Source organism: Labilibaculum sp., from assembly GCF_041595635.1.
Classification (GTDB): Bacteria; Bacteroidota; Bacteroidia; order Bacteroidales; family Marinifilaceae; genus Labilibaculum.
This window is the reverse complement of the sequence record NZ_JBFHJW010000001.1, coordinates 1-57,671: the sequence shown is the minus strand read 5'-3', so window position 1 is coordinate 57,671 and position 57,671 is coordinate 1. Positions and strand designations below refer to the sequence as shown.

Genomic DNA, 57,671 nt, shown 5'->3' with positions numbered 1-57,671 from the left:
ACCAGAGCATACAGATCGCACATTTTGCCTGAATTTCCAATAATATTTTGTGGTTTTTGGCTTTCTAGCTGACTTTGTAAATCCCTATTTTGTTCCCTCAAAGCCTCTAACTCCTCAAGCTTTCCTTGTTTATAACGAGCAGATTTAGCAATCATAGAACCAACAATGCTTAGAAGTTGAATATCTTCATTTACCGTGATATTAGAATTATAAACCCTCACCACACTTAAGGCGCCTGTAATTACATTATCAAGTAAAAGAGGTACACAAATAAAAGTTAACTCCTTCCCATCTTTGGTAAGCTCTGTTTTAATCTTATTTATAAATAACTTTGATTTCGATATCTCAGAAATAACTATCGGTTTAGATAGCTCAATTACCTTTCCTATAATACCCTCCCCTAAATCATATTTACCTCTTGCCTGTTGCGAAGGACTCAAACCATAAGCCGCTTCAATCATTATTCGGCTAGTTTGTCGGTTAAAAATGGTAATAAAACTTCTTTCTGCATTAAGATGCTTGACTAGAGACGATAATATTGGGGATAGATCCTTTTTTAGTTCGTTACTATCTAAAAGTCGCTGACTGATTTCAAAGAGAAGAGACATCTCTTTAAAACCATAACATTCGTTGCCAGCTTTTTTGCAAGTTAAACTCATAATCAAAATTTTAGGGAGGGTGTGACACAAAACTACAAAAAAGAAACACTACCCCAATTATTATACTGTACAATTCGATTATTTATAATTATTTTAAAGTTCACCCCCCACAAGAGTAACAATAAGGCTTTATTTTTACTCTTATTGTTTTAACACCCCTCTTTTACTACTAAGAGAATCATTAGTTTTTGAACTAATTTCCAAATCGCTTAAATACATTTTTGTAAGAATAATATTCATAAATAAAAGTCAATTCCCTATCAATAGACGACTTCAAAGCAAGATTCAAATATGTTCTCAAAAAGAGCTTTTCTTACATATATGTAATATTTATACAGTCCTACACCAAATAGATAATCCAAATTATAAAAACACAACACACTCTATACTAGAACTTTGAGAAGTTATTGTTTACAAAAAAAAGATTCCTTTGTTTTCGAATGGTACGCTTTGTGGTTAGAGCCTGACAACTATTAACCTCAAAAATAAAAGACATGAGAAAAATTGCCATTTACGGAAAAGGTGGAATTGGAAAATCTACAACAACTCAAAACACAGTAGCAGGTCTTGTGGAAGCAGGAAAAAACATTATGGTAGTAGGCTGTGATCCAAAAGCAGATTCTACACGATTATTACTAGGTGGACTGGCTCAAAAAACAGTTTTAGATACTCTTAGAGAGGAAGGTGAAGATGTAGATTTGGAAGACATTGTTCGTCCGGGTTACGGAGGAGTAAGATGTGTTGAATCAGGAGGACCAGAACCAGGAGTAGGATGCGCAGGTCGTGGAATTATTACTTCCATTAACATGCTAGAACAATTGGGTGCTTGGGATGAGAAGTTTGCGATAGACTACACATTTTATGATGTACTTGGTGATGTTGTTTGTGGTGGTTTCGCCATGCCTATCCGAGAGGGAAAAGCAGAAGAAATATACATTGTTGTCTCTGGAGAAATGATGGCCATGTATGCAGCTAACAATATCTGTAAAGGAATTCAAAAATACGCTCAATCAGGAGCTGTTCGTTTGGGAGGATTAATTTGCAACTCTCGTAAGGTAGATCACGAAAGTGAGATGATCGAAGAATTGGCTCGTAAACTGGGAACACAAATGATTCACTTCGTTCCTCGTGATAATGTTGTTCAACGAGCTGAAATTCATAGAAAAACAGTAATTGAATACGAGCCAGAACACCAACAAGCTGATGAATATCGTCACCTTTCCAGTGCCATCGATAAAAATGAAATGTTTGTAATTCCTACCCCTCTTGAAATTGAAGAATTGGAAAAATTACTTATCGACTTTGGTATCGACGCCTAATTCAGTCAGACAAGATTAATAAAACCCATAATCTAAAACTTTCTAAAACAATACAGACTATGTTAATGATAAAAGCTATAATCCGCCCTGAGAAATCCCATAAAGTTCTAAAAGCGCTTTTCGAGGCTGGATACATTGCAGTCACTAAAATGCCAGTTGTTGGTAGAGGTAAGCAGCGAGGAATCAAAATTGGTGATGTTACTTATGATGAACTACCTAAAGAACTGCTAATGATGGTAATTAAAGATGAAGACAAAGATTTTGCTATCAATACCATCTTGGATGCAGCAAAATCCACACCCAAAGGAGCTTTTGGTGATGGAAAAATATTTGTATCTCCAGTTGATGAAGCCTACACGATAAGTCGAGGTTCTAAAGAATTATAAACCTAAATACTCGAAGATATGAAGTGTGTAATGTCCATTATTAAGATAAATAAAATGAATAAAACCAAAAGAGCTTTGCGAGATGCCGGATTTTCTTCGATGACTGCAACAGGAAATGTCTTTGGACGTGGCAAAGGCCTTTGGGATGCTAAAGTTATAGAGGGAGCAAAAAATGATCACCCCGAAGCAATAGAGCTTCTAGGAAAAGAACCAAGACTTCGTCCCCAGCGCGTTCTTCAAGTGATTATTCCCGACCATAAAGTGTCTGAATGTATCGAAACCATAATTGAGGCCAATCAATCAAAAAAACCTGGTGATGGTAAAATTTTCGTTTTACCCGTGAGTGAAGCGATACGTGTTAGAACCGCAGAAAGTGGTGATTTAGTTCTGGATAATTAAACGAAAAACTATGGTAAAAAAATTAGATATAACACAAGGGCTGCCAGATCCATCGAAAGTAATGGATGAAATCATGGCAAAATACCCGACGAAAATTGCCAAAAAACGCCAAAAATCAGTGGTGATAAACGATCCTGTAGAAGCTCAGGAAATTCAGGCAAACGTAAGAACCATTCCAGGAATCATCACACAACGTGGTTGTACTTATGCTGGTTGCAAAGGTGTAGTTTTGGGACCAACCCGAGATATTATCAATCTGGTTCATGGTCCGATTGGCTGCAGCTTTTACGCTTGGCTTACCCGAAGAAACCAAACCAGACCTGCCGAAGGAGAAGATAACTTTATCCCCTACAGTTTTTCTACCGATATGCAAGATTCTAATATTGTTTTTGGTGGAGAAGCAAAACTAAAAGATGCCGTTCGCGAAGCATTCGAGATATTTAAACCCAAAGCAATTGGTATTTTCTCAACCTGTCCTGTTGGTTTAATTGGAGATGATGTACATGCCGTATCTCGCGATATGAAAGAAGAATTGGGAATTAACATTTTCGGTTTCAGTTGTGAAGGATATCGTGGAGTATCCCAATCGGCAGGACACCATATTGCCAACAACGCAGTATTCAAGAATGTAATTGGAAACAACAACAGAGATCGAATTGGCAAGTTTCAAATCAATCTTTTAGGCGAATACAATATTGGTGGTGATGCTTTTGAATTGGAACGACTGTTCGAAGAAGCAGGAATCACACTACTATCTACCTTCAGTGGAAACTCAACCGTTGAAAGTATGGAATATGCTCACATGGCCGATCTTAACCTCATTATGTGCCATCGATCCATCAACTATATTGCTGATATGATGGAAGAAAAATATGGGATTCCATGGGTAAAAGTCAGCTTTATTGGAGCCGAAGGCACCACCAAAGCCCTACGAAAAATTGCAGACTATTTCGCCGATGCCGAATTAAGTGCAAAAGTGGAAGAAATTATTGAACGAGAATTGAAAAAAGTGAAAGCAGTTTGTGAAACTGTGAAAGCTAAAACAGAAGGCAAATTGGCCATGATGTTCGTTGGAGGTTCAAGAGCTCACCACTATCAGGATTTATTCAAAGAAATTGGTGTTACCACCGTTTCGGCAGGTTATGAATTTGCTCACCGCGACGATTACGAAGGTAGAGAGGTTATTCCCAGCATTAAAATTGATGCCGATAGCAGAAATATTGAAGACCTGACTGTTGAAAAAGATCTTGAACGATACAGAGAAGATCTAGCAGCCAAAAAAGAACAGCTGATGAAAAACGGCTATAAATTCAGCAATTACGAAGGAATGATGCCTGATATGCAAAAGAATTCATTGGTAATTGACGACGTTAACCACTGGGAAACTGAAAAGCTTATTGAATATTACAAACCTGATCTTTTTTGCGCAGGGATAAAGGAAAAATATGTGGTGCAAAAAAGCGGAATTCCCTTAAAGCAATTACACAGCTACGACTATGGTGGCCCCTACGCTGGATACCAAGGAGCAATTAATTTTTACCTGGAAATGGAACGCATGCTCTGCACCCGAATTTGGAAAATGGTGAATGCACCTTGGAAATCAGAACCAGAAATTGTTGGAAGTTTTGCCATTAACGAATAAAGGAGGACGAATATGTTATTAAATCATACAACTAGTAAAGTAGTAGAAAGAAAAGCTTTGACCGTAAATCCGGCTAAAACTTGCCAGCCTATTGGTGCCATGTACGCATCACTAGGAGTTCACGGATGTTTGCCTCACAGTCATGGCTCACAGGGATGTTGTTCCTATCACAGAAGTACTCTAACCCGCCATTACAAAGAACCGGTAATGGCTGCAACAAGTTCTTTCACAGAAGGCTCGTCGGTATTTGGAGGGCAAGCAAACTTACTACAAGCAGTCACCAATATCTTCTCGGTATACGAACCCGATGTTATTGCGGTGCATTCCACTTGCTTATCAGAAACAATTGGCGACGATTTAGGCCAAATTGTAAGCAAAGCATTGGCCGATGGAAAAATCCCGGAAGGGAAACATGTTATACAAGCCTCAACTCCTAGTTATGTGGGAAGTCACGTTACAGGTTTTGCAAACATGCTCGAAGCCTTTGTAAAATATTTCGCTCAAAAAACCGATCAGCTTAAAAATCAAATTAATATTCTTTCAGGTTGGGTTGAACCTTCTGACATGAGAGAATTAAAACGGATTTTGAAATTGATGAAGATAAAGAATGTTTTACTTCCGGATACTTCCGATGTTTTAGATACTCCCATGACTGGAAAATTTGAAATGTATCCAAAAGGAGGAACAACGGTTCCCGAAATAGTAAGCATGGGTGATAGTCTACACTCCATAGGCTTAGGCGAATGGGCTACTGAAAAAGCAGCCATTAACCTCGATAATAAATGCAAAGTAAAATTTACCATTGAAGATTTACCAATTGGTCTGCAAGCTACCGATCGTTTTATTCATACGCTCTCGAAAATAGGTTCCGTATCGGTCCCCGTAAGCATAAACGATGAACGTGGTCGCCTGGTAGATGTAATTACCGATATGCACCAATATTTTTATGGCAAACGAGTAGCCTTATGGGGCGATCCCGACCAATTGATTCCATTGGCTGAATTCTTAATCGATCTGGACATGAAACCTGTTTATATTGTTTCTGGAACTCCAGGGAAAAATTTCAATAAACGAATGGAAAAAATTCTAGAAAGTGTACCCGAAGCCAAATATAAAAATGGCGCTAATGCGGATATGCTATTGATGCACCAATGGATCAAAGAAAATCCAGTAGATCTGCTTATTGGAAACACCTATGGAAAATACATTTCGAGAGATGAAAATATTCCATTTGTAAGAATGGGGTTCCCTATAGTTGATCGTATTGGACACAGCTATTTCTCGACACTTGGATATGTAGGTGGATTGCGAATTCTGGAAAAAATTCTTTCGGTACTTATGGACAAAAAGGATGCAACTTGTCCTGAAGAATCATTCGAACTAGTGATGTAGTGATGCGATGAAATGAGGGAGGCAACTAACTATCTTACAAATCATACCCTTTTCTCAAAGTTAGTATATCCATCTCCCGCCTCCTTCATTTTTATATCATACTTCTACAATTGAGCCAAAAGGTGAAAAAACTTCTTCACTCCAATATAAACTTGTGCTAAGCACATAAATAATCAATGCCGATGGAGAAAATAATCAAAGAAAGATCGACTCAAGTACACACCATAGGAACATCTAATCACGACTTAGATTGCGAAAAGAGCAGTTTAGCCGGTAGCGTAAGTCAACGCGCTTGTGTATTTTGCGGCTCTCGGGTAGTGCTTTATCCCATTGCCGATGCTCTGCATTTAATTCATGGTCCCATAGGTTGCGCTGCATACACTTGGGATATCCGTGGCGCCTTATCCTCTGGTCCGCAATTGCATCGCCTTAGCTTTTCAACCGATTTACGCGAAAGAGACGTAGTTTTTGGCGGAGAAGGAAAACTTCATACTGCACTTACAGAACTCATTGAAGCCTATCGACCCAAAGCAGCCTTTGTTTATTCCACTTGTATAGTTGGCGTAATTGGCGACGACGTAGAAGCTATCTGTAGAAAAGTATCAGCAGAACAAAACATTGATGTAATACCCGTAATGGCCGAAGGATTTAAAGGCACTAAAAAAGATGGTTACAAAGCTGCCTGCGATGCCTTATCTAAACTAGTTGGTACCGATAATGAATATCAGGCTCCCCCTTTTAGTATTAATATTTTGGGAGATTTTAATCTTGCTGGAGAACTTTGGATGTTAAAGGAATATTACGAAAAAATTGGTGTCAACATTATTACTTGCCTTACTGGCGATGGAAGAATTGATGAAATTCGTCGTGCTCACAAAGCTTCCTTAAATGTCGTTCAATGCTCTGGTTCCATGATGCATTTGGCCAAAGAAATGAAAGAAAAATATGGTATTCCCTTTAAAAAAGTATCCTATTTCGGAATTGAAGACATGGCCGATGCCCTGTACGAAGTAGCTGGTTTCTTTAAAAATAAAAAAATGCTTCAACAAGCCAAAGAATTGGTTGCCGACGAAATTAAAACCTTACTTCCGGCCCTGTCGCCTTTCAAAGAAAAATTGCAAGGAAAAAAAGCAGCGATATATGTAGGTGGAGCATTCAAAGCCATAAGTTTAGTAAAAGCACTTCGGTTAATAGGCATGGAAACCGCAATAGTAGGATCTCAAACAGGAAACAAAGACGATTACAATCTGCTTGAAAAATTGTGTGACAAGGGTACTATTCTTGTTGACGACTCCAATCCAAATGAATTATCAGAGTTTGTGAAAGAAAAAGGAGTTGACCTTTTTATTGGTGGCGTTAAGGAACGCCCCATTGCCTACAAATTAGGAATTGGTTTCTGCGATCATAACCACGAAAGAAAAGAGGCTCTTGCTGGATTCGAAGGCATGTTAAATTTTGCTAACGAGGTGTACGCATCAGTAACTAGTCCCGTTTGGAAATTTTTTAAAGCCTAATACCTATGGAAAAAATCCCTACATTATCCTATATCAAACCATTCGTTTCAACTCGAAATGCGTGCAAACTGTGCTCTCCTCTAGGTGCCTGCATTGCCATAAAAGGCATCGAAGGCTGCGTTCCTGTAATTCATGGCTCCCAAGGCTGTGCCACTTACATTCGCCGCTACATGATCAGTCATTACAAAGAACCTGTTGATATTGCCTCATCAAATTTCAGCGAAGAAACAACAATTTTTGGTGGACAAGCCAATTTAAAAATGGCACTTACCAATGTTAGCAATCAATATCAGCCTATGGCAATTGGCGTAGCCACAACTTGCCTGAGTGAAACCATTGGAGAAGATGTTGCTTCCCAATTAAGCAACATTCGAAATGAGAGTACAAATTCTGTTTTACCTGATTTGTTTACCGTTTCAACACCAAGCTATCAGGGAACACACATGGATGGTTTTCATGCCACCATTTTGGAAGTGGTGAAAAACTTTGCTGTAAAATTACCTTCGGCAGACAAAATCAATTTCTTTCCAGGATTCATTTCCCCTGCCGACATTCGCCACCTAAAAGAAATACTTTCCGACTTTGATGTCAACTCTACCATTTTGCCCGATTACTCGGATACCCTGGACAATCCTATTTGGGATCAGTACTATCGTGTTCCCAAAGGTGGCACATCAATTTCCGAACTCAAAAAAATGGGCGAAGCCTATGCCTCTGTCGAATTAGGCCTTTTTACTGCGGTAAAACAAGGCGGACAAAATGGAAGGAAAGAGATTAGTGGAGCCTCTTATTTAGAAAATGAGTTCGGCATTAAAAACCACCAATGTATTGCACCCATTGGCATGAACAGCTCAGATACTTTTTTTGATATTCTTAGTAAAGTCAGCGGAAAGGATATTCCTTTAAAATATAAAATGCAACGCGGTCGCTTACTGGACTCTTACGCCGATGGACACAAATACATCTTTGGAAAAAAAGCTGTGGTTTATGGTGAAGAAGACCTGGTTCTGAGCCTGTGTTCTTTCCTCGACGAAATAGGAATAGAAGTTGTGTTGGCTGCATCGGGAGCAAATAGCGGCAAACTTAGAAAACAAATTAGTAAACATTGTCCCGAACACGGAGAAAACATACAGGTAATGAGCGATTCTGATTTTGAGCAAATCAACGAAGCCTGCAACAGTCTTTCACCCGACTTTCTCATCGGAAATAGCAAGGGCAATTACATTGCCAATAATTTTAACATTCCACTAATAAGAGTTGGCTTTCCTATTCATGATAGAATTGGCGGACAAAGAATTAGTCTTTTAGGATACAAAGGTACTCAGGATTTGTTTGATAAAGTGGTAAACGCCATGATTGAGTACAAACAAAACAATTCACCTATTGGATACAAGTACATGTAAAAAATTAACATCACCACTATCAATAAAATTAAAGTTCACAAATCTCACATAAAAGTCGCATCATGAAAGATTTATCAACTCATCCTTGTTTCAACAAAGACGCACATCATAAATATGCAAGAGTACATTTACCCGTAGCACCAACATGCAATGTAAAATGCAATTACTGCAATCGAAAATTCGATTGTGTAAACGAAAGCAGACCAGGAGTTACTAGTAGTGTTTTATCACCAGACCAAGCGTTAAACTATCTGATTAAATTGGTGAAAATTATGCCCGAACTTAAGGTCATTGGAATCGCTGGTCCGGGAGATCCATTTGCCAATCCTACCCAAACTATGAAAACTCTTCATTTGGTTAGGGATCATTTCCCCGATATGCTTCTCTGCTTATCCTCAAATGGTTTAAATATTGGTCCCTATATCGATGAACTAAAAGAGCTAGATGTTTCACACGTAACCATCACATTAAACAGCTTTCGCACCGAAACCTTAGCAAAGATATACAGCTGGATACGACATGATAAAAGAGGTTATTTTGGCGAACAAGCTGGCAAACTGCTATTGGAAAAACAATTGGAAGCAATCGACAGACTTAAAGAAGCAGGCATTACAGTAAAAGTTAATACCATTGTTATGCCTGGAATCAACGACCATGAAATTCCAGAAATAGCCAAAAAAATAGCCAAAAAAGGAGTCGATTTAATGAATACAATTCCTCTGTTTCCAGTAAAAGACACAGCCATGGAAAACATGGAAGAACCTTCTCCTGAATTTATGAAAGCCTTGCGGAAAAAAGTAGAAGTTTTTCTGCCTCCCATGTCGCATTGTGCACGATGCAGAGCCGATGCTGCAGGTTTACTAGGAAAAGATTCGGCCGAAGCAGCACAATTACTTTCCGAAACCGCTCTTTTAAATGTGGAAAAAGGTGAAGAAAGACCTTGCGTAGCGGTAACCTCCATGGAAGGCATATTGGTAAATCAGCACTTGGGTGAAGCAGACCGAATTCATGTTTTTCGCGAAACACCAAAAGGCTACAAACTTGTGAATGTTAGAGCTACTCCAAGTACAGGCTTAGGAGATTCACGATGGGAGAAACTTTGCGAAAGCCTGGCCGATTGCCGTGCCATTCTAGTAGGAGGAATTGGTAAAAAGCCGGCTGGCATACTCGGCCGAAGTGGAATAAAAATCATAGAAATGAGTGGACTCATCGATCAAGGACTCGACTCGGTGTACAAAGGAACAGAGTTGCGCTCAATTTGCAAAAGCGATATGACCAAATGCGGTGAAGGATGCACAGGGGCAGCTAACGGATGTGGTTGATTTACAGACTTAAAATCCAAACAGAAATTTTTAAAACCTAAAATCATCATCAATTATGAAAAAACCTGATTTTCACATTTTAGTATGCAATTCATTCCGAATTGCTGGAGAAGCACAAGGATACTGCAATAAAAATGGATCGGTAGATTTAATTCAGTATGTAATGGAAGAATGTGCCGACAGAGGAATAGATGCCACGGTCTCAACTACCGGCTGCTTAAACGTTTGCTCGCAAGGCCCGGTAATGGTAATCCACCCAAACAACCTTTGGTATGGTGGTGTAACAACCGATAGAATAGATGAAATTCTAGATGCTCTAGAAGAAGGAGAAGCCGTTACTGAATACTTAATTGCTGAGTAAACTTTCATACCAACTCAAAAACCAAAACTTATGCACATCATCGATACTACTCTTCGCGATGGCGAACAGGCACCCGGAGTTATTTTTTCATTGAAAGAAAAGCTACACATAGCCGCATTATTGGATGAAGCTGGCGTAAAAGAATTGGAAATAGGAACACCAGCAATTTCTTTGGCGGATGAAAATGATATTAGAACCATAAATAATCAAGGATTTCGTTTCAATGCCACCTGTTGGGCACGAGCTTGTATTAGTGATTTGCAAGCCGCTGCCCGAACGGGTGTTTCTCGAATCAACATTTCCTTCCCTGTTTCAGCTATTCATCTAACTGCTCTCGGAAAAAATCGTGATTGGATGCTCACTTCCCTTTCAACCATAGTGAAGCAAGCACAAAATATGTTTGCTTTTATTTCGGTGGGTGCACAAGATGCTTCGCGCTGCCAGGCCAACTTACTTGATGAATTTGTTTTCGCAGCCCATAATCTTAAGGTAAATCGCATACGCTTAGCCGATACGGTAGGAATCATGAATCCAAAATCGGTACAAAACCTGTTTGAACGATACCAAAACTGCCTATACGGAACAGAACTTGAATTTCATGCTCATAACGATCTAGGAATGGCCACCGCCAATACCATTTCCGCTTTACAAGCTGGTGCAAATGCAGTTTCGCTTACAGTGAATGGATTGGGTGAACGAGCTGGCAATGCAGCTCTAGAAGAAGTTGTAGCCGCCATGGCCTTTTCCCTTTCCGAAACAAGCGAAATCAATCTAGAAGCCTGCATTAGACTTTGTGAATTTGTTGAAAAAGCCTCGGGTCGTAAAAGTTCAGCATCAAAACCAATATCAGGTAAAAAGGTATACAGTCACGAATCAGGAATTCACTGCAACAGCTTACTAAAAGATTCGATGACTTACCATGCGTTCGATCCAAATTTAATTGGACAGAAAAGCCAATTTGTCATTGGCAAACACTCTGGTTTAGCGGTGGTGAAGAATGCACTTAAAGGGATGGATATTTATCTTAACGATGAACAAAGCAAACAGTTAATAGAAGCTGTTAAAGAACGTTCTATTCGAAAAAAATCAGAATTAAATAGTAAGGAACTACAACAATTATATCTCAATTTAATCGATTGCGAATCCAATTAAAATCGCCACAAAAAAAATTAAAGACAATAATACAAGACAACTGAGCTATAAATTGTGGTAGATTAGGTTGCTGCCAGGCTTCTAGTAAAATAGGAGTTTGGCAGTTTTTCATGATTCAGATCTACTCCTTCTATGCTTTAAACCGCTCATCAGATGTAAGGGTTCGATATTTCTCATCCCATTTTCGATCTAGCCATCCAGATTTGGCATTCTCACGGTTATCAAATTGTGTAAAAAAAGGTTTGATATCCAACAAAGGAGTGCCATCTAGAATATCCGCATCTTCAATATAAATAAGATTTCCCTCGATGCCAATTAGTTTAACTGTTGACAAACCAATAGCATTAGGTCTACGCGGCGAACGTGTCGCAAAAACACCATGTTCTTCATTATCCATAAATGGAACTACTCTAAGCTGATAATCACGAACTTTGTGCAGATGATAAATTAAGCTTATATGAGAAAACTCTTCCAAATCTTTCAGACCGTCGACATAGGACGCATCTAGCTCAATGTAAGCTTTTTTACCTATGGCTCCCATGGGTTGAATAGGCATATTTTCGATAGTTTGGTAGGAAGTACGAATAATTCCTATGGATTCTAACTTTATTTCCGACATCAAAAAAAAATTTTAAAATGATCACTAAAAATAACAATTAGTAAGCAAAGAACTCCATACTATATCCAACAAAAACAACAAAACCTTATTTGCATGATTACTTCATACAAATAAGGTTTTGTGAAACTCAATATACGAAAGAAATGATTTCGATGAAGTAACAAACAGAACATTCTGCTCTATTCAAACTCACCACTATTCACATCCATTTCGGAAATTGGTTTTAAATGTTCTGGAATTTCTTCATTATCATTCTCACTAAAAAATGGGAATACATCCATTAGTGGACTAGCAGAAATAGCAGGAATTTCGTAAGGAACGATCATATCACTTAAACACTCCTCTAAAAACTCATAAGCTTGTTTCACATTAGTAGCCTCAGTAAGCATATATTGGGTTGCTTTTTTCTCTTTTCCTGAAGCCTCATCTACATCAACGAAGGTCACTTTTGCTTTAAACCATCGGTCCCCATTCTCGTTGGGATATAATTCTGTAACATTTGATTTACTGATGTTAGTTACATTAAACTCACCACTTATCATTTGCTCCAACTCCTTATGAATTCTCGCCTCAGCCTCTGTAAAAGAAACAGCATCCACTAAATACGATTCCGACGCTTTTCTTTCTTTTCCTGAAACTTCATCAATTTTCACATACTTTACTTTGCACTCAAACCAATTATTTGTCATGATATAGATGTTTACTATTTTAAAAGGAGAACAAAGATAAAATATCCTATGGCATAATTTTAAAATTACAAGAAAATAAAAAGGGAATAACCATTAAGTTATTCCCTTTTAGTAGCGAGAGGCGGGCTTGAACCGCCGACCTCGTGATTATGAATCACGCGCTCTAACCAGCTGAGCTACCTCGCCATTTTTGCTTGATTGCGGTGCAAATATAAACGCAATTTCGTTCTAAAAAAAATGTTTTTATTGAAAAACCAATCCTTACAAAACATTCAAACTGCAAACTCTCTCAAAAACAGAAATATTGCCTCAAAAAAATGTCTTGTTTTTTTCTGAAAAAATTTACTTCAGCAACCAAAAGTGGTATAATATTGCCTAATTTAAAAGCTCAAAAGGAGATTTACCATTCCCTTTCATCCAAATTTTCTCTTTCAAAAATTTCAATTCTATTCTAAAACAGAGAAGGGAATAACTATAAAGTCATTCCCTTTTTCTGTAGCGAGAGGCGGGCTTGAACCGCCGACCTCGTGATTATGAATCACGCGCTCTAACCAGCTGAGCTACCTCGCCGTTTTTTAATGCGGTGCAAATATAGAATCCTTTTTCGTTAAAAAAAAACACTTCCCTACTTTTTTCAGTAAAGGATACATTTAGTAGTTCATTTTATCTCTGAAATTTTCCTTATATTAATCGTGAAGGAATATTCATATCGCCACATACTAAACAATATTAAAATTTGGTATATTTCAATTCCATTTTTTTTTATTCCACATTCTATAAGTATCTTGCGAAATATTTCGAAAATATCTTATTTATTTTATGTTTTTAGTTAAAAATCATCAACTTTTCAGCTTCTAAGCATGAATATATGGTTCAATTAAAAAAATATTTAGCCATTTTTAACTAATTATTTTACTAAATCAAAACCTGTCCAATGAAACAATTTGAACTCGAATATGTACTTCACGCATCACAAAAAGTTATTTACGATAGATTAAGCAGTGCAAGTGGCCTATCAGAATGGTTTGCTGATGATGTGAATCAAAAAGGAAAAATATTTACTTTCATGTGGGAGGGCTCAGAACAAAAAGCAGAATTACTTAACAAAAGAGACAACCGACTTGTTCGCTTTCACTGGCTTGACAGTGAAGATGAAGAAAGTTTTTTTGAATTCAAGATCGAAATTGATGCCCTAACAAATGACCTTTCCTTAATCGTTACCGATTTTGCCGAAGAGGATGAAATTGATGAGAGTATTGAATTATGGGACTCACAAATTTCAGAATTAAAACAAGTTTTAGGAATTTAATTTTTTAACACCACACAATTACAAAACCTAATTAAAATACCCTATTTTTGTATGCTTCAAGACCAGTTTATTCAACTTATTGGTCTTGTTTTGCATGGAACAAATCGTAAAGATTCAGGCTCTACGATTTACGAATCTATTCAAACGAATTATAGATTCCATTGATCAACTCAAATAGCAAGGAATGAAAAGATTACATTCATTTATTTTAAAAAGTTTTTTAGGACCATTAGCATTTACTTTTTTTATCTGCATGTTTGTTTTGCTGATGCAGTTTCTATGGAAATACATTGATGAATTTGTAGGGAAAGGTTTGGAATGGACAATTATCGCAGAATTTCTTTTTTATGTTTCTGCAACTTTAGTACCCATGGCATTGCCTTTAGCCATCTTATTAGCATCCATCATGACCTTTGGAAATATGGGCGAAAATTATGAGCTAATAGCCATGAAAGCCGCAGGAATATCTCTACAAAGAATTATGAAGCCTTTAATCATTCTTATCATCTTCATTAGTCTGGGAGCTTTCTATTTTTCAAACAATATAATGCCAGTTGCATCACTAAAAACCAGCACTTTACTTTACGATATCAAAAAACAAAATCCTGAATTAATTCTGAAAGAGGGAATTTTTACCAATGATTTGCCAAAATTTAGCGTTAAAGTGGGCAAAATTGATAAAAACACTGGAATGATGCACGATCTCTTGATCTACGATCATCGTGAGAATTTAGGCAATACCGACGTAACAGTCGCAGATTCTGGAACCATGGTGACTTCGGATGATAAGCTAACCATGAACCTGACTCTTTACAGCGGGAATATTTATCAAGAAGTAAAACAAAAACGCAGAGATAAAAATCATCCTTCGCGAAGAATCAAATTTAATGTATTCAGACAAAATATTGATTTACCAGGAAATGATCTAAAACGAACCAACGAAGACAAATTCAAAAATAGCTATAGAATGCTAAATTTGAGTCAATTAAACAATCAAGAAGATTCTCTTACCCTTATTTTAGATAAGTCGAAGGATAACTTCACCAGAAGTTTACTAGCCAAGCATTACTTCCAAAAAGAATCAAAAAGCATTCGTAATGATTCTATTAAATCGCAATTAGTAAAGGAACAAACGCTTAATGCCGATTCTTTGTTCGCCAATTTTTCATCAACAGATAAATTAACAAGCATAAGTTACGCGTTAGATAAAGGCAGAAAAGCCCGTGAAAACATTTCCAGAAAAGAAGGTGAGTACTCTGCACAAATAAAATGGATTCGTAAATTTACCAACGAATGGCATCGTAAATTTACCTTGCCATTTGCCTGCTTCATTTTCTTCTTTATTGGAGCTCCTTTGGGAGCAATAATCCGTAAAGGAGGATTAGGCATGCCAGTTATTGTTTCCATTCTATTTTTTATTATCTATTATATTATTTCTATGACTGCTGAACGGTTCTCAAAAGAACTAGTACTTGCTCCTGTTTGGGGCATGTGGCTTTCCTCTCTAATCGTTCTTCCTTTAGGAATCGTACTAACTTATAAAGCAACAACCGACTCCTCCGTTTTTAATATTGAAAACTATGTCGAGTTCTTAAAAAAAATTAACCCTTTAAAACTTTTCAAGAAGAAAAATGCCTAAACTATTACTGATATTTGGAATTCTATTTCTAAGCTCCTGCAACGCAAGCAAACCTATTACAGATAAAAATGTAAGTGATTTTATCGACCTATGGCACCAAGCTGCAAGCAATGCCGAATTGGATACTTTTTTTGATATGATGAGCGAAAGTTCAATTTACATTGGTACTGATGCTAGTGAACGGTGGTCAAAAAAAGAGTTTTACGAATACTGTGAACCACGATTCACAGAAAATAAAACTTGGCATTTTAAACCGTACAACAGACAAATATATCTCTCAAAAGACCAGGAAACCATTTGGTTTGACGAATTATTGAATACCCGAATGGGAATCTGTCGCGGATCGGGAGTTGTAGAGAATATAAATGGAGAACTTAAAATTTCTCATTATCACCTTTCTGTCACCATAAAAAATGAAAAAATGAACGAATTTTTACAAATCAACCAAAAATAAAATGTTTGACGATTTAAAGCCAGATATTGACTATTATATGAGCCCTGATGGATATCGAATACTCACCAAAAAGTATTTGAGTGAAAGAGGATATTGCTGTGGAAATGGATGCAAACACTGCCCCTATTTTCCAAAACATCAAAAAGGAAATACAACATTAAAAGAGTAAGCAAAAATGAATAATTTTCGAATCGTTTATATGGGGACACCCGATTTTGCAGTAGCTCCTCTCGAAGCTTTGCTGAATGCAGGCTGCAATGTAGTTGGAGTTATTACCAATCCCGATAAACCAGCGGGTCGTGGTCAAAAAATACAGGAATCGGCAGTCAAAAAATTTGCCCTGAAAAAAGGCTTACCTATTTTGCAACCAGAAAAATTCCGCAACGAAGAATTTCTTTCCCAACTAAAAGAACTTCATGCCGACCTTCAGGTAGTAGTTGCTTTTAAAATGCTTCCCGAAGTTGTTTGGAGCATGCCCAAATACGGAACCTTAAATCTACATGCTTCTCTTCTTCCTCAATATCGGGGAGCAGCCCCAATCAACTGGGCAATTATCAATGGAGACAAAGAAACTGGAGTTTCTACTTTCCTTCTGCAACACGAAATTGATACAGGCAATATCCTTTTTCAAGAAAAATGTAGCATCGAAGAATCAGATAATGTAGAAGTGATTCATGACAAATTAATGAACATTGGTTCAGAATTGATTGTGAAAACAGTTCGTGCTATCGAGGCTGGTGAATACTCTCAAATCCCTCAGGATAGTCTATCTGACAATCTGATGAATTTAAAATCGGCACCCAAAATTTTCAAAGACGATTGCAAAATCGACTGGAATCAAGATTTAAATTCAATTCATAATCTAATTCGCGGACTAAGCCCTTACCCAGCTTCCTGGACAGAATTAATTCCCAACATAGAAGGTAAAAACATTGGTCTCAAAATTTTTGAGAGCGAAATGGATAAAACTCCACATTCGGAAAAAACGGGAACCATCCTTACCGATGGCAAAACCAATTTAAAGGTTGCTGTGCATGGAGGATTTATTCTCATTAAAACATTGCAACAAGCTGGCAAAAAACGGATGAAAATAGAAGACTTCCTCAGAGGTTTTCAACAAATCAGAAACTATCATTTATAATTTATAAGGAAGCTGATCAAAGCTTCCTTTTTTTTTATTTACCAAAAAAAAAGAAACACCCACCAATTATTCTTTTATTTTCGAAAACCTTTTCGTAAATTCTATGTCAGCTTACAGATTGCGTAAAGTCAGTGTTTTACGATTTCACACAAGCAACTTTCATAATTACTATCCTCTCACCTCTTCGCATCTGAGATTATTTTTCTGAGAATCGGCAGGAATATACCTATTCAGCAGGATTGCTCTACTATTTTACTCTTCTAATTTTTTCTTTATGCTAACGCGGATTTTTGATTTACTTGAAAATTACAAGAAAAATTTCCCAGACAAAATTGATGCTTTTGCAAAAAAAGAGAATGGCAATTGGGTCAAATTTTCTACTGAGCAATATGTAAGATTTTCGAATCTTATAAGTTATGCTTTACTAAAAAATGAATTCAAAAAAGGCGATTGTGTAATTAGTATTTCCAACAACCGTCCGGAATGGAATTTTGTGGATATGGGATTGTCACAAATCGGACTTGTACATGTTCCCTTGTACCCAACAATTAGTGCAAAAAGTTACGATTACATTATTCAGCATTGCGAACCCAAAGCCATTTTCATCTCAGATCATAACTTATTTGAAAAAATTGCTCCTCTTTTAAACAGTCATCCATCTATAAGAGTAGTCTATTCCTTCGAAAAAATAAAAGATGTCACCCACTGGACTAACCTACTGGAAATAGGTGAAGAAGCAGAAGTGCACTTTGCTGGCAAACTGCAAACCATAAAAGACAACATTAAACCCAACGATTTGGCTACCATCATTTACACGTCTGGTACTACAGGAAATCCAAAAGGAGTGATGCTTTCTCATAACAATTTCATGAGTAACGTATTGGCTTCAGCAGCTCGTCTAATCTTGAACTCATCGCACAAAACCCTCAGTTTTCTGCCCATTAACCACGTGTATGAGCGCATGGTTAACTATCAATACCAATACAAAGGAATTAGTATTTACTATGCCGAAAGCATGGATACCATTGGTGATAATTTAAGAGAACTAAAACCTCATGGCTTTGCTACTGTCCCTCGCCTGCTCGAAAAAATCTACGATAAAATCATGGCAAAGGGAAAAAGCTTGCCTTTCCTAAAGAAACACCTGTTTTTATGGGCTGTAAATTTGGGTCAGAGGTATGAATTGAACGAGGCAAATGGCAAATGGTATGAATTCAAATTAAAAATTGCACGCAAATTAGTTTTCAGCAAATGGCAAGAGGCTTTAGGCGGCAACATTCAGTTTATGTGTTCAGGTGGAGCAGCTCTACAAATTCGTTTGGAACGACTTTTTTGGGCTGCAGGAATTCCTGTTCAGGAAGGTTATGGACTAACAGAAACATCACCCATTATTGCCGCAAATCAAAATGCTTATCCCGATGTGAAATTTGGAACTGTTGGTCCAGTATTGGAAGGTGTTGAGGTAAAGCTGGCCGATGATGGTGAAATTTTAGCCCGAGGACCTAACATCATGTTAGGCTATTATAAAAATCCAGAACTAACCCAGCAAGTAATTGACGACGAAGGATGGTTTCATACTGGAGATATCGGATGTTGGGAAGATGAAAGATTTCTGAAAATTACAGATCGTAAAAAAGAGATTTTTAAAACATCCGGAGGTATTTATATCGCTCCTCAAGTACTTGAAAACAAATTAAAAGAATCTCCCTTCATCGATCAAAGTATCGTTATAGGTGAACACCAAAAATTTCCTTCTGTGATCATTTCACCAGATTTTGTTTTCTTAAAAGAATACTGTAAGCGAAAAAGGATTCCTTTTGGAGATCTAAAAGATGTCATATTCAATCAGAAAATTCAGGTTCGAATATGGAAAGAAATTCAGAAAATGAATGAAAATCTCGATCGTCCGAAAAAAATTAAAAGTTTCAGATTGGTTACTGATGTCTGGACACCCGAAACAGGAGAACTATCCCCAACTCTAAAATTGAAACGCAAAGTTTTAAAAAATAAGTACCAGCTATTAGTTGATGAAATTTATTCCTGACACACACTAAAAACAGCACACATGAGTCGTAAAATTAAAAAAATTGTCGTTTTGGGAGCCGGAGTAATGGGAGCTCAAATAGCTTGTCATTTTGCCAATATTGGTACCGAAGTTCTTTTACTGGATATGCCTCCAAAAGAATTAAATTCGGAAGAAAAAAAAGCCGGACTGTCAATAGATCACCCGAAAGTAAGAAATCGAATTGTAAGCCAATTGCTTGCTCGAAGCCTTAAAATGAGTCCTGCCCCTTTGTATTTAAAAAGCTTTTCTAGTCGAATTTCTGTTGGCAACTTCGAGGATGATCTTAACCAAATTCAAGAATGCGATTGGATCATTGAAGTCATCATTGAAAACTTGGGTATCAAACAAAAATTATACAATCAAATTGAAAACTTTAGAAAGCCTGGCTCTCTGATAACCAGCAATACTTCTGGTATTCCGATTGGAATGCTCCTGGAAGGAAGATCGGAGGATTTTAAACAAAATTTCTGCGGGACTCACTTTTTTAATCCTCCACGATACCTCAAACTTCTTGAAATTATTCCTTCGAAATATACTTCAGAAAAAGTAATTGATTTTCTTACCGAATTTGGAGAAAGGCACTTAGGAAAATCGGTGGTGATTTGTAAGGATACTCCAGCTTTCATTGCCAATCGAATTGGAGTATATTCCATGATGTCGGTATTTCATCTTCAAAAAGAATTTAATCTTTCGGTTGAAGAAATAGACAAACTGACTGGGCCAATTATAGGCCGCCCAAAGTCTGCAACCTTCAGAACATGCGACCTTGTAGGCTTGGACACCCTAGTAATGGTGGCACAAAACCTTCAAAAAACACTTACTCATGATGAGTCGAAAGCTGTTTTTAAAATTCCTGATTTCATTCAAAAATTAATGGAAAATCAATGGCTGGGAGCAAAAACTGGACAAGGATTCTATAAAAAAATAAAAAATGAGGAAGGAGCAAGTGAGATTCTTAGTTTGGATCTATCTAACTTCGAATACAAGGCTAAACAACGAATTAAATTTCCCGAATTTGAGGCTGCCAAAGCCATTCCTCATCTCAACAATAGATTTAAATTGTTACTGAAAGGGGAAGGAAAAATAAGCCAATTCTACCGTAAATTATTTTTAGGATTGTTTGCTTATGTTTCCCATCGAATTCCAGAAATATCCGATGAAATTTATAAAATTGATGAAGCCATACGCACTGGGTTTGGATGGGAAATGGGACCTTTTGAAATATGGGATACCCTAGGATTGAAAAAGACCATTCCTTTAATGGAAGAAATGGAAATTCAACCTGCCACTTGGATATACAAAATGGCGAAAACAGATCAAAAATTTTATCAATTAAAAGATGGAAACCTACAATTCTTTGATCTTACCACCCAAAAATACACAACAATACCGGGAACTGAGAAATTGGTTCTTCTTAATAATTTGCGCCCTTCGCATAGCATTTGGAGCAACGAAGGCTGTAGCATTATCGACTTAGGCGATGGAGTACTTAATCTGGAATTTCACAGCAAAATGAATACCATTGGAAGTGAAATCATTCAAGGAATCAACAAAGCCATTGAGCTGGCCGAAACAGATTACAAAGCACTAATTATATCCAATGAAGGTGAAAATTTTTCAGCTGGAGCCAACATTGGCCTAGTATTTATGCTTGCCATTGAGCAAGAATACGACGAACTAGATATGGTCGTTAGAACCTTTCAGAACACCATGCTGAAATTAAAATATGCTTCGGTGCCTGTAATTGCAGCACCACACGGAATGACTCTGGGTGGAGGATGCGAAGTATGCATGCACTCCGATAAAGTAATAGCACATGCAGAGACCTATATGGGATTAGTTGAACTGGGTGTTGGCGTGATTCCAGCTGGCGGTGGTACCAAAGAATTCGCTCATCGATTATCCAATGAAATGGCTACAGATGATATTCGAACCAACCGTTTCAGAGAAAAATTCTTAAGCATAGGACAAGCTAAAGTTTCAACTTCGGCTTACGAAGCTTACGACTTGGGGTACTTACAAAGAGATATTGACGAGGTAATTGTGAGTAGAAAGCATCAATTAATTTATGCAAAAAAGACAGCTCTTCTAATGTGCGAAAAAGGCTACACTCCTCCTTTACCCACAAAAAATATTCGTGTACTAGGTGCCGAAGGATTGGCTCTGATTTACTCAGGTGCTGATGGTATGGAAGTGGCTAATTACATTTCGGAATACGATAAATACCTATCCATAGAACTTGGTAAAGTGCTTAGCGGTGGAGAATTGAGTGAACCTACTGAAGTTTCGGAAAATTATCTTCTGAATTTGGAACGAACTGCTTTTGTAAAACTTTGTCAGCAAAAGAAAACACTAGAACGAATGCAGAGTCTGCTGCAAAAAGGAAAAATTCTTCGCAACTAATAACTGAAAACTAAAATTTATGAACGCATATATAGTAGCAGCCTACCGAAGCGCTGTAGGCAAAGCAAAAAAAGGCAAACTCCGATTCATTCGTCCCGATGATTTGGCGGCCCAAGTTGTTCAGCACATCATGAAAGAGATTCCTAATTTGGAAGCAAAAATGGTAGATGATGTAATTGTTGGCAACGCAACTCCGGAGGCAGAACAAGGCTTAAACATAGGTCGAATGATTGCCCTTCTGGGGCTGGACAACGTGCATGTTCCAGGAATGACTGTCAACCGTTATTGTTCTTCAGGATTGGAGACCATAGCCATTGCTGCCTCGAAAATTGAAGCGGGTTTAGCTGATTGTATTTTTGCAGGTGGTGTTGAAATGATGTCGCTGATGCCAATGGGTGGTTGGCGTATGACTCCCAATTTAGGAATCGCAAAATCTCATCCCGATTGGTATTGGAATATGGGAATTACCGCTGAAGCCTTACAGGTGAAATACAATATATCCCGAAAGGAACAGGATGCATTTGCCTTTCACTCTCACCGAAAAGCTTTGGAAGCCTTGGCCAATAATCGTTTTAGCGATGAAATTGTCCCCATTAATGTGCTTGAAACTTATGTGGATGCCAACGACAGGGTACAAAGTAAAAAACACCTAATTTCTGTTGACGAAGGTCCTAGGATGGGAACCACCGAAGAAGCTTTAAGCAAACTTCGTCCGGTATTTGCACAAGGAGGAAGCGTTACTGCTGGAAATTCGTCTCAAGTATCAGATGGTGCAGCCTTTGTTTTAATTGTATCCGAAAAGATGCTGAAACAATTAAATGTAGAACCCATTGCTCGTTTTGTATCCTATTCGATTGCCGGAGTGGAACCCAAACACATGGGAATAGGTCCAATTGAAGCCATTCCTAAAGTTTTAAAACGGTCTGGAATTGCCATGAAGCAACTAGAACAAATAGAATTGAATGAAGCTTTTGCAGTACAAGCCCTTGCGGTGATGAAAGAAATGGATTTGAATCCTGAAATTACCAATGTAAATGGCGGTGCTATTGCGCTTGGCCATCCACTTGGCTGCACCGGAACGAAACTTTCGGTTCAAATACTTCATGAAATGAAAAAACGAAAACAGAAGTATGGTATGGTCACCATGTGCGTTGGCTCTGGGCAAGGAGCTGCTGGAATTTTTGAGATGATGTAAAAATTCCAAGTGGCAAATCGCAACCAACAAATAACAACATTCTATATTTTATTATTTACTGACAACTAAAACAAGATGGAAAAGATAAAAATAGTAAAAGGCGGACAATTCCTAGTGAAAGAAACTAGTCCTCAAGATATTTTCATTCCTGAAGAAATTTCGGAGGAACAAAAAATGATCATGGAAACATGCCATGATTTTCAAGAAAAAGAAATTCTTCCCTTATTAGATGAGATCGATAGCCAAAAAGAAGGCTTAATGACCTCGTTAATGAATAAAGCAGGTGAATTAGGATTATTAGGAATTGCGGTACCAGAAGAATATGGTGGCTTTGGTCAGGATTTAAATACCTCGATGCTGAGTACCGAAATTATGGGCGCTTACAGTTCTTTTGCAGTAGCCTACGCAGCACATGTGGGAATTGGGACCTTGCCCATTTTGTATTACGGAACCCAAGAACAGAAAGAAAAATACCTACCCAAATTGGCTAGTGGTGAATTCAAAGGTGCTTACTGCCTGACCGAACCGGGAGCAGGATCGGATGCCAACTCGGGAAAAAGCAAAGCAAAACTGACTGCTGATGGTTCCCATTATGTACTAAACGGACAGAAAATGTGGATTACCAATGGTGGATTTGCAGATATCTATACCGTTTTTGCAAAAATTGATGATGACAAAAACTTAAGTGCCTTTATTATTGAAAAAGAATTCAATGGCATTAGTCTCGGACAGGAAGAAAAAAAGATGGGAATTAAAGGTTCCTCTACCTGCATGATGTTTTTTGAAGACTGCAAGATTCCGGCAGATAATCTTCTTGGGGAACGTGGCGAAGGCTTTAAAATTGCCTTGAATATTTTGAACAATGGAAGAATAAAATTAGCTGCGGCGGTTTTAGGAGCTGGTAAAAAAATAATTACCCACTCAATAACTTATGCCAATGAGCGCATCCAATTCGGAAAGGCAATTGCTAATTTTGGCGCCATTCAATACAAAATTGCTGAGCAGGCAGTTCGAACTTATGCCGTTGAATCGGCTATTTACCGATGCAGCAACGACATACAAAACACCATGCATAATTTGATGGACGACGGAATGCCGAAAGAAAAAGCAGTAATTCAAGCTCAAAAAGAATTTGCAGCCGAAGCTGCGATCCTGAAAGTAGCGGCATCGGAAACATTAGACTATGTAAGCGATGAAGGCGTTCAAATTTATGGCGGAATGGGTTATTCCTCCGAAGCACCTATGGAACGTGCTTATCGCGATTCCCGTATCAATCGGATTTTTGAAGGAACCAACGAAATAAATCGAATGCTTGTGGTAGACTTCCTATTGCGCAAAGCCTTCAAAAATGAGTTACCTCTTCTATCGGCAGCTCAGAATGTAAGCAAAGAACTCATGTCTATTCCTGATTTTAGTGATGAAGACACTAGCTTACTTGCTCGCGAAACAAAACTCGCAAAGGGATTTAAAAAAACGGCTTTGCTAATTGCAGGTTCAGCAGCTCAGAAATTCATGCAGAAATTAAGCAGCGAACAGGAAATTCTAATGAATATTTCAGATATCATTATTGATTGTTACCAAGCAGAATCACTTTTATTGCGCGTGAAAAAATTAATTGAGCAAAATGGAGAAGATGCCTGCAGTGAGCAAATTGCGATTTGCAAAGTTTTCTTTTACGATGCTGCTGATCGAATTCACAAGAATGCCAAAGATGCTACTAATGCTATTTCGCAGGGCGATGAATTGCGAATGATCCTACTAGGATTAAAGCGTTTTACGAAACATCCGGGTTTGAATAGCAAGGTAGAACGCAGGTTAATCGCTAAAAAGTTGATCGATGAAAATAGATATTGCTTCTAATTGAGCCAGTAAAAACAGAAGGAAGGCTGCATTTTAAGACTATTCGATGATGAAAGGTAGTGAAAGTCATTAGTCTCCACTGAGCTGGGTATGCATTCTTTACAACTAAAAAAATACAAAGTAATCTTCCGACATAGGAATTAAAAATAGAAACCATCTACTTGAAGCGAACACTTGTTTCTGCTCAAATAGATGGCTTCTTTTTTATCGTAAACAATCCTATTACAAAGCAGAAAGCTCCATCTGAAAAATTCGATGAAGCTTTTGTGCATACTATTTATTTCGAAAAAATATTTTTTGCTTTTTTACTCATTATTAGGTATTACAGTAAAAAACCAATCGATGTATACATGAAGAAAATTCCGTAAGGCATAGCACTTCGATATCTGGTAAATTCAGGATATTGTGTGCCTAATAGTTCTAATACTATAAATCCTAATCCTCCAAAAAAGGCTACCAATCCCCATTTTAATGCTGGATATTGATCATACTTTACTTGTTTCTTTACTTCTACGTCTGTATTTTGATCCAAAATCTCTGCACGATCGAAGTGACCTGTTTTAATAATTTTTCTCTTTAAAAAATGTGAAGACATTGTTTGCACAAAAGTAATAATTGAATGAATATGCATACGAATCAAGATAAATTTGAGGAAACAGAATTCACTGGGAAGGAAGGAATTTTGTTGGACGACCTGCTAAAGGAATGTTTGAATGATGATTTTGAGATTGCCATTCCTACGAACTTTGCCGACCAGGTGACTGAGCGGATGGAAAAACGCAAATCGATTCGCGAGGCGCTGCTTAAACATGCTATAATGAGTCTTGGTTTGCTTGTAATTATAGGTTTTGCTATCGGTATCCTCTTCTATTTTGAAATTGACATGGCCGATGTTCTTCTCAATTATGCCCTTACTTTTAAGTTCCCGATTGCTTTTGTACTACTTACAATTACCGCGATACAGTTCGCCGATTCGCTTCTACTCAGCCGAACCAAAGAATTATTAGAATAGCTACTACTAATTTCGAAAATACAAAAGGGATAAACCATCTGATTTATCCCTTTCTATTTGTTTCAATTTATGATCTTTATTCATCTTTGTAAGTAGGTATTCTCCCTGGAGTCCATGGAGCTCCCAAAGCTTCCAGTTCTGCTTCCACTTTTTGAATATCGGCAGACAATTTCTTCAATCGCTCCAAAGCAGCAGGAAATTCTTCTTTTAGAATTTCGAATTGTTCTTTTTGCGTTTGCGTTACTGCTGATGTACTCGCCCAATGCGCACCTACAATATTTCCAATTCTATTCGATATTGGAATTTGCGCAGGAGGAATTTCTTCCCAGCTGGCACGAGCCTCTACCCCATTGAATAAGAAATCGATCGCATCAACTTCTGCTTGTAAATTCTTTACTTTTGTACTTAAACTTTCGCTAGCATCAGGCGTTTGCAATAGCGCCATTTTTATTGCGTTCATTTTGCTTTTATACGCATTATTCAACTGCATACTTCCCTGGATAGTTCTCGACATATCAGCCACTTTTTGTTGAAAAGCAACCAAAGCAGCACGATCCTCGGCTGGTAAACTTGTATTGTTTAAGGTCACTGCCTTAAAAGAAACGGCATCTGCCAATAGTTTGTATTCGCCTTTGCTTACTATTCCCATTTCCACCTGATAAACTCCCGGCATTACCAACATACCCGATCTTGCTTCTTTAGTCGGCTTAAATTCGCTGTCGTTTACCGGATTAAGCGACTGATAACGAATATCCCAATAGATTCTATTGATTCCCTTTTTAGCTGGAGTCGTAATTTTTCGAACTTTATTACCATCCTTATCTTTCACAACAAAAACAAGATATGGCGCTACTTCTTTCGCCTCATCCTCCATCTCTTTCCAACTTGGCTGAGGAATATACGAACCTGCTTTAGAAAGCTCTTTTTCCTTCTCGTTTCGAATTTGTTTTGCCGTTTTAGGTACTTCTTTTAAATAGTAGGTAAAAGCAGCACCAAAAGTAGGATTTGGAGCTGTAAAATAGGTCGCTCCCATACTTCTCTTTCCTCCTTTTTGGATGTACATTAAGGCATCCTTTACGGGGAAAAGCTGAGCCTCTTTCTCGATCATTTGAGAATTGACACTTCGCAAAGCTGAATAATCATCTAAAATAAAGAAACCACGGCCAAAACTGGCTGCAACCAAATCGCCTTCGCGCTTCTGAATGGTCAAATCGCGAACAGCAATGGTTGGGATTCCAGCTTTTAATTGAATCCAACTTTTTCCTTCATCTTTGGTAAAAAACACGCCAAATTCTGTTCCCACAAATAACAATTCAGGATCAATAAAATCTTGTTCAATGGTATGTATCGTTCCATTCTCAGGAAGATTTCCTGCTATATTCACCCAAGTATTCCCTTTATCAGCACTCTTTAAAATATAGGGTTTAAAATCATCTCGCTTGCGATTATCGAAAGATGCATAAATGATATTTTCATTGTGCTTCGAAGGTTGTAAATCACTCACATATGTATATTGTGGAATTCCAGGAAAGGAAGAATGCTTCGTCCACTGATCGCCACCGTTATCACTCACCTGAATCAATCCATCATCGGTTCCAGCGTATAACAAATTCTCTTTCAAAGGAGATTCTACCAAGGAAATAATAGTTCCGAATTGAGAGGTTGATACATGTTTTTTTACAGCATCGGCCGACCAATATTGACCCATTATTTTAAAAGAATCACGATCTTTACCCGTAGTTAAGTCACCACTAATGGTTTTCCAGGTATTTCCACGATCGTCGCTTTGGAACAACTTATTAGCCGCAGCATACAATCTTGTGTTTTTATGGCTGCTGATAATTACCGGAGCATTCCAATTCCATTTGTAAGCTGGTTCTCCTTTTGGCTCTCTAGCTTTAATCTCAATTTTCTCGCCACTTTTTCTATCGTAACGATATAAGTTCCCGTACTGATATTCGCAATAAATAATATTTGGATCTGTTGGATCTATTTGAGCCCAAAAGCCATCACCACCCAAAATTGGCTCCCAATCGGCATTTGTCACTCCTTTTTTACTGATATTCTGAGAAGGTCCACCAAGCGTATTGTTATCCTGAGTTCCGCCGTAAACATTGTAAAATGGCAATGCATTATCTACCTGAACACGGTAAAATTGTGTTACAGAAAGATTGCATTTGAACACATAGTTTTCTCCTGCATCAAAACTTTCGTAGATTCCGCCATCGCCACCTATCATGAAATGATTCGTATCGCTCGGATCAATCCAAATGGCATGATCATCAACATGTCTGTCTTTAAGACCTAATTTGGTCCAACTTTTTCCACCATCTTCGGTAAAATGGGTGTAAGTCTCTACCGAATACACTTTATCTACATCAATCGGATCACAATAAATCTCGTTATAATATTGCCCGCTACTTGCATGATCACTCATTTTCGTCCAAGATTCACCTCTATCCGTTGAACGGAAAAAACCACTTTTATCTTCAGCAGCCTCAATTATGGCATACACATAATTGTGATTCACAGGCGAAACGGCAATTCCCATTCCTCCCATATCAACACTTGGCAAACCGGATTTTAATTTCCGCCAATTCTCACCACCATCGGTTGATTTGTAGATAGCTGATTCTGGGCCACCATTTATTTTTCCATAAACATGACGACGACGTTGTTCCGATGTGGCATACATGATATCAGGATCAACAGGATCGATAATCACATTGTTCACTCCTGTGTTTTCACTGATATTTAAAACCTTCTTCCAGCTTTCTCCAGCATCGGTTGTTTTGTACAAACCGCGATCGCCTCCGGGGCCCCAAGCTGAACCTTCGGCTGCCACAAATACAATATTCGAATTGCGAGGATCAATGACAATACCACCAACATGACGAGATTCTTTCAAGCCCATATTCTTCCAGCTTTTACCGGCATCCATAGTTTTATATACGCCATCACCATAAGCTAAAGCGCGTTGATGATTGTTCTCACCTGTTCCTGCCCAAACTACATTGCTGTTATTCGGATCCATAGTTACTACGCCAATAGAATAGGAACCATACTTATCAAAAACTGGTTCCCAAGTAGTTCCATTGTTAATGGTTTTAAAGATATTACCACTAGCAACTCCCACGTAGTATTCACTATGATTGTTTGGATTTACAGCAAAATCAGCAATACGACCTGAAGTGGTTGCAGGACCAATATTCCTGAATTTTAATCCACTCACCAGACTCGAATTCATTAAGGTATCGATTACTGGTTCTATCGTTTTCTTTTTTGCGTGCAGGAATTCGGGCTGAAATAGCATTCCCACAAACAACATAAAAAAACAAGCTTTTTTCAAGTTGTGTGTTAAAGTATTCATGAGTTATAATTTAAGGTAAAATAAAAGCGAAATAGAAAGATCTAACTTTTCTCAGATCTTTTAAGATGCGCATTCCATGAATGTTGAATTTACAGGATATCGCACTATTATCCAAAGGCTTTACATTATTTCAACAACAATATTTATGCATATTAAAATGAGAGTATTCAACGAAACCTTCACGATTTCCTTCCAAAAGAAAATCCGATTCTTTCGAATCGGATTTTCTAATTATCTTCTTTTTCGCAGCCAGATTCTTTCTCCAACTACCACTCTATAATCTTTTTTCACACCATTAAACTTGCACACCTTTTTCAGCTTCACACCATATTCCTGGGCTATTCCATACAAGTTTTCTCCTTCTTTTGCTCTATGAAAATTATATCCTCGAGCTGCTCTACCACGTTTATTATGTAAGTACAATCTCTGATTTACCTGAAGTATGTAATTCTTAGGCAAATCGTTATATCTCAACAGTTTTTTTCGAGTAACGCCTAAATTTTTCTCAATACTGTAAAAGGTATCACCCTTTTTAGTAAGAATGTAGTGAATTCCATTGGCAATTTCCAAACGAGCACCAAAAGGATCAATTTCCAGATCTGAATCAATATCCGCCAAATAGGGATCCTCAGGCTCTTCAATAATCAAATTATCACCCTTTCCTTTTTGATCCAACCGATGCAAACCTTCCTCTTCAATAATCTTTATCAATCGATGTGCATAGCTAGGATCGGTTGCATATCCAGCTTTTTTCAAACCATGCGCCCAGCCCTTATAATCGTCGGAATCATATTTAAACAAAAAAGCATAACGCGAACGAGTGGTTAAAAATTCAGAGTGATCTTTGTACGAATCGTAAGCATGATCGTATTTTCGAAAGCATTCATTTCTGCGATCATCGTCCATTTTCATACTCGGCCCCGACCAATCATGACACTTAATTCCAAAATGATTATTGCCTTTTGTAGCTAGCAACGAATTTCCATTTCCCGACTCCAATAAACCTTGTGCCAAAGTTATGCTTGCAGGAATTCCTGTTCTCAACATTTCTTGAACAGCCAAAGATTGGTATTTCTGTATGTATTCTTTCCTTGTTAATCCGCTGGCAAAAATGCTGGTAGTTGCCACAATACTTAGTAAGAGGTATAAAAAAGCTCTTTTCATTCCTTGAAGATTATTTGAATCATGTTAAAAATGGGAAATGAATCTATTATTCCATATATTAGCCTCAATTTCCAAAACAACCATAAAAATAGAACAATCCTGTTATCCTCCGTTAGTTTAAACGATTTATTTAATTAACATTTTATTTTTGAGGTGCAAAACACCCTTTTATACTTGTTAACGATATTCATTGAAAACGATATATTAATTTCCAGAAGTATTGATTTAATTAGCCTTTAAAATGGACACAAGGCTTCACTTTTAAAAGTGAAAACAGTAATCAACAAAAAAACAATCTGAGCAAACAGAAAATCAATGAAGAAAACTCAAATTATTACTACAGTAATTGAATACGATAGTGTGAACGAACTATCACAACAGGATCAGTTGTTGGTAAAAAATGCCAAAGAAACAGCTCTTAACTCCTATGCTCCCTACTCAAAATTTAATGTAGGAGCAGCTGTGCAATTAAACAATGGCGAAATAATACAGGGAAACAATCAGGAGAATTCGGCTTATCCTTCGGGCTTATGTGCCGAACGTGTTGCTATTTTTTATGCCAACGCCAAGTTTCCCAATGTACCTGTGCAAGCGATTGCTATTACAGCCAGAACAAATGGCAGCTTTTTAGAAACTCCAGTTCCTCCTTGCGGCTCGTGTCGTCAGGTTTTACTGGAAACCGAAGCTCGATACAAGCAACCGATCAAAGTGATTCTTTGTGGAGAGAAAAAGATCAAAATTGTGGAGAGTATTCGGGAATTACTACCTATTTTCTTCGATAAAGAAATGTTGGACGAATAGTTTTATAAGCAGTCAGAACTTTGCTGTGCGCTGTTGTTATTTCTTTTCTCTCTATAATAAAATAGTAAAAAGAAAAGCTCACATTAACATGCAATTGATATTTTCGCAGATTAATTGAAAATCACTGACAAAAATTGGATACAAAAAAGGCTGATGCAATTCAAATGCATCAGCCTTTTTGTATTTCTTTAATCTTTAGACTAACTTATCTAATTCTCTCCACAAATTATCATTCTTAGGTACTGGAGCAACAATCTTAATGGGCTCTTGCTTTACCGGATGAATGAAAGAAATTTCACGAGCATGAAGTCCAATTCCACCTCCAGATTTCGATCGGGGAGCTCCATACTTCAAATCCCCACGAATGGGAACACCAATTTTGGCCAGCTGTGCTCGAATCTGATGATGACGCCCAGTATGTAAAGTAACTTCCAATAAGAAATAGTTCTGCGAACGAGTAATTAACTTGTAATCTAAAACGGCTTCTTTAGCTCCTTTTTTAAGTTTATCGAAAGCATTGGTTCTGTTCCTCTCCTCATTTTTCAACAAATAATGAGTTAATCTTTCCTCTTCCAAACGAGGGCATTTTTGAACAATTGCCCAATAGATCTTACTAATTTCTTTATCCTTCTGCTGAAACATCATGCTTAAGCGCGTTAAGGCTTTGCTTGTTTTGGCAAACAGAACAACTCCACTCACGGGTCTATCAATACGATGTGGTACGCCTAAAAATACATCTCCAGGTTTGTTGTACTTCTCCTTTATATAAGCTTTTACCTTTTCGCTTAACGGCTCATCGCCTGTTTTATCCCCCTGAACAATATCGCCACATCTTTTATTTACAGCAATTATATGGTTGTCTTCGAATAATATATCCAATTTTTCTTTCGCCATCTTTTTAAACTAATAATTATGAATTAGTATTGTTCTCTTTCGTTCGGGAAATCTTTTGATTTCACATCCCCGATATAGGTTTCTACAGCTCCTTGTATTTCCGCGAATAAATTATGATATCGACGCAAGAAACGAGGAGAAAATTCCTGAGTGATGCCTAACATATCGTGCAGGACTAAAACCTGACCATCAACACCGCCACCAGCACCAATTCCAATCACTGGAATGCTAACGCTTTTGGCTACTTTAGCAGCTAAAGAAGCAGGAATTTTTTCCAAAACAAGAGCAAAACAACCTGCTTCTTCCAACATGATAGCATCTTCGACTAATTTTTGTGCCTCTTCTTCCTCTTTGGCACGAACGGCATAGGTTCCAAACTTATGAATCGACTGTGGTGTTAAACCTAAATGTCCCATTACTGGGATTCCAGCAGAAAGAATACGATTTACTGATTCCAGAACTTCACGACCGCCTTCTAATTTAACTGCATCGGCACTAGCTTCTTTCATAATACGAATAGAAGAGTTCAAGGCTTCTTTTGAGTTACCCTGATAGGTTCCAAAAGGAAGATCGACAACCACCAAAGCTCTCTGCACAGCTCTAACAACCGATGCACCATGATAAATCATTTGATCCAATGTAATTGGCAAAGTTGTTTCGTGTCCGGCCATTACATTAGAGGCTGAATCACCAACCAGAATCACATCTATTCCAGCTCTATCAACAATGGTTGCCATGGAAAAATCATAGGAAGTAAGCATTGATATTTTCTCACCCTTCAATTTCATTTCTGAAAGTACATGTGTCGTAACTCTCTTAGCCGACGCTTTATGGATTGACATTTTTTTAAAATTTTAATCTTAACAATACCCATGTAAGTCGAATCATCATTAGGTCAATAAACTTAGCTTGAACTAGATCCTAAGCTCTCACATTGAAATATACAATTAATATGGTTATCTAATAATCTGAACGAAAACTCAACAAATAATTTCCTTTGTAAAAGAAAACATTTGCGATGTATCTCGTCAATAAAATATTATTCTTAGTCCTTACTACTAAATTGCAAAGGTATAAAATAAGACATAAGCGACAAGAAGAAAGGAAACAAGCTGTTAGCAATTTTAGCATGAGCTTGAATGTATTCTTTTTACGCTGTCCTCGGTGCATCTGAATTTCTCTTCTTCAAAGAAAGTCAGAATGATGAAATTCTGTCTTTTTGGCAGAAAGCATGTCATACAAATCCAAAAAAAATTACTTCCAATGCCAGAATAACACCTCTTTTGGCAAAATAACTAATGGCACAGGCTTTGATAATTTGAGGGCGGATGAAATAAACATCCCAAACAATTAATACAATTTAGAACATTAAATAAATACTAAAAATGGGTAAAATAATTGGAATTGACTTAGGAACAACCAACTCTTGTGTTTCTGTAATGGAGGGTAACGAGCCTGTTGTTATTCCTAATAGCGAAGGTAAAAGAACAACACCATCAATTGTTGCTTTTATAGAAAATGGGGAAAGAAAAGTTGGGGATCCTGCAAAACGTCAGGCTATTACAAATCCAACAAAAACAATTTCTTCTATCAAAAGGTTTATGGGAGAAAGCTACGACAAAGTAACAAAAGAAATTGGTCGTGTTCCTTATAAAGTAATCAAAGGAGATAACAACACTCCACGTGTTGAGATCGATGATCGTAAATATTCACCACAAGAAATCTCAGCTATGGTTCTTCAAAAAATGAAGAAAACTGCTGAAGATTATCTAGGACAAGAGGTAACTGAAGCGGTTATTACCGTTCCTGCTTACTTTAACGATGCACAACGTCAAGCTACTAAAGAAGCTGGAGAAATTGCTGGTCTTACAGTAAAAAGAATTATCAACGAGCCAACAGCGGCATCTTTAGCCTATGGTCTTGACAAGAAAGATCAGGACATGAAAATTGCTGTTTTTGACCTTGGTGGTGGTACTTTCGATATCTCTGTTTTGGAGTTAGGCGACGGTGTATTCGAAGTTAAATCTACTAACGGTGATACTCACCTTGGTGGTGATGATTTCGATCAAGTAATTATCGACTGGTTGGCTGATGAATTCTTAAAAGATGAAAACATCGATCTACGTAAAGATCCTATGGCTCTTCAACGTTTAAAAGAAGCTGCCGAAAAAGCAAAAGTTGAGCTTTCTAGTTCTACTAGCACAGAAATCAACTTGCCTTATATTATGCCAGTTGACGGGATTCCCAAACACCTTGTTAAGTCATTATCACGTGCTCAATTCGAGCAATTGTCTGATAAACTAATTCAAGCAGTTCTTGAGCCATGTAAATTGGCGTTGAAAGATGCAGGAGTTTCTACTTCAGATATCAACGAAGTAATTTTAGTAGGTGGTTCGACTCGTATTCCAGCAATTCAAAATATCGTTCAAGATTTCTTCGGAAAAACTCCTTCGAAAGGTGTTAATCCTGATGAAGTTGTTGCAGTTGGTGCTGCAATTCAAGGTGGTGTTCTTACCGGTGAGGTAAAAGATGTACTTCTTTTGGATGTTACTCCTCTTTCTTTGGGTATTGAAACAATGGGTAGCGTTATGACTAAATTAATTGAGTCGAACACTACGATTCCTACTAAGAAAACTGAAACTTTTACAACTGCTGCTGATAATCAGCCTTCTGTAGAAATTCATATTCTTCAGGGTGAGCGTCCAATGGCAAATGGTAACAAAACAATTGGTCGTTTCCATTTGGATAGCATTCCACCAGCACCTCGTGGAATTCCTCAAATCGAAGTTACTTTTGATATTGATGCGAATGGTATCTTAAATGTATCTGCAAAAGACAAAGGAACAGGAAAAGAGCAAAATATTCGTATCGAGGCATCTTCAGGATTATCTGATTCAGAAATCCAAAGAATGAGAGAAGAAGCTAAAGCCAATGAGGCAGCCGATAACCAAGCAAAAGAAAAAGTAGATGCTTTGAACAAAGCTGACAGCATGATTTTCCAAACTGAAAAACAGTTGAAAGAAATCGGCGATAAACTTCCAGCTGACAAAAAGCAACCTATCGAAACTGCTTTAACCAAGTTAAAAGAAGCTCACAAAGCTCAGGATGTTGATGCATGTAATGCTGCGGTTGAAGAATTAAACACTGTATTCCAAGCTGCATCTCAGGAAATGTACAATGCTCAGGCACAAGATGCCCAAGCAGGTCAACCTGGTGGAGAAGCTCACGCTACTGCGGATGCAAAAAAAGATGACGAAGTTACTGATGTAGATTTCGAAGAAGTTAAGTAAGCTACTATTATAGACAATAGTCAAAAATAACTAAACCCCAGTAAAACAATGTTTTACTGGGGTTTTTCTTTTTATTCACTTTTTAAAAATATTGGATTTTTACTATATTTTGAGCTATATTTGTACCATAATAATACCGGAACTTAATTAGTGATGAAATGGCACTTATGAGTACTTAATAAAAATTGTGGCACTTAAACGATGACGAAATGACAACTACGAAAATTCAAAAACAATGTGCTATCTGTGGAAAATCATTTACTCCAAAAACAGTAAATTCTATTCATTGCTCAAGGAACTGTACTAATATTGCCTATAGAAAAAGAAAAGCTCAACTCAAAAAGAAAGAACAATTAGAAGCTATTGCTAATAAAATTCCAGATAATCGTAAATACCTTTCTGTGCGTGAAGCAATCAATCTTTTTGGAGTAACGAAAAGCACACTTTACAGACATATACGTCAAGGAACAATCCCTGCGATCAATTTAGGTACTCGCCTAATTCGAATAGATCGTTCTATCTTGGAAAAAATGTTTTCTTTTCGAAAAGATACGTTTGAAGAAAATAAATCGCCAACAGTAAAACTATATCGTCTTGAACCTGAAGATTGTTATACAATTGGTGAAATCTCTAAAAAATTTGGAATATCCGATAGTTCAGTCTATAAACACATTCGGAAGTTTTCAATTCCTATTCGTCAAATTGGAAAATATGTTTATGCTCCTAAATCTGAAATAGATAATATTTACAAGGGCAAGAAAAATTCATCTTCATGAAACAACTTTCAAAAACAAAAGTAACAGTTAGGCTTCGCAAAGCAGATGATCGAGAAGAATGGTATATTTATTTAGAAAGTTACCCGGTACTTGTACCAGGCAAAACAAAGCCTCAACGTATTCGGGAATATCTGAACAGAAATGTTACTACCGTTGAATGGGATAAAAAGAGGATTGCCCGAACCAATCCCGATGGTAAAAAAACATACAAACCCAAGCGAGACGACAATGGCATAATTATATGCCGCAGCGAAATTGATACAGAAAGTATATTGTACGCAGATGGTGTTCGAAAACTACGCCAGCGAGAATATGACCATGCAGATTTATATAATGATACAGAAAGTGCAAGAGCTGAGCAGAAAGAACGATCACAACATAACTTCGTTGAATATTTTGAAAAACTAATTTTTAAACGTCATGCCAATAGTTCCAAATCCATTCAGGTTAATTGGCAACGTACCCATGAACTTCTACAAATATTTGCAGGAGATATTATTTTGTTCTCGCAATTAAATATTGCTACAGCTGAAGACTTTAGACTTTTCCTTTTCACAGCACCAATGGGAGGCTTTAAAAACGGAACTATCTCTCATAATACTGCTGCAACCTATTTTTCAGTATTCAAAGCAGCCCTTAAACAAGCCTTTATTGAAGGATATCTGGAAAACGATTTATCTGCTAAAATTAAAGGGATTCAAGATCAGGAGTCTCGTCGTGAATATTTAACTATAAAAGAACTAAATAAACTTGTTGCAACTCCCTGCGAGCGAGATGTTCTTAAAAGAGCTGCTCTATTCTCTGCTCTTACCGGATTAAGGCATATTGATATTCAAAACCTCAGGTGGAGAGAAATTAGCATAGAAGAGAAACAAGCAAGACTTCATTTTACCCAACAAAAAACGAAAGGTGTTGAGTACATGCCTATATCAGAACAAGCTCTACAACTGTGCGGGAAACCCGGACGACCCAATAAATTTATTTTCGAAGATTTGCCTGATCCTTCCTGGATTTCTCGACCTCTCAAAAATTGGATAAAAGCTGCAGGAATTAAAAAGAAAATCACTTTTCATTGCTTTCGTCATACATTTGCCACCTTACAATTAAGCAATGGAACTGACATCTACACTGTAAGTAAAATGCTTGGCCACACAAATGTGAAAACAACACAGGTTTACGCCAAAGTAATAGACGAAAAGAAAAACAAAGCAACACAGGCAATAAAATTAGATGGTATCGAAAATATAAACCTTTAGTTATTATTGTTTATATTTAAGGATGCATCCAAAATATCTCGAACATATCCTTATATTCTCTTTGGTCCTATTCGGTTGCCTAATATTGGGAAGTGTTGCGAGAATATTTGTAATTAATATTGGTACAGATAGCTTTACTGCCAATACAATATTTTGGATTTTTATACTCTTAGGAATTATAGCCTATGTTTTAATTGCCATCTTCCTTGATAGTCTTTACTCTGCTATTGTCAACTTATTTTTTCGGAAAAAGGAATCAATAATTCTATCCAATAAGAATTCAAATATTTCGAAGAATCTTGAAAAAATAAGAATTGAACAACAAAAACTGAATGATCAGAATTCCCAAATTAAAAAGAAAATTGCCATTAAATATATCCAAAAAGAATTTGCTGCTTACTGCTCTGATGAAGATCTGGATTTACTTTGCAAATATGTAACTTTGTATGCAGAAAAGCATTCTTTACAAGATATAAAACCACTAATAATAGATGGTTTATCAAACCTTGACTTCTACCATTTTGGATGGAATATCTGGAAACATTTTAAGGTAGGAAAACAAGAAGAGGTTTCTTCTTTCCTTAAAACTGTATTTGAAAATCAGCTAAAAGAAGTGGAGATTTATACCATAAAAAGTCATCTGAAAGATGATGAACAAAAAGGAATCATCAAAATCAGAAAAGTCCTTAGGGAATAATAACAACAAACATTCATTACTATTTTTTGTGTTTTTATTGTGTTTTTCTCTGTGTACTGAAACACAGTAAAAACACATGTTTCATTTGCATCATAACCATAAACAACAATCGTTATGAATACAGATGAAATTTCTTTTGACAATTTACCGAAAGCCATTGCTCACCTGGTAGATGAAGTAGAAAAACTAAAACTTCTTATTGAGAAGAGTCAGACTCCTATTACTCCAAAAAGACGTATCCCTGTTGGGATTGATGAAGCCAGTCATATCATTGGCAAAGCAAAACAAACCATTTATTCAATGGTTCAAAAGCGCCAGATCCCCTGCTACAAGAATGGAAAAAAACTATACTTTTTTGAAGATGAACTATTGAAATGGATCACTAAGGGAAAAAAGAAAACGATGATAGAAATTGAAAATGAGGCAAAAATAGAATTCAGGAAACGGTCTAAAGGTATCCGAAGATGAATCTGTTTGAATTATTAAACCATTTTTGGCGAGTAGATGAACAGAAGAATTTTACCGGAAATGAAACTCGTTTGTACTTTTTCCTGATTCATTTAGCAAACCGTTCTTTTTGGGCAAAGTGGATTGAATTTGCAGACAAACGTATGGCAGCTAATGTCAATATATCACTACAAGTGTTGAAATCTGCCCGAGAAAGATTGAAAGATGCTGAACTGCTAAACTATATTCCTGGGGGTGGTTATAGGGTTAAAACTAAGTATCAGATTCTGACACCTAAACCCAAACTTAAATCCTCGCCCTACTATATTAATAATAAGACTATAGATAAAAACTTAAAGATGAATTCAAATGGAAAGAAAAAGGGATTTGTCCACACAGGAAGCGATTTCGATTAGACAGGGTTCTATTGAAGCATTACAAAATGATGCTAAAGAAATTATTGCTGATGAAAAGAATAAAATTCGGCAACGACGCTTCCTTCTGCCATTCAAGTATTCCGAATTTCGAAACTTGTTTGTCATGTTCGGAACTGCTTGCTTACAGAAACGACACCAAAACAGAAGCTTTGTTATCGATAAAAACAACGAACCAGCAATACAGCAACTTCACTATTACTCAACCAATAATACTGCTTTTGCAGGAAATTTAAACAAAGGAATTTTACTGCAAGGAAAATATGGATGTGGAAAAACCATACTTCTTGAAACTTATTCCATGCTTCACAATCATATTATAAGAAAGTACTGTCTCAACTATCCCCTGCTTTTGTTTATCAAATCTATAGAATTACAAGAACAGATCCGGAAAAAATCTGCCAGTCATTTTACTCGTCGTCCAATAATTATTGATGAATTTGGACGTGAATCAAAAACAGTTCAGGATTATGGAAATATTATTCGTCCCATATCCGAATTATTGAGTCTGAGAAGTGATTTTGGAACTCTAACTCATGGCACTTCAAATTTTACTCTGAATACGCTTTCGACTGATGAATTTTATGGCAGCATGATCGGTGACCGTTTGAGAATGATGTTCAACTTCATCACTTTGCATGGTGAAAGCAGGAGAATTTAAGATTTCAGGACACCTACAGTTTTTCTGAGGAGCAAGTTTGTGTTTTGGTCTGACCAAAACCTTGCTCTTCGAGGCAAAACATCCCGCCGGTCTCATAAATCTAACAGATATGAAAAGAATAAAAATTAGAAATACAAATGGCCGCCCAAGCAAAAGTCTATCTGAAAAAAAGAACTATAAAGTAACTGTTAAAATGGCGACAGAAGAATTTTATACACTGAAGGCCAAAGCCAATTTTGCAGGGATTAACCATAGCGAATTTATTCGGCGGTGTATTTGTTCCTCTGTGGTAAAACAAAGGCTTACGCCTCAATTAATGGGATACATTCGTAAGCTTTGCGGTATGGCAAACAATATAAATCAAATTGCTCGTACAGCAAATACTGTAGGCTATTCAAATATACATAGTGAATGCATTAACATGACTAAAAACTTGGATAGATTAATTAAACGAATTGAAAATGATTGCTAAAATTGTTCAGGGAAGCGGTTTTAAGGGAGCTATAAACTATGTTCTGGAAAAAAAAGATGCTAGCCTGCTTTATGGGAAAGGTGTTCGCTTAAAAGATAAGGCATCAATCATTCAAAGTTTCATCACACAAAGTAAAATGAAACCAAATATATCGAAACCAGTAGCACATATCTCACTTGATTTTTCAGCACAAGACAAAGCCCGTTTAACGGATCAATTCATGACTGATATGGCTCAGAAATATCTTAAAAAAATGGGATATGAAAATACACAATACATTATTGTTCGTCACTTTGATACTGAGCATCCACACATACACTTAATAATTAACCGTATTGATAATAATGGGAATCGAATCTCTGATAAAAAAGAAAAGCTGCGCAACACCAAAATTTGTATTGAACTGACGAAAAGGTACGGTTTATATATTGCTTCAGGGAAAGAGAATGTAAAAGAATACCGGCTAAGGGAACCTGATAAAACCAAATATGAAATCTATCGAACTCTTCAGTCTGCAATTTCTAAATCAAGAAATTGGTTAGATCTAGAAAGTGAACTTTGGAAATCAGAAATTAGCATTGAACTGAGAAAAAATGGAAGCACAAACAAAATTCAGGGAGTTCTCTTTAGTAAAAACGGTTATAAATTCAATGGCTCTAAGGTTGACAGATCGTTTAGTTATTCCAAAATTAATTTCCGCCTGCAACAAAACGAATGGTCATTGAATCTGCAAACAAAACCAAGTTATCAAAACAAGACAAACACAACATCAAAACATATTTTATTGAAAGATTTAGTCAACACCCTGAATACAACTGTAAATAATGAATATGATGCCGGTTTATTAAAACAAAAATTACAAAAGCGAAAAAAAAGGAAAAAAGGTTTTAGAAGATAAAAATCATTAGATATGAATGACAATAGTTTTATTAGCGCCATGTTTGAAGAAATCAAAAAGAAGGTTTCTGTTATTGAGAAAAAATTAGAGCAACAAAACATCTCTCCAGCCCAAGCTGAATCTCCTGCTGAAACAGAAAAAAAAGATAAAACAATTACAACAAATGATCTTTTAGTTTTGATGCAAAAAATCATAATTCATTGTACTCAAAAAGAATTTCAACAGATTCTTCCGCAACTTAAAGACTCTAACAAAGAACTTTTAGAGCGAATTAGTGATTTACAATCTAATTTTCAAAAAGAGAAATGTCATCCTAAAATTTGGAAAAAAGATACTCTAATTAATAATCTTAAACTTTGGAAAATCAGCTCAATTATCATTGTAGCATCACTCCTATTTTGTGTAATTATAATAACAATTAAAAACACAAGACTGACTGACAATGATTTAAAATTCAGATATATTAATTCAATCCATAGTATAGATTCAACTAGCTTGCAAAATATCGAAACAATATTTCATATCAACAGAGATGAAGAATCAATAAATAACATCCGCAAGAATGTGGAAGAATACGAATCAAAAGCTAAAAAAGAGTTGTTTTTAAAGACAAACTGGTACTATTGAAAACATCAAATTCACCAGAAATAAAAAGGCTATCAATAGTATTTTTAGTTTAATGTAATCCCAAATCAACAACAAAGATGTTCAATTGAATTCAAACAAGCCTGCGGTTAAAAAAGACTTCGGCATAAAGGCAACAAATCATTGCACAAGAGTTTTTGTGAATAATTTTTCTCTTTTGCATGAATACTCCATTCTCATTCTTCGAATGGAAAATTCATTGCAAATAAGCGGTAAAAACACTTGTGCTTTAATTTGCCATCAGCCCACGATCCCATTTATTCCGATTCCTTTTGTAATTTGAATTAAATTGATTGAAGGATGTTTAAGATTTGGGAATTCACAAATTATTTCCGCTGCAGGTAATTGAAATTGAGTTCATAATCAGTCAAAAAAAAGCTCCAAAAAAAATACTGGAGCTCTCATCATATTAGTTTAAAAGTTACATGTCATCCAAAGATTTGTGCGATACTTCTAGATTTATTCTCAATCTTATTGAGTAAAGCAATCTCTTTTTCCCTATTATAAAATTTCATCCGTTTATAATTTAATTTTGTTGTCAGATGGAAGTCGCCAATTTAATCATGCACGTGTGCATTAAAACTTATCTGATGGCTCGTTTCATAGTTCTCTTTTGTATTTATCGAAACCAGCGTTACCGTAACCACCATTACTGTAATACAAATATTGTATTTGTATATGAGAAAAGTTGATTAGAAATGATAAGCTGAACTCATTTACCAACTGGTATCTCAGGAGTAATTTGGTATTGCCATATAGAAACCTCTGTCGGACTTTTGCAGCAGTCCGAAGAGGGAACGCCATATTTCCTTTTTCTATTTCCTTATTTGTGGTACGGGGCCAAGTTCCTGACCAAAGAGATTCAGAACCTGATTGACTTTATCCATTCTCAATGTGATTTTACCCTGCTCCATATCACGTATAAACCTAATACCAACTCCAGCTTTATCAGCCAGATCTTGTTGAGTTAAATTTAACAACTTCCTTTTTTCTTTTATGAATATGGGTAGTGCCATATGTGCAATATTTAAACCATTATACCTTATCGGGTATAAATATACAATATTTTGCCTAATTATACCTTATCGGGTATAAAATCATATATGAAGTGGAATATTATACCTTATCGGGTATAGTTTAAATGGCCGTCGTGCTATAGGAGATGATTTCTTTGCAACTCTGTTCGTAAAAAATTACAGATAATGAGGATTATTAATTCAAAACTACTTGTTCCATCCCAATAGGAATTGTGAGGATTTTGGAAGCCCTGGCGGACTTTTTGCAGCAGCCCGAAGAAGGAACGCCATATTTCATGTTCCTATTTCCTTCTTTTTTTTTGTAAATTACGTCTATATATGAGCTAAGTAATACTGACATATTTTAAACTCAATAATTAACAAGATTAAAGTGGATATTCTTTGAGTATCCACTTTTTTTCGAAATTCTAACATACAGATATGTTGATTCAAAAACATATTTCGCGCTTATGCATTGCTGGACAATAAACTCGATAATCTATCACATCCAATATGGATTTAATTGTTGTGGGTGATTCGGAGCCTCTGATGAAGTGAGAATTCGAAATGAAACTGGTAATAAATTCGATTATGGATTAAAAATCCGAAACTCATTACCCGTAGATTATTACCTACACCGTACACAAGCTCATTAAGCTGTTAACAAACGCAGGAGCAGGGTGAAAGAGCTTTTATATGGAAGGAGGGCGCATTTGTGGTAAATCCCATTTATTTAACATCTTAGGTCTCAAAACATCTGACAGCTAAAAAAAATAACCAAAAGTAGAACCTTTTCCTGCCCTGTTTTTGCTTAAGTTTATTAGACATCTGAAAACACAGGAGCCTCCATCATAAATTTGAAGGAGTTCAGTCTTCCATTCAGGAGATGATTTAGCCAGCTGCTTTGTAATGGCTTGTACATGGACAAACTTATTGCCTTGCTCATCTACAACAGGCACATACTGGCGATAGTAATCCTTTGGATCAATCTGAAAGTCTTCCATTTTACCTAAACTTGAAAAGAGTTCTTCAGCGACGGGAAAATCTTTCTCTACCCGACGGTTGTATGCCTTAAAGGATTTCAACAAGAGACTTTCAGTTTGCCGAATTTCATCCTTACTCAAAGTAGATTTGACTACCTTACGGTTGCCAAAATCGACATAGACATCAATACAGGGGCTATAGTAAGTAATGGAATAAGAGATTTTACGAAGATCAATTTTCTGCATATATGGAACTTCCTTTTTTAGTTTTGAATAGAAGAAATTTAAACAGACTCCAAAGATAAAGACCTGACTGCTTTTAGAAAACTGTTAGGTCTTATATTTCGGGATACATCGACAGTCTTTTGTTTTGCTACCACCGTCAGGGCGGAGAACCACTGACGGGGTTGTATTTTAATTGTATTCCGTTTTTGATTCGGCGGCCATTTGGGCTTCCACATTTCATCTTCGCACAATGCAAAGCAAAAAAAGGATTAAAAATCCGAAATTCATTACCCGCAGATTACAAATCTGCAGGAGCGGAGTAAGTAAAACAAAACTCCCACAAAAGAACAGTATTTTACTCACGAATATAATGACCCTAAAACCAAAATCAATAGTATTACAATACAAGCAAATAAAAATGAAACAGATTCACTTTTATCTTCATCTTCATCTTCGATATCTGTGTTCTCTTCTTCATTATTTTGAACAACCTGTAACTTAGCAGCTTCTAAAATCCCATCCCTTTTCGATATATACTTCATTTCCAGATACTGCCCCACTTGTTCAATGGAATTGACAAACTCTGGGATCTTATTCTCGTTTACCAAAAAAGCATACTCCGCTTTTCCATCTACTTTAAGAGCAAGTACAGAATCGTCGGCAAATCCATGCTTAAACATACGTGACTCTGTCTTGGTATCAATCAGAAGTGTGTTATGGTCGATGAGATCCCATGATCCTTTTTCAACCTTACATTGCGAGAAGTAAGTAATTCATTATCCTTTGGTCGAAAAATAAACACCGTTTTTTCATTAGTTCTGTTTTTCAAAATATTCAAAAGTACTATGCCACAACATTCCCATTCACCTCATCGATGATAGAAACAATGCGTTTGATTTTATCAGGGTCATGGAAGAGGCCAAAGATACCCTCATGATGCTTTTCGTTAAAAGGTGCTTTATCGAGCATAGCCTTATCGATAGTACCATTTACAGCCAAGTAGTTGATAATTGTATTGATGAAAGTAATTTGATCAGCATTAAGATGACCGTTGCCTAAGAAGTCGGAGAAAGCACTCTTGGCAGCATTCACATCCAAACCAACAATGCTGCGGATGAACTTACCCAAGGGTTGCTCTCCATAGTTCTTCGTAAAATCATCTTTCGAACCCAATTCCGATCCATTAAACATCAATCGTTCCAATTCGGCAACCTCTTCCTTGGTAATGGGTGCGTTGGTGTTTAATTTGCTAATGGTAATATGATTTTTATGCTCCCGGATGAATCGTTCCACACGATTTTTATAGGTTTCATTAGAGGATCCATACGATACAGAACCTTCCTTCATCGTAGTTTCCTTATCCTGAATATCTGAATAAACAATTTTCTTATCACTTCCATCCAAATACTTCAACAGGTCTCTCACCTCATCGCGAATCTGTTCCAACTTACTTTGCTGCAAACCGCTGTAAAAATGATCTTCGCGCATGGTCTCAATCAAGCCTTTGCGCTGCACCACCTGAGGAATGGTATATTTCTTACTCAGAAGATTGGCAATCTGAGTCATTTTATTCACAAAACCTCTCTTGCTCGACAGTTCCAATAGGTAAGCAATCTGCATTTTCAGAGTCATCAGGTCGAACCTTCGTGCTGACTCATCGGTTTTCTCAGGAAGAGGTAATTTGCTTAAATGCTCTTCAATGGTATGAATATCATCGTTACTGATGTTGTTCCATCGCTCTCGTTTTTTAAATTCATCTACATAGCGCAAGTGCATCTGAACCGCAAAACGATCTCTATCCAACGATTCAATCTGCTTGTGTAATATATCCAAATGCTTAGCGGCCAAACTCAAATTATCTTCCTCGCCTGTTTGTGCCAATAACTGGCTGACTTGCAATCGCGATTCGAAAATTTGCTGACTAACCGGCTTGGAAACCGAACCATTGGCTCCCTGTGGATTGGCTTCGAAAAACTCAAAGTTCTGACAGGTATCGAAAATGTAAAATTCTTTTTTATCCTCTCCTGGTGCAAACACATCAGGGCATAAACGTGTACCACGACCAATCATCTGCCAAAACTTAGAATAAGATCGTACCATCTTAAAAAACACAAGGTTTAGAACCCTAGGTGCATCAATACCTGTATCTAGCATATCAACCGAAACAGCTATTTGTGGCATACATTCTTTATGCTGATCGCAAAAATTATCAATCAGACTTTGAGAATGGGAAATCTTATTGTGAATCACATCAATAAAATTACTGCCTGAATACTCTGGGAAAAGTTCGTTAAAGCACTTCACAATAAACTCGGCATGATCTTGATTGGCAGCAAACACAATGGTTCTACCCAGCTTGTCGCCACCTTCTATTTTGAGTCCGTTTTCCATCAAACCTTTCAAAACTTCATTCACCGTATTTCGGTTGAACAGCCATTTCGATAAAGCCGAATTACGTATCTCTTCGGGGAACAAACCTGTTTCCTGATCGAGGAAAGTCTCTTCGTATTTTTTCTTTTCTGTCTCTGAAAGCTCCTGATATCGAATCCCTTCTCTCAAAAACTTAGTTGATAATTCAAATTTTCGGGGCGGAACCAAATAGCCATCATTCACCGCAGCCTCTAATTCATATTCAAAGGTTGGATCCTCATCGGGGCAACCCAACAGATTGTAAGTATTGTGATCGATCTCTCCCTTTGGCGTAGCCGTTAAGCCAATTACATGCGCATCGAAGTAATCGAAAATAGATTTGTATTTGTTGTAAACCGAACGATGTGCCTCATCCACAATAATCAAATCGAAATGACCCACACCATACATACGCTTGCCATCGTTACGAGCACTATCAATACGCCCTATCATGGTTTGGTAGGTACTAAAAACAAGTCGTGTACCATCATCTTCCTTCTCCTTGGTTAGGTCGATAGATGTTAGGCTTTTTAAGTGCTCTCCAAAGCTGTTTTTTGCCTGACGAACCAAGGCATTCCTATCTGCCAAAAAGAGTGCACGTCTTACCCAATTCGCTTTAAAAAGGATTTCTACTATTGATGCAGCAGTTCGCGTTTTTCCGCTACCGGTAGCCATCACCAACAAGGCTGCTCTTTTGCCTCCGGTTAGGGTATTGGTAAGTGGCGAGGTCTTCACAAAATCTTCTGCTACACGTTTCCATGCTGCCTGCTGATAGTATCGATCTGAGATGAGTGGGTTCACCGAATAGTTACGCAAATCCTCACGGTTATCGCGTTGCTGAATGCGCCATTGCAATTCCTCTTTAGTCAAGAAACCATAAACCTGTCGCGAATTGTAAAAGGTATCGTCCCAAAGGTAATTCTCGTATCCATTGGCATAGAAAATAATCGGACGTTGCCCTTTCATCTGTTCCAGGCAATCGGCATACAGTTTGGCCTGATTCTTTCCATACTCCGATGATTTACTGCTTCGTTTGGCCTCAATAACCGCCAAAGGCAATCCGTTATCGTCCCAAAGTACATAATCGGCAAAGCCATTGCCTTTTGGGTTATCGCCTGTTATGGGCATTCCCTTTACAGGATATTCCAATTCATATCCATCACGTAAAGTTTCCCATCCAGCTTCCTTTAGCGCAACATCAATCAGGTAAATTCGTGTTTCGGCTTCGGTAAACTCTTTCACTAAATGGGTAAAATCCCGATTCTTTTGCTGTATCTCCAACTGAGCAATCTTCTCTTCTTTGGCAGCCATAAATTCTTCGTAAGACTTCTTGTCCTCTTTCTGCTGCTCCTGTTCTTGCTCTCTCTTCTTTTTTTGTTGCTGCTTAAACACTTCCAACTCCTTCAGCAAACGTTCATTTTCCTTCTGAATTTCTCTCTGCTTGCGCTCCTTCTCACCAACCTTAGGAATAAGATTCTCATCAAAACGATCGGGTAAGGTAGGTGTGCTTAGGTTGTAACGAAGAGCAAACCACTTTAAAAAATCGTAAAGATAACGCAAGGCAACCAGTGCTTCTTTCGAGTCAATACGCTCACCATGACTAGCTCTGTTCCCTATCCTTCGGGTATGCATAAACACACCAGAAAAACAATCAACATCCATCAACTGACGAAACTCATCCTGATTCATCATGCTGTATAAATCAGCATTATAAGGACGATCTAAAAAGTTCTCTTGATAAATTTGATTGACTGTTGACTCAAGGGTCAGACGACAATAGAATGCGGCTGATATGGGTTCTGTTTTAACACGCTGTTCAGCCTTTTGAACATGCTTAAAAATGGTTGCCCATTCGCCTTGAAGGAAAGAGAAGTTGCTTTGCATGGATTAGTGAGTTTTAACAAAACGAATGTAGTAATTTTTTAGTTAAATACAGATAGGAATAAAAAAGCCTCCACATAACTGTAAAGGCTTCCATTTATAATTTGAAATTTAAAAACTAAGAATTTATCAACTCGAATGCGTATGAATATGGAATTAAATTCCGTTCTTTTTCGCATTCAATCCATGCCGTTTCTTTATGTGAAATATCAATAATTTCATGAGTTGATGTGTCCTTAAACAAATCTAAAATATGCTCTAACACATCCAATTCATTTTTAGAGAATAAATCAGTATTAAATTTGTCTCCCACAGATTCAAATTTCTCTCCCACCATTCCATTTGAGTATAATATCTCATCAATTTCAATCATTCCATTGCGTTGCGCGAGGTCAAATTGTGATTGGTAATAATGAGGAACAGGACCCATTTTAATAGCTTGATATTCAACGCCACTCATTCCAACTCCAAATCTCCTAAAGCATTCAAAATCTGCATAAAAAAGCAGCTTATTCATTTTTACTTTAAAAGGACTCAATCGTTCAGCAAAATATTTGATCATATTTTGGAATTTCTCCAAGTTAAAAGCTCTAAACCCATTATTCAAAGTAGGTATTTCTGTTGAGATACGAGAAAGCCATTCATCTTTTCTAATGTCCTTCAACTTTTGTATCCGTTTCAAGATACCTGCTTTTTTATCTTCATCAAGGTCTAGGCATCTACCTAATAAAGATTCAAGAGCACTAGGATTCTGAGCCATTCGAATTGATGTTCCATTAGAAACAGAAGGAACTTCTCCCGATTCATATTTACTATACATGTTCACTCCAAATCCGAGAATTTGTGACATCATTTTGGCTGAAACGCCATATTTCTTTCTGATCTGAATAATTTCCTCGGTAGATGGTATTTGATATTTTGCTCTGAATAAATTAATTACCTGATTGTAATTTAATTCAGATTGTTCCTGTGTTTCAAATTGTTCTCCTGTATCCTCACACTGATAACAGTGAAAATAGATCTCAAAATCTTCTTTTCGAAATTGCTGTGTACGTTTTTCCACAACTAATTTCATTTCTTTTCCTGTAAACGGGCTCTTCATGGTTTTGGTTTTTTAGGCATTAAGTTCTTTGGCAATTGCAATTCGCCGACCTTTTACTTAAAGACATACTTTAAAGTTTGTTCGGCAACATGAAAAGAGATGCAAATGACTGAGCAATTAGGAAATCCCATTGTAATTTTAATGTAAACATCTTTCTTTTTGATTTTCTTTCCAAAAATCCACAGATCTGGTCCTTTGTGTAATGTGTCCGGATTTGGCCCTTCAATATAATCCGTACACATTAATTGTTCTATTATTTCTCTTCGCTTAATTGGTGTAAGCTCAAGGTTTAATAATGATTGTGAGTTCTTCAATCTATCATTCCTGAAAAGAATGTCAAAAATCTTCATCTTTTCATGGAACGATTTTAAAAATGCTTCTACTTCCTCCTTATCTGTCATTTACTTTAACGTTACAAAACTATACGTTGTTTCACTAATTTACAACTTTAAAGTAAAGATAGTGATTTTCCAACAAACTCCTAAATAAAAAAAGCCTCCACATGATTGTGAAGGCTCTTCTAGTATTCTATATCGTAATATTCCTCATTCCTTACAACTCCCCCTTAAAGGCTCGCTGCAATAGAGAATTAAACAATTCCTCTGACTTGACTAAGCTTTGATCGGCTTGTAACTTTTGTGCCTCTATAGCTTGTACTCTTTCCGCAAAAAGGTCTTGAATGGCAGTTTCAGGAACCATTAATTTAAATGAATTTATTTTTTTCAAAGTATATCTTTGAATAGCTGCACCAGACATAAATTCAGATATTAACTTGTTTTTAATCCCTTCATGATTCAGCCAATAACACAAAAAATAATTATTAATATTCGCATCTAATTTTAATAAAGCTAGACTTGATAGCATACTAATAGGTTCTTTAAATGTATTTATACATGCAATACCAGTTGTTGCACCATCCTTTATGTAAAGAACATCCCCAAATTCAGGTTTACATCTATTGTAAATTTCGTTATGTGCATCTTCATTAACATAGGTAGGCTTAGCATCAAACTCCAAACTAAATGGTTTTACATGTTTAGCAGTTACGTATGGATACCCTGTTTGTTGTGGTTCAGGAGAATGATGTGTGCCGTCAGTAATTTTAGTGCATACTTCAGACATTGTTTTAACCTCCCACCCCATAGGATTAGAAACAGGATCCCCAAACATATCCAAGAACACAGATTGGCTCAACTGATTGTATTTTTCGATGAGTTGCTTGTCCTTTTGGCGCAAACGATCGGCTTCATCTAAAATGGCAGCTATGCGCTTTTGTTCTGGAAGTGGAGGAAGGGGGATTTTATATTCTCGAACTGTACTGACATTCAAATTCTGAACACCAATACCTTTAGTGCTATTAACAGCAATACTCCTAACCTTTGGAGAATTCAAGTACCACATTAAATATCGACCATCCACAATATCAGTGTCTGGTTTAATTAACGTTAAACTGACAAAGACAGAAAAATCAAAATCAAAATCAACAACTGCAGCTTCACCAAACGACCCTACTCTTGTATAAAGGATATCGCCTTTTTCAGGTTTATTATTTTTTGTAAGCTCCAAATGTGTCTCAAGGCTAACATTGTTATATCCAGAAAGGATAAAACGATTCTCTTTAACATTCTTAGATGACAAAAATGGAATTCCTTCTTTAACGTATTCAGGTCTTTTAGCAACTCCGCATGTTATGAGAGAACATACATCTTTCAACTTAATCTCTCTCATCTTAACATCTCCTCCAATTTGGTCAAAGCTTCAGATCTATCCTCATCTAGTTGTCGTATATCAGCAAGAATATCAGCAGGAGCATCGTATTTTACCTCTTCGTAAACAATCTCCTTGTATCGATTGATGGACAAATCCCAATCGTTGGCTTTAATTTCATCGAAAGGCACAAAGAAAGATTGCTCTGTTCGCTTACGATCACCCTCAGCATCTAAATTCTTATATCGTGAGATAATATCAGGCATGTTACATTTGGAATGAAACTCACCCCTCTGTCCTTCGGACATCTCCCCTAAATTAGGGGAGAAAAGCTTGTCTACCGATTGGTTACGCTTATCATCCAAACTGAAACCATCAGCTTTCATGTCGTAGAACCAAACCTTATCAGTTCCACCTGAGTTGGTTTTAGTAAATATCAGGATAGCAGTACTTACCCCTGCATAGGGCTTAAAAACACCAGAAGGCATAGAGATCACAGCTTCTAGCTTATGCTTCTCAATGATCTCAGAACGAATTTGTTTGTGAGCCTTAGATGAACCAAATAAAACACCATCAGGAATAATCACAGCACAACGTCCACCTGTCTTCATCATGCGTAGCATCAAAGCCACGAAGAGCAGTTCTGTCTTCTTAGTCTTCACTGTTTTCAGTAAGGAAGCTTCTACACCATCGTAATCCAAACTCCCCTTAAAAGGAGGATTGGCAAGAATCATGGTGTATTTTTCCTTCTGGTCAGCATTGGCCTCACTCAAAGAATCCTTAAAAGTTAGGTCTGGTTCTTCAATACCATGTAATTGTAGGTTCATGGCCGCAATACGAATCATCGTCGCATCGAACTCAGTTCCATTAAACATGCCTTTGTTATAGTGCTTTAAGAACGACTGATCCATAAACCAATCGTTATGATGCTCGTGCATGTATTCACCTGCAGCAACCAAAAAGCCAGCTGTTCCCGCACTTGGGTCACAAATAATTTCTTCCTTACCAGGCTGCATCAACTCCACCATCATTTTAATGATATGGCGAGGTGTTCTAAATTGTCCATTACGACCTGCTGTGGCAATCTTACCCAAAAGGTATTCGTACAAGTCACCCTTTGTGTCACGATCGTCCATCTTAATCTTTCCAACCATCTGCACCACCTGATCTAGCAACTTAGGGGTAGGAATCATAAAGGTTGCTCCTTTCATAAACTGTGCAAATACACCATCTTTATTGCCTATGGCTTTCATATGATCGAAAACACCATCTACCTTAGTAAACAGGTTAAACATGGTTTCAGGCTCTCTATTGCTAAAGTTACCCCAACGTAAGTCTTGTTCTGATTTCTGAAAAACAGGACTATCATCTTCAATACCCAAAAGGTTCTTTTTGTTATCCTTACTAATCTGAATTTCATCGAGATGTCGAATAAACAAAAGAAAAGTAATCTGTTCGATCACTGTTAAAGGGTTGGCAATTCCACCTGTCCAAAAGGCTTCCCAAAGCTTGTCAACTTCATTTTTTATTGGGCCTGTAAGCATATATATCGTATTTTATAAATCTAATGTGAGAGAAACAAAAGTAGTCTTTTGGAATGAAGGAGGCAATCTAAATGTGGGGAAGAATATCAATCAGATTTCAACTCCTCCTAAAACTTGAAAGAACCTTGATCATGCTCCATATTCTTTTTTTGTTAAATTTACATGCATAACAAAATGAAAAGGAGTTAAAATGAAATACGAAGTTGAATACCTTGGTGGACATCCAGACCTAACCAATCCAGGCAAAATATATTTGACAGTAGTTAAAGAGCATAAAAACATTCTGTTAGAAGAACGTGGTTTCCTGACAACTAACAAAAAGATGTTAATCGATACAGAAGAAATTGTTGCTATTGACCTAGATGAAAAGTCAGATCGCTCAGCAGGTAAAGCAGTTGCTGGAGCAGTAATTGGAGGTGTATTAACTGGAGGCGTTGGTTTATTATTGGGAGGAGCATTAGGGGGTAAGAAAAAAAATCACTCCAACATATACATTACTATAGATTACGATGGAATAAATTTCCAAGTAATGCTTAAAACAGGCAAATGGACAAATATGATATATGCAGAGATATGTGGCTTATTTAGCTAGATGTCTCTTCTGCTCTATATACCATTAAGATATTGATAGGCAAAACCTTTTACTGACATATTGAAGTTTTGTTTATCGAGCCTCTGCTTGGTGAAGGGGCTTATTTTATGCCATTACCATACCACTCGTGACGAGTCGTGTTAAGTCGTAACGACTCGTTAGAAATTGAGTGTGCAGTGTACAATTCAATAGAAAAAAAACTGTCCATAAGGTGTACATACCTACCATACTCAAATGTTTTTTAATAGACTTGTATATTGACGTTGAGCATCTCCTCTCGAGTTCGAACTTGATTTGTCTTAATGATTGTTCAACAAAATCATCTGTTCATTGACAATGAACAGTCAATTATAATGAACACTTATTGCACAAGCAAGACTTTTGAATCAAATAAAACTATCAAGAATAAATTATGAAGCTATTCACGCACTTAAAGTTACCGTATTGGCAGCATTATAATTTAATCAACAAGTCTAACATTAATACAGCACATATTTACCTGTCAAGTTTCTTGCGCAAAAAACTTAACATATCAACTAGGTAATAACAGTGCAAATGAATGAAAAATGTCCAGTTTATGAATTAAAAAACTGGACATTTCGAACCTGGCAAATAAAATTAATGAATTGGCAAATGGATGAAAATCCAATGATTAGAGTACTAAACAATTAAAATTTATTATTTTCACCTAAGGGTATTTTCCTTGGGTGGTGGAATGCTGTTGCTCTTCGTGAAGCGATTATTAATGCATTTGTTCACAACGATTTTACGAGGGAAGTTCCTCCCAAATTTGAGATTTTCCCAGATAGAATAGAAATTACTTTGGTTGGTGGCTTACCTGAAGGTTTAAGTCAAGATGAATTTTTTGAAGGATTTTCCGTTCCCCGCAACAAAGAAATTATGAGAATCTACAAAGATTTTGATCTTCTAAAACAGCTTGGATCTGGTGTTCCTAGGATATTGGAATCTTATGGAAAAGAATGTTTTAAATTTTCGGATAACTTTTTGAGAATGACTTTTCCTATTGAATTATCGGGCGAAAAACAAATAACCGAACAAGTTGATAATTTATTAGCAGTACTCGAAGACAAGACTTATTCAACAATGGAAATTATGCCCTTATTAAACTTAAAACATCGTCCAACATTTTTTTACAATTACTTGCAACCAAGTATTGAACTTGGTTTAATTGAAATGACAATACCAGATAAGCCCAAAAGCAGTAAGCAGAGATATAAATTGTCAGAGAAAGGAGCTGTTGTAAAGCAAACAAAAAGAATAGGTAACTAAGTGATCATGATCAAATGGGTGGTCCAAGTTTGTTAAATTGACATATAAATAGAAAAAAAATTCTCTAACCAATTGGATAGGTTTCAAAAAAATGAGATTAAATATTTTAATTTAAATAACCAGCAGAAAATTTTAAGAAGTATCAGGAGGTATAGAATCATTTCGATAATTTTGGATCTATGAATAAGAAGGAAAAAATATTATTGGGTACAACTGCACTATTAGGGACAGCTTTAGGCTTCTCTGTACACAAGAATATCAAACAAAATAAGCAACTAAAAGAAATCAATAATGCAAGTAAAAAGTTACTAGATAAAATTAAAACACAGGAAGCCGAACTACTGCAGAAAAGAGGGAACATGCACTTCGTAAAAAATTGTCTGGGAATTATAAAAAGTTTTGCAGAAAAAGCCGAAGATTGCGAAAATGATAATGAACGATTGGAAAATATTTCATCAGCCAATAAAAATACGATTCAATCTATCGATTTAATTTATCCAATATTCAAACATCTTACTTATGCAACCAATAATATTGATTCCAGTTTATTAGACGAATTGAGGCACCTGAAGATTTTTATGGAGTTTGTAAAAATTAGAGTTAAATCTGAATGTACGATTGAATATGTACTTCATGATAATGTTAAACCTTACTTAAAACACAATATTTGTTGCTGTATACTCACTGAAATATTAGAAAACGCAAAAAAACATAGCTGTTTATCTGATGAAGACAATACAATATCAATTGATTTAAAAATGGCTGATGATGATTATTTGGTTTATAAGGTTTCCAATCCTATATCTCAGAATAAAACCAGTCAATATTCATCTTCACACAAAGGAATGGGCTTGTTAAATATTAAAGAAAGACTCTCCCTGTATTATCAAAACATGTACGAAATATCAGCTAAAGAAAACAATAGCAGATATGAATGTAAATTGATTGTTAAACTGATAAAAAAATAAAATAGATGTTCAATGTTGTAATCGTTGATGATGAAGAAATCGTAGCCGAATCAATTGAAAGATATTGTAAGCAAAGTCCGATCGTTTCCCTAACCAAAATTGAAACAAATTCATCTAGATTATTAAATGACTTACAAAACAGCAGCTACGATAATTTTAACCTCTATTTACTGGATATTGAAATGTTTCCTGTGCGTGGTGACGAGTTAGCGCAAGAAATCAAAAAAAAATATCCTGAGGTTCAAATTGTATTCATTTCTGGTTATGAACAAAGAGGAACTGTTTGCTTCAAAAACAATCAGCTTATATCTGGAGTTCTTGACAAGCCTGTAATCAAAACTGATTTGTTGAACCTTCTTTCGGAGATCAATAACTCATCGCTGAGATTAAAACTATTTAATGTTTACGATCCACAACATGAACCTGTTGATAGACTTATTTCTACGGCTGATATTATTGCAATAACATCCGACGTAAGCGCCATTAAAGCAGACCTCCCAAAAAATAATATTGCTCTTTGCTTTTCTGATGGATGTTACAGATTAAACTCCTCTATTAGTACTTTTATTAAAGAATTTAAAATCGAAGAGAAAAGCTTTATTAAAATTTCACAATCAACTTTTTTAAATCTTAACTCAATAAAAGAATACTCTAAAACTACTGGAACAATTACAACCAAAAATGATTTGCCATTTAATGTTTCAAGGTCTTGTAAATCTATTTTTGAAGAACTTAATAACCACTTTTCCCGAAAATGATACCAGTTTTCCCATATTTTAAAATTGCGCTTTAAGAGCAACTACTTTAGAGTCATAATTAAATCAGTACTAACATTTAATACTAAAAATTATGGACTCAGATTACGATTACAGTCAAGCAGACCTTGATAACCATGCTGATCAATTAAATCCTAACAGTGAGGTCTATGAATCAAGCAGGAATGATGATTAATTAAAAGTAGTTATTAATAATTTTAAAATTTCAAAAAATGGGAAAAACAAAAATGACATCGACCGCAGCAGCAAGAATTCAATCTTCAACAGCTAAATCATCAGGAGGAAAAGTTAGTAAAGGAAGTTTTGCTGCACGAGCAACGAGTACTGCAGCTAAGAGCTCTAAGAAATAGTATCTAGAAAAATAGCCGTAACAAAATCATTTTGTTACGGCTATTTAGTTATCAACAAAATTGACATAAACCATTTGACTTTAATGAATAAAAAAAATAGTTTTAGAATACATCTACATTACTGAATCAATAACTTTAAATCATTATTCAAAAAAGTAGAAACAGAAAACTTATGTCATTGCTCCATTGAGCTAATCAATATTGGATATTTTTAAAGCGTTTAATTCATTCTCAATATTTTTTAATAGATTTGTATAATAACAAGAAGCTCAGTAAGATAAAAAGCAATTATCTGTACCAAACTTATACCTCAAGATTGTAAAGCACTGATAATCAATGCTGGTTAGTTTCGAAGAAGTCATGTAGTTACTCAGAACGTTTCTTATAAAATTTCCAATTATGATTTCTTTATGGTTTTCTACAATTTGAAGATTTTCCAAAATCTCGTTTAGTTTATTGAAGTCTTCTTTGAAAAGCATTCTTAATTGCACATTAAACAATCTCAAAGAGCCTAATATATTATCGTATGTTTGGGGATTCTACACCCACTATCAACTAAGCTCAAATTACAACTCACTTTTTTTGTATATTAGTAAGCTTACTTATCATCGTCAGCGCTTAGTACAGAGCTTTACAAGCATATTTAGCGCCGGATAATCATCGATTTGGCGGCATTAAACTTGCAGCTTTAATCTCCGGATGGAAAAATATTCTTCTCTACTAAAAGGATCCTTAAGGGCTTTTAATAAACCCGATTTTCTCTATCGACAATTTGATGATCAGCAATTATAAAAATAATCGAGAATGCCTACGGGTAAGAATTAATAGAATAATGAATGTTCGTTAGGCTAGTCATTCACTATAAATTGGTAAGGCAAATCTTAATCGTTCTATTTCTGCCCCAACTTTTGTTACTTATCTTTTCCTACTATGACTCATGGCTTCATGGCAAAAAAAAAGAGTCTCACTCCACAAGGAATAAGACTCTTTTAAAGGTTGGCATCGACCTACTCTCCCACATCTCTGCAGTACCATCGGCGCTAACGGGCTTAACTTCTCTGTTCGGAATGGGAAGAGGTGGAACCCCG

General features: G+C 36.6%; 53 protein-coding genes, 2 tRNA genes and 1 rRNA gene (1 of these 56 running past the window's edge). 36 read left to right on the top strand and 20 right to left on the bottom strand.

The window, feature by feature from the left end:
- Positions 1-659, bottom strand: the beginning of a protein-coding gene (locus tag ABYT26_RS00280) for a sigma-54 interaction domain-containing protein (RefSeq protein ID WP_372750868.1). It extends 898 nt beyond the left edge of the window; only the first 659 of its 1,557 coding nucleotides appear in the window; the start codon lies at positions 657-659; the stop codon falls past the left edge of the window.
- Positions 660-1,153: 494 nt separating this feature from the next.
- Here ABYT26_RS00280 and nifH point away from each other — a divergent pair, with 494 nt between their 5' ends.
- The 10 genes from nifH to ABYT26_RS00230 all read left to right on the top strand — a co-directional run bounded on the left by nifH (position 1,154) and on the right by ABYT26_RS00230 (position 11,549).
- The gene (gene nifH, locus ABYT26_RS00275; RefSeq protein ID WP_372750867.1) at positions 1,154-1,978 is read left to right on the top strand and encodes a nitrogenase iron protein; all 825 of its coding nucleotides are present in this window, start codon (positions 1,154-1,156) and stop codon (positions 1,976-1,978) included.
- Positions 1,979-2,037: 59 nt separating this feature from the next.
- Positions 2,038-2,364 carry a P-II family nitrogen regulator gene (locus tag ABYT26_RS00270; RefSeq protein ID WP_372750866.1) on the top strand — a complete coding sequence of 109 codons (327 nt, stop codon included), beginning with the start codon at positions 2,038-2,040 and terminating at the stop codon, positions 2,362-2,364.
- A gap of 18 nt (positions 2,365-2,382) precedes the next feature.
- On the top strand, positions 2,383-2,763 hold the full coding sequence (locus ABYT26_RS00265) for a P-II family nitrogen regulator (RefSeq protein WP_372750865.1): 381 nt from the start codon (positions 2,383-2,385) through the stop codon (positions 2,761-2,763).
- Between the two features lie 10 nt (positions 2,764-2,773).
- Positions 2,774-4,405 carry a nitrogenase molybdenum-iron protein alpha chain gene (nifD, locus tag ABYT26_RS00260; RefSeq protein WP_372750864.1) on the top strand — a complete coding sequence of 544 codons (1,632 nt, stop codon included), beginning with the start codon at positions 2,774-2,776 and terminating at the stop codon, positions 4,403-4,405.
- A 12-nt stretch (positions 4,406-4,417) separates the two neighbouring features.
- Entirely contained in the window at positions 4,418-5,797 is a 1,380-nt protein-coding gene (gene nifK / locus ABYT26_RS00255; protein WP_372750863.1) for a nitrogenase molybdenum-iron protein subunit beta, read from the top strand.
- A gap of 182 nt (positions 5,798-5,979) precedes the next feature.
- A complete protein-coding gene (nifE, locus tag ABYT26_RS00250) occupies positions 5,980-7,311 on the top strand; it encodes a nitrogenase iron-molybdenum cofactor biosynthesis protein NifE (RefSeq protein ID WP_372750862.1) in 1,332 nt (443 codons plus the stop codon).
- A 5-nt stretch (positions 7,312-7,316) separates the two neighbouring features.
- Complete coding sequence (locus ABYT26_RS00245; protein WP_372750861.1) at positions 7,317-8,714, top strand: nitrogenase component 1; 1,398 nt, start codon at positions 7,317-7,319, stop codon at positions 8,712-8,714.
- A 62-nt stretch (positions 8,715-8,776) separates the two neighbouring features.
- The gene (locus ABYT26_RS00240; protein WP_372750860.1) at positions 8,777-10,036 is read left to right on the top strand and encodes a radical SAM protein; all 1,260 of its coding nucleotides are present in this window, start codon (positions 8,777-8,779) and stop codon (positions 10,034-10,036) included.
- Positions 10,037-10,091: 55 nt separating this feature from the next.
- Positions 10,092-10,397 carry a ferredoxin gene (locus ABYT26_RS00235; RefSeq protein WP_372750859.1) on the top strand — a complete coding sequence of 102 codons (306 nt, stop codon included), beginning with the start codon at positions 10,092-10,094 and terminating at the stop codon, positions 10,395-10,397.
- Between the two features lie 30 nt (positions 10,398-10,427).
- A complete protein-coding gene (locus ABYT26_RS00230; protein ID WP_372750857.1) occupies positions 10,428-11,549 on the top strand; it encodes a hypothetical protein in 1,122 nt (373 codons plus the stop codon).
- Positions 11,550-11,679: 130 nt separating this feature from the next.
- Here the strand turns inward: ABYT26_RS00230 and tsaA are convergent, their stop codons facing one another.
- From tsaA to ABYT26_RS00210, 4 genes are all read right to left on the bottom strand, one after another.
- Positions 11,680-12,168 carry a tRNA (N6-threonylcarbamoyladenosine(37)-N6)-methyltransferase TrmO gene (tsaA, locus tag ABYT26_RS00225; protein ID WP_372750856.1) on the bottom strand — a complete coding sequence of 163 codons (489 nt, stop codon included), beginning with the start codon at positions 12,166-12,168 and terminating at the stop codon, positions 11,680-11,682.
- Positions 12,169-12,347: 179 nt separating this feature from the next.
- Entirely contained in the window at positions 12,348-12,857 is a 510-nt protein-coding gene (locus ABYT26_RS00220; RefSeq protein ID WP_372750855.1) for a DUF4494 domain-containing protein, read from the bottom strand.
- Positions 12,858-12,969: 112 nt separating this feature from the next.
- Positions 12,970-13,043, bottom strand: a tRNA-Met gene (locus ABYT26_RS00215).
- Positions 13,044-13,353: 310 nt separating this feature from the next.
- Positions 13,354-13,427 (bottom strand) — tRNA-Met (locus ABYT26_RS00210).
- Between the two features lie 364 nt (positions 13,428-13,791).
- Here ABYT26_RS00210 and ABYT26_RS00205 point away from each other — a divergent pair.
- The 9 genes from ABYT26_RS00205 (at position 13,792) to ABYT26_RS00165 (ending at position 24,923) form a co-directional block, all read left to right on the top strand.
- Positions 13,792-14,166 (top strand): START-like domain-containing protein, encoded by a 375-nt coding sequence (locus ABYT26_RS00205; RefSeq protein ID WP_372750854.1) that lies wholly within the window; start codon positions 13,792-13,794, stop codon positions 14,164-14,166.
- A 184-nt stretch (positions 14,167-14,350) separates the two neighbouring features.
- The gene (locus ABYT26_RS00200; protein WP_372750853.1) at positions 14,351-15,805 is read left to right on the top strand and encodes an LptF/LptG family permease; all 1,455 of its coding nucleotides are present in this window, start codon (positions 14,351-14,353) and stop codon (positions 15,803-15,805) included.
- The gene (locus tag ABYT26_RS00195) at positions 15,798-16,259 is read left to right on the top strand and encodes a nuclear transport factor 2 family protein (RefSeq protein WP_372750852.1); all 462 of its coding nucleotides are present in this window, start codon (positions 15,798-15,800) and stop codon (positions 16,257-16,259) included. Before ABYT26_RS00200 ends, ABYT26_RS00195 begins: the two co-directional genes overlap by 8 nt.
- A gap of 1 nt (position 16,260) precedes the next feature.
- Positions 16,261-16,428, top strand: coding sequence for a DUF5522 domain-containing protein (locus ABYT26_RS00190; protein ID WP_372750851.1), 168 nt, complete (start codon positions 16,261-16,263; stop codon positions 16,426-16,428).
- A 6-nt stretch (positions 16,429-16,434) separates the two neighbouring features.
- Positions 16,435-17,400 carry a methionyl-tRNA formyltransferase gene (gene fmt / locus ABYT26_RS00185; RefSeq protein WP_372750850.1) on the top strand — a complete coding sequence of 322 codons (966 nt, stop codon included), beginning with the start codon at positions 16,435-16,437 and terminating at the stop codon, positions 17,398-17,400.
- Between the two features lie 274 nt (positions 17,401-17,674).
- The gene (locus ABYT26_RS00180) at positions 17,675-19,444 is read left to right on the top strand and encodes a long-chain fatty acid--CoA ligase (RefSeq protein ID WP_372750849.1); all 1,770 of its coding nucleotides are present in this window, start codon (positions 17,675-17,677) and stop codon (positions 19,442-19,444) included.
- A 21-nt stretch (positions 19,445-19,465) separates the two neighbouring features.
- Positions 19,466-21,868, top strand: a complete 2,403-nt coding sequence (locus ABYT26_RS00175) for a 3-hydroxyacyl-CoA dehydrogenase NAD-binding domain-containing protein (protein ID WP_372750848.1) — start codon at positions 19,466-19,468, stop codon at positions 21,866-21,868.
- Positions 21,869-21,887: 19 nt separating this feature from the next.
- Positions 21,888-23,063 carry an acetyl-CoA C-acyltransferase gene (locus tag ABYT26_RS00170; RefSeq protein WP_372750847.1) on the top strand — a complete coding sequence of 392 codons (1,176 nt, stop codon included), beginning with the start codon at positions 21,888-21,890 and terminating at the stop codon, positions 23,061-23,063.
- Positions 23,064-23,138: 75 nt separating this feature from the next.
- Positions 23,139-24,923, top strand: coding sequence for an acyl-CoA dehydrogenase family protein (locus tag ABYT26_RS00165; protein ID WP_372750846.1), 1,785 nt, complete (start codon positions 23,139-23,141; stop codon positions 24,921-24,923).
- A 322-nt stretch (positions 24,924-25,245) separates the two neighbouring features.
- Here ABYT26_RS00165 and ABYT26_RS00160 read toward each other — a convergent pair whose 3' ends face one another.
- Positions 25,246-25,518 carry a hypothetical protein gene (locus ABYT26_RS00160; protein ID WP_372750845.1) on the bottom strand — a complete coding sequence of 91 codons (273 nt, stop codon included), beginning with the start codon at positions 25,516-25,518 and terminating at the stop codon, positions 25,246-25,248.
- Between the two features lie 30 nt (positions 25,519-25,548).
- Here ABYT26_RS00160 and ABYT26_RS00155 point away from each other — a divergent pair, with 30 nt between their 5' ends.
- Complete coding sequence (locus tag ABYT26_RS00155; protein WP_372750844.1) at positions 25,549-25,935, top strand: hypothetical protein; 387 nt, start codon at positions 25,549-25,551, stop codon at positions 25,933-25,935.
- Positions 25,936-26,011: 76 nt separating this feature from the next.
- Here the strand turns inward: ABYT26_RS00155 and ABYT26_RS00150 are convergent, their stop codons facing one another.
- Both ABYT26_RS00150 and ABYT26_RS00145 read right to left on the bottom strand, forming a co-directional pair.
- Complete coding sequence (locus ABYT26_RS00150; protein WP_372750843.1) at positions 26,012-29,305, bottom strand: hypothetical protein; 3,294 nt, start codon at positions 29,303-29,305, stop codon at positions 26,012-26,014.
- A gap of 231 nt (positions 29,306-29,536) precedes the next feature.
- Positions 29,537-30,469 carry a glucosaminidase domain-containing protein gene (locus ABYT26_RS00145; RefSeq protein WP_372750842.1) on the bottom strand — a complete coding sequence of 311 codons (933 nt, stop codon included), beginning with the start codon at positions 30,467-30,469 and terminating at the stop codon, positions 29,537-29,539.
- Between the two features lie 315 nt (positions 30,470-30,784).
- Here ABYT26_RS00145 and ABYT26_RS00140 point away from each other — a divergent pair, with 315 nt between their 5' ends.
- On the top strand, positions 30,785-31,270 hold the full coding sequence (locus ABYT26_RS00140; RefSeq protein ID WP_372750841.1) for a cytidine deaminase: 486 nt from the start codon (positions 30,785-30,787) through the stop codon (positions 31,268-31,270).
- A gap of 195 nt (positions 31,271-31,465) precedes the next feature.
- Here the strand turns inward: ABYT26_RS00140 and ABYT26_RS00135 are convergent, their stop codons facing one another.
- On the bottom strand, positions 31,466-32,164 hold the full coding sequence (locus ABYT26_RS00135) for an RluA family pseudouridine synthase (protein WP_372750840.1): 699 nt from the start codon (positions 32,162-32,164) through the stop codon (positions 31,466-31,468).
- Positions 32,165-32,187: 23 nt separating this feature from the next.
- Entirely contained in the window at positions 32,188-33,006 is an 819-nt protein-coding gene (gene panB / locus ABYT26_RS00130) for a 3-methyl-2-oxobutanoate hydroxymethyltransferase (protein ID WP_372750839.1), read from the bottom strand.
- A 543-nt stretch (positions 33,007-33,549) separates the two neighbouring features.
- On the opposite strand from panB, the gene dnaK reads away from it, so the two are divergent.
- From dnaK to ABYT26_RS00080, 10 genes are all read left to right on the top strand, one after another.
- Complete coding sequence (gene dnaK / locus ABYT26_RS00125) at positions 33,550-35,454, top strand: molecular chaperone DnaK (RefSeq protein WP_372750838.1); 1,905 nt, start codon at positions 33,550-33,552, stop codon at positions 35,452-35,454.
- A gap of 209 nt (positions 35,455-35,663) precedes the next feature.
- Positions 35,664-36,230, top strand: a complete 567-nt coding sequence (locus tag ABYT26_RS00120; protein WP_372750837.1) for a helix-turn-helix domain-containing protein — start codon at positions 35,664-35,666, stop codon at positions 36,228-36,230.
- A complete protein-coding gene (locus tag ABYT26_RS00115; RefSeq protein WP_372750836.1) occupies positions 36,227-37,486 on the top strand; it encodes a site-specific integrase in 1,260 nt (419 codons plus the stop codon). The genes ABYT26_RS00120 and ABYT26_RS00115 overlap by 4 nt, the downstream gene beginning before the upstream one ends.
- Before the next feature lie 85 nt (positions 37,487-37,571).
- On the top strand, positions 37,572-38,183 hold the full coding sequence (locus tag ABYT26_RS00110; RefSeq protein WP_372750835.1) for a hypothetical protein: 612 nt from the start codon (positions 37,572-37,574) through the stop codon (positions 38,181-38,183).
- 114 nt (positions 38,184-38,297) lie between these two features.
- A complete protein-coding gene (locus ABYT26_RS00105; protein WP_372750834.1) occupies positions 38,298-38,651 on the top strand; it encodes a helix-turn-helix domain-containing protein in 354 nt (117 codons plus the stop codon).
- Positions 38,648-39,046 carry a hypothetical protein gene (locus ABYT26_RS00100; RefSeq protein WP_372750833.1) on the top strand — a complete coding sequence of 133 codons (399 nt, stop codon included), beginning with the start codon at positions 38,648-38,650 and terminating at the stop codon, positions 39,044-39,046. Before ABYT26_RS00105 ends, ABYT26_RS00100 begins: the two co-directional genes overlap by 4 nt.
- On the top strand, positions 39,000-39,725 hold the full coding sequence (locus ABYT26_RS00095) for a hypothetical protein (RefSeq protein WP_372750832.1): 726 nt from the start codon (positions 39,000-39,002) through the stop codon (positions 39,723-39,725). The genes ABYT26_RS00100 and ABYT26_RS00095 overlap by 47 nt, the downstream gene beginning before the upstream one ends.
- A 109-nt stretch (positions 39,726-39,834) precedes the next feature.
- Entirely contained in the window at positions 39,835-40,197 is a 363-nt protein-coding gene (mobC, locus tag ABYT26_RS00090) for a plasmid mobilization relaxosome protein MobC (protein ID WP_372750831.1), read from the top strand.
- A complete protein-coding gene (locus tag ABYT26_RS00085; RefSeq protein WP_372750830.1) occupies positions 40,187-41,095 on the top strand; it encodes a relaxase/mobilization nuclease domain-containing protein in 909 nt (302 codons plus the stop codon). The genes mobC and ABYT26_RS00085 overlap by 11 nt, the downstream gene beginning before the upstream one ends.
- Before the next feature lie 12 nt (positions 41,096-41,107).
- Positions 41,108-41,722, top strand: a complete 615-nt coding sequence (locus ABYT26_RS00080) for a hypothetical protein (protein ID WP_372750829.1) — start codon at positions 41,108-41,110, stop codon at positions 41,720-41,722.
- A 618-nt stretch (positions 41,723-42,340) separates the two neighbouring features.
- On the opposite strand, the gene ABYT26_RS00075 is transcribed toward ABYT26_RS00080, so the two are convergent.
- From ABYT26_RS00075 to ABYT26_RS00035, 9 genes are all read right to left on the bottom strand, one after another.
- On the bottom strand, positions 42,341-42,544 hold the full coding sequence (locus ABYT26_RS00075) for a hypothetical protein (protein WP_372750828.1): 204 nt from the start codon (positions 42,542-42,544) through the stop codon (positions 42,341-42,343).
- Positions 42,545-42,555: 11 nt separating this feature from the next.
- On the bottom strand, positions 42,556-42,756 hold the full coding sequence (locus tag ABYT26_RS00070; protein WP_372750827.1) for a helix-turn-helix transcriptional regulator: 201 nt from the start codon (positions 42,754-42,756) through the stop codon (positions 42,556-42,558).
- Positions 42,757-43,520: 764 nt separating this feature from the next.
- Complete coding sequence (locus ABYT26_RS00065; protein WP_372750826.1) at positions 43,521-43,985, bottom strand: hypothetical protein; 465 nt, start codon at positions 43,983-43,985, stop codon at positions 43,521-43,523.
- 338 nt (positions 43,986-44,323) lie between these two features.
- Entirely contained in the window at positions 44,324-44,644 is a 321-nt protein-coding gene (locus ABYT26_RS00060) for a hypothetical protein (protein WP_372750825.1), read from the bottom strand.
- A 163-nt stretch (positions 44,645-44,807) separates the two neighbouring features.
- Positions 44,808-48,257 carry a DEAD/DEAH box helicase family protein gene (locus ABYT26_RS00055; RefSeq protein WP_372750824.1) on the bottom strand — a complete coding sequence of 1,150 codons (3,450 nt, stop codon included), beginning with the start codon at positions 48,255-48,257 and terminating at the stop codon, positions 44,808-44,810.
- 115 nt (positions 48,258-48,372) lie between these two features.
- Positions 48,373-49,356, bottom strand: coding sequence for a type II TA system antitoxin MqsA family protein (locus ABYT26_RS00050; RefSeq protein ID WP_372750823.1), 984 nt, complete (start codon positions 49,354-49,356; stop codon positions 48,373-48,375).
- 53 nt (positions 49,357-49,409) lie between these two features.
- Positions 49,410-49,757: a toxin gene (locus tag ABYT26_RS00045; RefSeq protein ID WP_372750822.1), complete on the bottom strand. Its 348-nt coding sequence runs from the start codon at positions 49,755-49,757 to the stop codon at positions 49,410-49,412.
- A gap of 151 nt (positions 49,758-49,908) precedes the next feature.
- Positions 49,909-51,084: a restriction endonuclease subunit S gene (locus ABYT26_RS00040; RefSeq protein ID WP_372750821.1), complete on the bottom strand. Its 1,176-nt coding sequence runs from the start codon at positions 51,082-51,084 to the stop codon at positions 49,909-49,911.
- Positions 51,081-52,607, bottom strand: a complete 1,527-nt coding sequence (locus tag ABYT26_RS00035) for an N-6 DNA methylase (protein WP_372750820.1) — start codon at positions 52,605-52,607, stop codon at positions 51,081-51,083. Before ABYT26_RS00035 ends, ABYT26_RS00040 begins: the two co-directional genes overlap by 4 nt.
- A gap of 190 nt (positions 52,608-52,797) precedes the next feature.
- Here ABYT26_RS00035 and ABYT26_RS00030 point away from each other — a divergent pair, with 190 nt between their 5' ends.
- The 5 genes from ABYT26_RS00030 (at position 52,798) to ABYT26_RS00010 (ending at position 56,583) form a co-directional block, all read left to right on the top strand.
- The gene (locus ABYT26_RS00030) at positions 52,798-53,199 is read left to right on the top strand and encodes a hypothetical protein (RefSeq protein WP_372750819.1); all 402 of its coding nucleotides are present in this window, start codon (positions 52,798-52,800) and stop codon (positions 53,197-53,199) included.
- Positions 53,200-53,895: 696 nt separating this feature from the next.
- Entirely contained in the window at positions 53,896-54,489 is a 594-nt protein-coding gene (locus ABYT26_RS00025; RefSeq protein WP_372750958.1) for a Fic family protein, read from the top strand.
- Positions 54,490-54,668: 179 nt separating this feature from the next.
- Positions 54,669-55,457 (top strand): hypothetical protein, encoded by a 789-nt coding sequence (locus ABYT26_RS00020; RefSeq protein ID WP_372750818.1) that lies wholly within the window; start codon positions 54,669-54,671, stop codon positions 55,455-55,457.
- A gap of 5 nt (positions 55,458-55,462) precedes the next feature.
- On the top strand, positions 55,463-56,215 hold the full coding sequence (locus ABYT26_RS00015; RefSeq protein WP_372750817.1) for a LytR/AlgR family response regulator transcription factor: 753 nt from the start codon (positions 55,463-55,465) through the stop codon (positions 56,213-56,215).
- A 230-nt stretch (positions 56,216-56,445) separates the two neighbouring features.
- Complete coding sequence (locus ABYT26_RS00010; RefSeq protein WP_372750816.1) at positions 56,446-56,583, top strand: hypothetical protein; 138 nt, start codon at positions 56,446-56,448, stop codon at positions 56,581-56,583.
- A gap of 994 nt (positions 56,584-57,577) precedes the next feature.
- Here the strand turns inward: ABYT26_RS00010 and rrf are convergent.
- Positions 57,578-57,671: ribosomal RNA gene (gene rrf, locus ABYT26_RS00005) — 5S ribosomal RNA — on the bottom strand; the annotation flags it as partial.

Coding starts and splice junctions, on each gene's coding strand:
- ABYT26_RS00200 (WP_372750853.1), top strand. CDS start 14,351: ATGAAAAGATTACATTCATTTATTTTAAAAAGTTTTTTAGGACCATTA.
- ABYT26_RS00270 (WP_372750866.1), top strand. CDS start 2,038: ATGTTAATGATAAAAGCTATAATCCGCCCTGAGAAATCCCATAAAGTT.
- ABYT26_RS00065 (WP_372750826.1), bottom strand. CDS start 43,985: ATGCAGAAAATTGATCTTCGTAAAATCTCTTATTCCATTACTTACTAT.
- tsaA (WP_372750856.1), bottom strand. CDS start 12,168: ATGTCGGAAATAAAGTTAGAATCCATAGGAATTATTCGTACTTCCTAC.
- ABYT26_RS00020 (WP_372750818.1), top strand. CDS start 54,669: ATGAATAAGAAGGAAAAAATATTATTGGGTACAACTGCACTATTAGGG.
- panB (WP_372750839.1), bottom strand. CDS start 33,006: ATGTCAATCCATAAAGCGTCGGCTAAGAGAGTTACGACACATGTACTT.
- ABYT26_RS00160 (WP_372750845.1), bottom strand. CDS start 25,518: ATGTCTTCACATTTTTTAAAGAGAAAAATTATTAAAACAGGTCACTTC.
- ABYT26_RS00265 (WP_372750865.1), top strand. CDS start 2,383: ATGAAGTGTGTAATGTCCATTATTAAGATAAATAAAATGAATAAAACC.
- ABYT26_RS00075 (WP_372750828.1), bottom strand. CDS start 42,544: ATGGCGTTCCCTCTTCGGACTGCTGCAAAAGTCCGACAGAGGTTTCTA.
- ABYT26_RS00085 (WP_372750830.1), top strand. CDS start 40,187: ATGATTGCTAAAATTGTTCAGGGAAGCGGTTTTAAGGGAGCTATAAAC.
- ABYT26_RS00150 (WP_372750843.1), bottom strand. CDS start 29,305: ATGAATACTTTAACACACAACTTGAAAAAAGCTTGTTTTTTTATGTTG.
- ABYT26_RS00070 (WP_372750827.1), bottom strand. CDS start 42,756: ATGGCACTACCCATATTCATAAAAGAAAAAAGGAAGTTGTTAAATTTA.
- ABYT26_RS00235 (WP_372750859.1), top strand. CDS start 10,092: ATGAAAAAACCTGATTTTCACATTTTAGTATGCAATTCATTCCGAATT.
- nifK (WP_372750863.1), top strand. CDS start 4,418: ATGTTATTAAATCATACAACTAGTAAAGTAGTAGAAAGAAAAGCTTTG.
- ABYT26_RS00205 (WP_372750854.1), top strand. CDS start 13,792: ATGAAACAATTTGAACTCGAATATGTACTTCACGCATCACAAAAAGTT.
- ABYT26_RS00145 (WP_372750842.1), bottom strand. CDS start 30,469: ATGAAAAGAGCTTTTTTATACCTCTTACTAAGTATTGTGGCAACTACC.
- ABYT26_RS00135 (WP_372750840.1), bottom strand. CDS start 32,164: ATGGCGAAAGAAAAATTGGATATATTATTCGAAGACAACCATATAATT.
- mobC (WP_372750831.1), top strand. CDS start 39,835: ATGAAAAGAATAAAAATTAGAAATACAAATGGCCGCCCAAGCAAAAGT.
- ABYT26_RS00220 (WP_372750855.1), bottom strand. CDS start 12,857: ATGACAAATAATTGGTTTGAGTGCAAAGTAAAGTATGTGAAAATTGAT.
- ABYT26_RS00045 (WP_372750822.1), bottom strand. CDS start 49,757: ATGACAGATAAGGAGGAAGTAGAAGCATTTTTAAAATCGTTCCATGAA.
- ABYT26_RS00095 (WP_372750832.1), top strand. CDS start 39,000: ATGGAAAGAAAAAGGGATTTGTCCACACAGGAAGCGATTTCGATTAGA.
- ABYT26_RS00140 (WP_372750841.1), top strand. CDS start 30,785: ATGAAGAAAACTCAAATTATTACTACAGTAATTGAATACGATAGTGTG.
- ABYT26_RS00190 (WP_372750851.1), top strand. CDS start 16,261: ATGTTTGACGATTTAAAGCCAGATATTGACTATTATATGAGCCCTGAT.
- ABYT26_RS00055 (WP_372750824.1), bottom strand. CDS start 48,257: ATGCAAAGCAACTTCTCTTTCCTTCAAGGCGAATGGGCAACCATTTTT.
- ABYT26_RS00060 (WP_372750825.1), bottom strand. CDS start 44,644: ATGTTTAAGCATGGATTTGCCGACGATTCTGTACTTGCTCTTAAAGTA.
- ABYT26_RS00015 (WP_372750817.1), top strand. CDS start 55,463: ATGTTCAATGTTGTAATCGTTGATGATGAAGAAATCGTAGCCGAATCA.
- dnaK (WP_372750838.1), top strand. CDS start 33,550: ATGGGTAAAATAATTGGAATTGACTTAGGAACAACCAACTCTTGTGTT.
- ABYT26_RS00195 (WP_372750852.1), top strand. CDS start 15,798: ATGCCTAAACTATTACTGATATTTGGAATTCTATTTCTAAGCTCCTGC.
- ABYT26_RS00035 (WP_372750820.1), bottom strand. CDS start 52,607: ATGCTTACAGGCCCAATAAAAAATGAAGTTGACAAGCTTTGGGAAGCC.
- fmt (WP_372750850.1), top strand. CDS start 16,435: ATGAATAATTTTCGAATCGTTTATATGGGGACACCCGATTTTGCAGTA.
- nifH (WP_372750867.1), top strand. CDS start 1,154: ATGAGAAAAATTGCCATTTACGGAAAAGGTGGAATTGGAAAATCTACA.
- ABYT26_RS00120 (WP_372750837.1), top strand. CDS start 35,664: ATGACAACTACGAAAATTCAAAAACAATGTGCTATCTGTGGAAAATCA.
- ABYT26_RS00240 (WP_372750860.1), top strand. CDS start 8,777: ATGAAAGATTTATCAACTCATCCTTGTTTCAACAAAGACGCACATCAT.
- ABYT26_RS00080 (WP_372750829.1), top strand. CDS start 41,108: ATGAATGACAATAGTTTTATTAGCGCCATGTTTGAAGAAATCAAAAAG.
- ABYT26_RS00155 (WP_372750844.1), top strand. CDS start 25,549: ATGCATACGAATCAAGATAAATTTGAGGAAACAGAATTCACTGGGAAG.
- nifE (WP_372750862.1), top strand. CDS start 5,980: ATGGAGAAAATAATCAAAGAAAGATCGACTCAAGTACACACCATAGGA.
- ABYT26_RS00105 (WP_372750834.1), top strand. CDS start 38,298: ATGAATACAGATGAAATTTCTTTTGACAATTTACCGAAAGCCATTGCT.
- ABYT26_RS00115 (WP_372750836.1), top strand. CDS start 36,227: ATGAAACAACTTTCAAAAACAAAAGTAACAGTTAGGCTTCGCAAAGCA.
- ABYT26_RS00180 (WP_372750849.1), top strand. CDS start 17,675: ATGCTAACGCGGATTTTTGATTTACTTGAAAATTACAAGAAAAATTTC.
- ABYT26_RS00230 (WP_372750857.1), top strand. CDS start 10,428: ATGCACATCATCGATACTACTCTTCGCGATGGCGAACAGGCACCCGGA.
- ABYT26_RS00170 (WP_372750847.1), top strand. CDS start 21,888: ATGAACGCATATATAGTAGCAGCCTACCGAAGCGCTGTAGGCAAAGCA.
- ABYT26_RS00040 (WP_372750821.1), bottom strand. CDS start 51,084: ATGAGAGAGATTAAGTTGAAAGATGTATGTTCTCTCATAACATGCGGA.
- ABYT26_RS00165 (WP_372750846.1), top strand. CDS start 23,139: ATGGAAAAGATAAAAATAGTAAAAGGCGGACAATTCCTAGTGAAAGAA.
- ABYT26_RS00050 (WP_372750823.1), bottom strand. CDS start 49,356: ATGAAGAGCCCGTTTACAGGAAAAGAAATGAAATTAGTTGTGGAAAAA.
- nifD (WP_372750864.1), top strand. CDS start 2,774: ATGGTAAAAAAATTAGATATAACACAAGGGCTGCCAGATCCATCGAAA.
- ABYT26_RS00175 (WP_372750848.1), top strand. CDS start 19,466: ATGAGTCGTAAAATTAAAAAAATTGTCGTTTTGGGAGCCGGAGTAATG.
- ABYT26_RS00100 (WP_372750833.1), top strand. CDS start 38,648: ATGAATCTGTTTGAATTATTAAACCATTTTTGGCGAGTAGATGAACAG.
- ABYT26_RS00010 (WP_372750816.1), top strand. CDS start 56,446: ATGGGAAAAACAAAAATGACATCGACCGCAGCAGCAAGAATTCAATCT.
- ABYT26_RS00245 (WP_372750861.1), top strand. CDS start 7,317: ATGGAAAAAATCCCTACATTATCCTATATCAAACCATTCGTTTCAACT.
- ABYT26_RS00030 (WP_372750819.1), top strand. CDS start 52,798: ATGAAATACGAAGTTGAATACCTTGGTGGACATCCAGACCTAACCAAT.